Annotated in this window: 55 protein-coding genes and 4 tRNA genes (1 of these 59 cut by a window edge); 32 read left to right on the plus strand and 27 right to left on the minus strand. The window is 58.5% G+C overall.

Annotated features, from left to right (window positions below; all coding sequences use genetic code 11):
* Positions 1-31: 31 nt before the first annotated feature.
* The 4 genes from IEX44_RS05135 to IEX44_RS05150 all read right to left on the minus strand — a co-directional run bounded on the left by IEX44_RS05135 (position 32) and on the right by IEX44_RS05150 (position 1,266).
* Positions 32-108, minus strand: a tRNA-Arg gene (locus IEX44_RS05135).
* Positions 109-183: 75 nt separating this feature from the next.
* Positions 184-259 (minus strand) — tRNA-Glu (locus tag IEX44_RS05140).
* A gap of 59 nt (positions 260-318) precedes the next feature.
* Positions 319-394: transfer RNA gene (locus IEX44_RS05145), tRNA-Ala, on the minus strand.
* Between the two features lie 71 nt (positions 395-465).
* Positions 466-1,266: an outer membrane protein assembly factor BamD gene (locus IEX44_RS05150; RefSeq protein WP_188689758.1), complete on the minus strand. Its 801-nt coding sequence runs from the start codon at positions 1,264-1,266 to the stop codon at positions 466-468.
* On the opposite strand from IEX44_RS05150, the gene rluD reads away from it, so the two are divergent.
* From rluD to IEX44_RS05170, 5 genes are all read left to right on the plus strand, one after another.
* Positions 1,265-2,323 (plus strand): 23S rRNA pseudouridine(1911/1915/1917) synthase RluD, encoded by a 1,059-nt coding sequence (gene rluD / locus IEX44_RS05155; protein ID WP_188689761.1) that lies wholly within the window; start codon positions 1,265-1,267, stop codon positions 2,321-2,323. The two genes, IEX44_RS05150 and rluD, sit on opposite strands and share 2 nt — an antisense overlap.
* On the plus strand, positions 2,310-3,047 hold the full coding sequence (gene pgeF / locus IEX44_RS05160) for a peptidoglycan editing factor PgeF (protein WP_188689764.1): 738 nt from the start codon (positions 2,310-2,312) through the stop codon (positions 3,045-3,047). The genes rluD and pgeF overlap by 14 nt, the downstream gene beginning before the upstream one ends.
* Before the next feature lie 29 nt (positions 3,048-3,076).
* Positions 3,077-3,265 carry a Lar family restriction alleviation protein gene (locus IEX44_RS05165; protein ID WP_188689766.1) on the plus strand — a complete coding sequence of 63 codons (189 nt, stop codon included), beginning with the start codon at positions 3,077-3,079 and terminating at the stop codon, positions 3,263-3,265.
* A 111-nt stretch (positions 3,266-3,376) separates the two neighbouring features.
* Complete coding sequence (locus tag IEX44_RS21160) at positions 3,377-3,511, plus strand: hypothetical protein (protein WP_268238864.1); 135 nt, start codon at positions 3,377-3,379, stop codon at positions 3,509-3,511.
* Positions 3,512-3,660: 149 nt separating this feature from the next.
* Positions 3,661-4,299, plus strand: coding sequence for a peptidoglycan DD-metalloendopeptidase family protein (locus tag IEX44_RS05170; RefSeq protein WP_188689769.1), 639 nt, complete (start codon positions 3,661-3,663; stop codon positions 4,297-4,299).
* A 71-nt stretch (positions 4,300-4,370) separates the two neighbouring features.
* Here IEX44_RS05170 and IEX44_RS05175 read toward each other — a convergent pair whose 3' ends face one another.
* The 9 genes from IEX44_RS05175 to IEX44_RS05215 all read right to left on the minus strand — a co-directional run bounded on the left by IEX44_RS05175 (position 4,371) and on the right by IEX44_RS05215 (position 16,703).
* Positions 4,371-5,702 (minus strand): NCS2 family permease, encoded by a 1,332-nt coding sequence (locus IEX44_RS05175; RefSeq protein WP_188689771.1) that lies wholly within the window; start codon positions 5,700-5,702, stop codon positions 4,371-4,373.
* An 86-nt stretch (positions 5,703-5,788) separates the two neighbouring features.
* On the minus strand, positions 5,789-6,463 hold the full coding sequence (locus IEX44_RS05180) for a response regulator (RefSeq protein WP_188689774.1): 675 nt from the start codon (positions 6,461-6,463) through the stop codon (positions 5,789-5,791).
* Positions 6,456-8,417, minus strand: a complete 1,962-nt coding sequence (locus IEX44_RS05185; RefSeq protein ID WP_229678762.1) for a type IV pili methyl-accepting chemotaxis transducer N-terminal domain-containing protein — start codon at positions 8,415-8,417, stop codon at positions 6,456-6,458. Before IEX44_RS05185 ends, IEX44_RS05180 begins: the two co-directional genes overlap by 8 nt.
* A gap of 35 nt (positions 8,418-8,452) precedes the next feature.
* Positions 8,453-8,962, minus strand: a complete 510-nt coding sequence (mobB, locus tag IEX44_RS05190; protein ID WP_188689779.1) for a molybdopterin-guanine dinucleotide biosynthesis protein B — start codon at positions 8,960-8,962, stop codon at positions 8,453-8,455.
* Positions 8,962-9,936, minus strand: coding sequence for a GTP 3',8-cyclase MoaA (moaA, locus tag IEX44_RS05195; RefSeq protein ID WP_229678793.1), 975 nt, complete (start codon positions 9,934-9,936; stop codon positions 8,962-8,964). The genes mobB and moaA overlap by 1 nt, the downstream gene beginning before the upstream one ends.
* Before the next feature lie 151 nt (positions 9,937-10,087).
* Positions 10,088-10,765, minus strand: coding sequence for a respiratory nitrate reductase subunit gamma (gene narI, locus IEX44_RS05200; RefSeq protein ID WP_188689785.1), 678 nt, complete (start codon positions 10,763-10,765; stop codon positions 10,088-10,090).
* A gap of 15 nt (positions 10,766-10,780) precedes the next feature.
* Positions 10,781-11,449, minus strand: coding sequence for a nitrate reductase molybdenum cofactor assembly chaperone (narJ, locus tag IEX44_RS05205; protein WP_229678763.1), 669 nt, complete (start codon positions 11,447-11,449; stop codon positions 10,781-10,783).
* Positions 11,446-13,002, minus strand: a complete 1,557-nt coding sequence (narH, locus tag IEX44_RS05210) for a nitrate reductase subunit beta (RefSeq protein ID WP_188689788.1) — start codon at positions 13,000-13,002, stop codon at positions 11,446-11,448. The genes narJ and narH overlap by 4 nt, the downstream gene beginning before the upstream one ends.
* A complete protein-coding gene (locus tag IEX44_RS05215) occupies positions 12,999-16,703 on the minus strand; it encodes a nitrate reductase subunit alpha (RefSeq protein WP_188689790.1) in 3,705 nt (1,234 codons plus the stop codon). The genes narH and IEX44_RS05215 overlap by 4 nt, the downstream gene beginning before the upstream one ends.
* A 201-nt stretch (positions 16,704-16,904) precedes the next feature.
* On the opposite strand from IEX44_RS05215, the gene IEX44_RS05220 reads away from it, so the two are divergent.
* Positions 16,905-18,575 (plus strand): phospholipase D family protein, encoded by a 1,671-nt coding sequence (locus IEX44_RS05220; RefSeq protein ID WP_188689795.1) that lies wholly within the window; start codon positions 16,905-16,907, stop codon positions 18,573-18,575.
* Here IEX44_RS05220 and IEX44_RS05225 read toward each other — a convergent pair.
* Complete coding sequence (locus tag IEX44_RS05225; protein ID WP_188689798.1) at positions 18,570-19,436, minus strand: hypothetical protein; 867 nt, start codon at positions 19,434-19,436, stop codon at positions 18,570-18,572. The two genes, IEX44_RS05220 and IEX44_RS05225, sit on opposite strands and share 6 nt — an antisense overlap.
* Before the next feature lie 257 nt (positions 19,437-19,693).
* Between IEX44_RS05225 and IEX44_RS05230 the strand changes: the two genes are divergently transcribed.
* Positions 19,694-19,888, plus strand: coding sequence for a hypothetical protein (locus IEX44_RS05230; RefSeq protein ID WP_188689801.1), 195 nt, complete (start codon positions 19,694-19,696; stop codon positions 19,886-19,888).
* A 65-nt stretch (positions 19,889-19,953) separates the two neighbouring features.
* Here IEX44_RS05230 and IEX44_RS05235 read toward each other — a convergent pair whose 3' ends face one another.
* Positions 19,954-21,339 carry a NarK family nitrate/nitrite MFS transporter gene (locus IEX44_RS05235; protein WP_188689803.1) on the minus strand — a complete coding sequence of 462 codons (1,386 nt, stop codon included), beginning with the start codon at positions 21,337-21,339 and terminating at the stop codon, positions 19,954-19,956.
* 249 nt (positions 21,340-21,588) lie between these two features.
* Here IEX44_RS05235 and IEX44_RS05240 point away from each other — a divergent pair, with 249 nt between their 5' ends.
* Entirely contained in the window at positions 21,589-22,200 is a 612-nt protein-coding gene (locus IEX44_RS05240; RefSeq protein ID WP_188689805.1) for a putative pterin-binding protein, read from the plus strand.
* A gap of 80 nt (positions 22,201-22,280) precedes the next feature.
* Here IEX44_RS05240 and IEX44_RS05245 read toward each other — a convergent pair whose 3' ends face one another.
* A complete protein-coding gene (locus IEX44_RS05245) occupies positions 22,281-23,162 on the minus strand; it encodes an aldo/keto reductase family oxidoreductase (protein WP_188689808.1) in 882 nt (293 codons plus the stop codon).
* 84 nt (positions 23,163-23,246) lie between these two features.
* Here IEX44_RS05245 and IEX44_RS05250 point away from each other — a divergent pair, with 84 nt between their 5' ends.
* Positions 23,247-23,900: a TetR/AcrR family transcriptional regulator gene (locus IEX44_RS05250; RefSeq protein ID WP_188689810.1), complete on the plus strand. Its 654-nt coding sequence runs from the start codon at positions 23,247-23,249 to the stop codon at positions 23,898-23,900.
* On the opposite strand, the gene IEX44_RS21300 is transcribed toward IEX44_RS05250, so the two are convergent.
* Positions 23,781-24,155: an SDR family oxidoreductase gene (locus tag IEX44_RS21300; RefSeq protein ID WP_188690454.1), complete on the minus strand. Its 375-nt coding sequence runs from the start codon at positions 24,153-24,155 to the stop codon at positions 23,781-23,783. The two genes, IEX44_RS05250 and IEX44_RS21300, sit on opposite strands and share 120 nt — an antisense overlap.
* A 140-nt stretch (positions 24,156-24,295) precedes the next feature.
* Between IEX44_RS21300 and IEX44_RS05260 the strand changes: the two genes are divergently transcribed.
* The 6 genes from IEX44_RS05260 to IEX44_RS05285 all read left to right on the plus strand — a co-directional run bounded on the left by IEX44_RS05260 (position 24,296) and on the right by IEX44_RS05285 (position 28,207).
* Positions 24,296-24,679, plus strand: coding sequence for a VOC family protein (locus tag IEX44_RS05260; protein WP_188689813.1), 384 nt, complete (start codon positions 24,296-24,298; stop codon positions 24,677-24,679).
* A 12-nt stretch (positions 24,680-24,691) separates the two neighbouring features.
* The gene (locus IEX44_RS05265) at positions 24,692-25,387 is read left to right on the plus strand and encodes a helix-turn-helix transcriptional regulator (protein WP_188689816.1); all 696 of its coding nucleotides are present in this window, start codon (positions 24,692-24,694) and stop codon (positions 25,385-25,387) included.
* Positions 25,388-25,537: 150 nt separating this feature from the next.
* On the plus strand, positions 25,538-25,708 hold the full coding sequence (locus tag IEX44_RS05270) for a hypothetical protein (RefSeq protein ID WP_188689820.1): 171 nt from the start codon (positions 25,538-25,540) through the stop codon (positions 25,706-25,708).
* Positions 25,709-26,425 (plus strand): metal ABC transporter ATP-binding protein, encoded by a 717-nt coding sequence (locus IEX44_RS05275; protein ID WP_188689822.1) that lies wholly within the window; start codon positions 25,709-25,711, stop codon positions 26,423-26,425. It abuts the gene before it with no gap.
* Positions 26,422-27,291: a metal ABC transporter permease gene (locus IEX44_RS05280; RefSeq protein WP_188689825.1), complete on the plus strand. Its 870-nt coding sequence runs from the start codon at positions 26,422-26,424 to the stop codon at positions 27,289-27,291. Before IEX44_RS05275 ends, IEX44_RS05280 begins: the two co-directional genes overlap by 4 nt.
* Before the next feature lie 16 nt (positions 27,292-27,307).
* Complete coding sequence (locus IEX44_RS05285; RefSeq protein WP_188689828.1) at positions 27,308-28,207, plus strand: metal ABC transporter substrate-binding protein; 900 nt, start codon at positions 27,308-27,310, stop codon at positions 28,205-28,207.
* A 43-nt stretch (positions 28,208-28,250) separates the two neighbouring features.
* Here the strand turns inward: IEX44_RS05285 and pdxR are convergent, their stop codons facing one another.
* Positions 28,251-29,684 (minus strand): MocR-like pyridoxine biosynthesis transcription factor PdxR, encoded by a 1,434-nt coding sequence (gene pdxR / locus IEX44_RS05290; protein ID WP_188689831.1) that lies wholly within the window; start codon positions 29,682-29,684, stop codon positions 28,251-28,253.
* A gap of 88 nt (positions 29,685-29,772) precedes the next feature.
* Here pdxR and IEX44_RS05295 point away from each other — a divergent pair, with 88 nt between their 5' ends.
* A complete protein-coding gene (locus IEX44_RS05295; protein ID WP_188689834.1) occupies positions 29,773-30,501 on the plus strand; it encodes a GNAT family N-acetyltransferase in 729 nt (242 codons plus the stop codon).
* Here IEX44_RS05295 and IEX44_RS05300 read toward each other — a convergent pair.
* Together IEX44_RS05300 and IEX44_RS05305 are read right to left on the minus strand one after the other, a co-directional pair.
* Positions 30,498-30,944 carry a YiiD C-terminal domain-containing protein gene (locus IEX44_RS05300; protein WP_188689837.1) on the minus strand — a complete coding sequence of 149 codons (447 nt, stop codon included), beginning with the start codon at positions 30,942-30,944 and terminating at the stop codon, positions 30,498-30,500. The two genes, IEX44_RS05295 and IEX44_RS05300, sit on opposite strands and share 4 nt — an antisense overlap.
* A gap of 4 nt (positions 30,945-30,948) precedes the next feature.
* Entirely contained in the window at positions 30,949-32,367 is a 1,419-nt protein-coding gene (locus IEX44_RS05305; RefSeq protein WP_188689840.1) for a DEAD/DEAH box helicase, read from the minus strand.
* A gap of 523 nt (positions 32,368-32,890) precedes the next feature.
* Here IEX44_RS05305 and IEX44_RS05310 point away from each other — a divergent pair.
* The 12 genes from IEX44_RS05310 (at position 32,891) to IEX44_RS05365 (ending at position 45,059) form a co-directional block, all read left to right on the plus strand.
* Positions 32,891-33,508: a hypothetical protein gene (locus IEX44_RS05310; protein WP_188689842.1), complete on the plus strand. Its 618-nt coding sequence runs from the start codon at positions 32,891-32,893 to the stop codon at positions 33,506-33,508.
* A 150-nt stretch (positions 33,509-33,658) separates the two neighbouring features.
* Positions 33,659-34,582 (plus strand): branched-chain amino acid transaminase, encoded by a 924-nt coding sequence (locus tag IEX44_RS05315; RefSeq protein ID WP_188689844.1) that lies wholly within the window; start codon positions 33,659-33,661, stop codon positions 34,580-34,582.
* Between the two features lie 11 nt (positions 34,583-34,593).
* A complete protein-coding gene (locus IEX44_RS05320) occupies positions 34,594-34,797 on the plus strand; it encodes a zinc-finger domain-containing protein (RefSeq protein ID WP_188689847.1) in 204 nt (67 codons plus the stop codon).
* Positions 34,798-34,911: 114 nt separating this feature from the next.
* Complete coding sequence (gene waaF / locus IEX44_RS05325) at positions 34,912-35,934, plus strand: lipopolysaccharide heptosyltransferase II (protein WP_188689849.1); 1,023 nt, start codon at positions 34,912-34,914, stop codon at positions 35,932-35,934.
* A gap of 228 nt (positions 35,935-36,162) precedes the next feature.
* The gene (gene flhF, locus IEX44_RS05330; RefSeq protein ID WP_188689852.1) at positions 36,163-37,716 is read left to right on the plus strand and encodes a flagellar biosynthesis GTPase FlhF; all 1,554 of its coding nucleotides are present in this window, start codon (positions 36,163-36,165) and stop codon (positions 37,714-37,716) included.
* Positions 37,706-38,599, plus strand: coding sequence for a MinD/ParA family ATP-binding protein (locus IEX44_RS05335; protein ID WP_188689855.1), 894 nt, complete (start codon positions 37,706-37,708; stop codon positions 38,597-38,599). Before flhF ends, IEX44_RS05335 begins: the two co-directional genes overlap by 11 nt.
* Positions 38,600-38,616: 17 nt before the next feature.
* The gene (locus IEX44_RS05340; RefSeq protein ID WP_188689858.1) at positions 38,617-39,723 is read left to right on the plus strand and encodes an ABC transporter permease; all 1,107 of its coding nucleotides are present in this window, start codon (positions 38,617-38,619) and stop codon (positions 39,721-39,723) included.
* Positions 39,724-40,467: an ABC transporter ATP-binding protein gene (locus IEX44_RS05345; RefSeq protein WP_188689861.1), complete on the plus strand. Its 744-nt coding sequence runs from the start codon at positions 39,724-39,726 to the stop codon at positions 40,465-40,467.
* On the plus strand, positions 40,464-41,516 hold the full coding sequence (locus IEX44_RS05350; RefSeq protein ID WP_188689864.1) for an MlaD family protein: 1,053 nt from the start codon (positions 40,464-40,466) through the stop codon (positions 41,514-41,516). Before IEX44_RS05345 ends, IEX44_RS05350 begins: the two co-directional genes overlap by 4 nt.
* The gene (locus IEX44_RS05355) at positions 41,513-42,124 is read left to right on the plus strand and encodes an ABC-type transport auxiliary lipoprotein family protein (RefSeq protein ID WP_188689867.1); all 612 of its coding nucleotides are present in this window, start codon (positions 41,513-41,515) and stop codon (positions 42,122-42,124) included. The genes IEX44_RS05350 and IEX44_RS05355 overlap by 4 nt, the downstream gene beginning before the upstream one ends.
* 150 nt (positions 42,125-42,274) lie before the next feature.
* The gene (locus tag IEX44_RS05360) at positions 42,275-44,473 is read left to right on the plus strand and encodes a RelA/SpoT family protein (RefSeq protein ID WP_188689872.1); all 2,199 of its coding nucleotides are present in this window, start codon (positions 42,275-42,277) and stop codon (positions 44,471-44,473) included.
* Positions 44,466-45,059, plus strand: a complete 594-nt coding sequence (locus IEX44_RS05365) for a hypothetical protein (protein WP_188689875.1) — start codon at positions 44,466-44,468, stop codon at positions 45,057-45,059. The genes IEX44_RS05360 and IEX44_RS05365 overlap by 8 nt, the downstream gene beginning before the upstream one ends.
* 8 nt (positions 45,060-45,067) lie before the next feature.
* Here the strand turns inward: IEX44_RS05365 and IEX44_RS05370 are convergent, their stop codons facing one another.
* The 6 genes from IEX44_RS05370 to IEX44_RS05395 form a co-directional block, all read right to left on the minus strand.
* Entirely contained in the window at positions 45,068-46,144 is a 1,077-nt protein-coding gene (locus IEX44_RS05370) for a nickel/cobalt transporter (RefSeq protein ID WP_188689878.1), read from the minus strand.
* On the minus strand, positions 46,144-46,734 hold the full coding sequence (locus IEX44_RS05375) for a DUF1007 family protein (protein WP_188689882.1): 591 nt from the start codon (positions 46,732-46,734) through the stop codon (positions 46,144-46,146). The genes IEX44_RS05370 and IEX44_RS05375 overlap by 1 nt, the downstream gene beginning before the upstream one ends.
* Before the next feature lie 169 nt (positions 46,735-46,903).
* Positions 46,904-48,343 carry a pyruvate kinase gene (gene pyk, locus IEX44_RS05380; RefSeq protein ID WP_188689886.1) on the minus strand — a complete coding sequence of 480 codons (1,440 nt, stop codon included), beginning with the start codon at positions 48,341-48,343 and terminating at the stop codon, positions 46,904-46,906.
* A gap of 212 nt (positions 48,344-48,555) precedes the next feature.
* Positions 48,556-48,630: transfer RNA gene (locus IEX44_RS05385), tRNA-Arg, on the minus strand.
* 302 nt (positions 48,631-48,932) lie between these two features.
* The gene (locus IEX44_RS05390; RefSeq protein ID WP_188689889.1) at positions 48,933-49,388 is read right to left on the minus strand and encodes a hypothetical protein; all 456 of its coding nucleotides are present in this window, start codon (positions 49,386-49,388) and stop codon (positions 48,933-48,935) included.
* Positions 49,389-49,559: 171 nt separating this feature from the next.
* Positions 49,560-50,903, minus strand: coding sequence for an NHL repeat-containing protein (locus IEX44_RS05395; protein ID WP_188689891.1), 1,344 nt, complete (start codon positions 50,901-50,903; stop codon positions 49,560-49,562).
* A gap of 370 nt (positions 50,904-51,273) precedes the next feature.
* On the opposite strand from IEX44_RS05395, the gene IEX44_RS05400 reads away from it, so the two are divergent.
* The 3 genes from IEX44_RS05400 (at position 51,274) to IEX44_RS21225 (ending at position 54,515) form a co-directional block, all read left to right on the plus strand.
* On the plus strand, positions 51,274-53,454 hold the full coding sequence (locus IEX44_RS05400; RefSeq protein ID WP_188689893.1) for a prolyl oligopeptidase family serine peptidase: 2,181 nt from the start codon (positions 51,274-51,276) through the stop codon (positions 53,452-53,454).
* Between the two features lie 81 nt (positions 53,455-53,535).
* Positions 53,536-53,967 carry an arsenate reductase (glutaredoxin) gene (gene arsC / locus IEX44_RS05405; protein ID WP_444544656.1) on the plus strand — a complete coding sequence of 144 codons (432 nt, stop codon included), beginning with the start codon at positions 53,536-53,538 and terminating at the stop codon, positions 53,965-53,967.
* A gap of 8 nt (positions 53,968-53,975) precedes the next feature.
* On the plus strand, positions 53,976-54,515 hold the full coding sequence (locus IEX44_RS21225) for a methylated-DNA--[protein]-cysteine S-methyltransferase (RefSeq protein ID WP_308423788.1): 540 nt from the start codon (positions 53,976-53,978) through the stop codon (positions 54,513-54,515).
* Here IEX44_RS21225 and IEX44_RS05415 read toward each other — a convergent pair whose 3' ends face one another.
* On the minus strand, positions 54,516-55,376 hold the full coding sequence (locus IEX44_RS05415) for a DMT family transporter (RefSeq protein WP_188689896.1): 861 nt from the start codon (positions 55,374-55,376) through the stop codon (positions 54,516-54,518).
* Positions 55,377-55,854: 478 nt separating this feature from the next.
* Between IEX44_RS05415 and IEX44_RS05420 the strand changes: the two genes are divergently transcribed.
* Positions 55,855-57,084, plus strand: partial view of a NarK family nitrate/nitrite MFS transporter gene (locus tag IEX44_RS05420; protein WP_373287762.1) — the 5' portion only. The gene runs 171 nt beyond the window's last position; only the first 1,230 of its 1,401 coding nucleotides appear in the window; its start codon is at positions 55,855-55,857; its stop codon lies off the right edge, out of view.

Below are 57,084 nucleotides of genomic sequence, written 5' to 3' on the forward strand. Positions count from 1 at the left end.
AGGCTCGCATAAGCGATGGACTTGTGTGAGATGGTGCGCCCGGAGCGATTCGAACGCCCGACCCTCTGGTTCGTAGCCAGATACTCTATCCAACTGAGCTACGGGCGCACATAAACTTCACAACTGATACCACTATTATTTACTGCTACTACTTTACTGCTACTACAAACACCACTGGTGTAGTGGCGTCCCCACGGGGATTCGAACCCCGGTTATCGCCGTGAAAGGGCGGTGTCCTAGGCCTCTAGACGATGGGGACGTCTAAACATTTATGCGGCTGCTCAAGAGTTACTGCATTCCTGAGCAGCCGCATCTGTTTGGTGGAGCTAAGCGGGATCGAACCGCTGACCTCTTGCATGCCATGCAAGCGCTCTCCCAGCTGAGCTATAGCCCCGAAAGAGATGCGCATTGTAGGTGACGATATGCTGCTTGTAAACCCCCAATGCGCATTTTCTTAAAAATTTATTACCAGAGAGTCCACCACGAACCCGTCTTCCAGTAGCTATCCTGCAATACGACGGTGTTGGGGTAGTTCTGCAGCAGCACACGCTTGGCGTCGTCACGCAGTTCTGTCAAACCCAGCTTGTCATAGGAACGCACCATGATGCCCAGCGCAGGCTCTACCATCTTGGTATTGCCAAAGTTTTCCACCAGACCCTTGCCGCGATTGGCGGCCGCCAGATAAGCGCCACGACGGTAGTAATACTTGGCCACGAATAACTCATGGTTTGCCAGCGCACCCACCAGATATGCCATGCGGCTACGGGCATCTTCGGCATATTTGCTGTCCGGATAACGATCGACCAGTTCCTTGAACGAATCGAACGATTCACGTGCGGCTTTCGGATCACGCTCGGACATATCCTGCTTGGCCAGCGCCGACAGGAAACCTTGCGTCTCGTTGAAGTTAACGAGCCCCTTCAGATACAGCGCATAGTCCATACTGGGGTGAGCCGGATACTGCTTCATGAAGCGATCCAGCGAAGCCAGTGCGGGTTGGGCATCCTGGTTCTTGTACTGGTTGTATGCCATTTCCAGCAAGGCTTGCTGGGCGAAGCGTCCATATGGATAGCGGGCTTCCAGCGCCTCGAACAACTTAGTGGAGCGATCCCAGTTATGGCTTGTTTGCTCGTTCTTGCCCTCGTTGTAGATCTTCTCTGCAGACCAGCCTTTAGTCTCGTCTTGCTCGTCTGCTGTGGATGCACAACCGGCCAGCAACAAAGCAGCCACTGCGAATGCGGCGATTCGCGGTAAAATCTTGTTCATGATGAATCCCGAATTAGAACCCGACGATTATAGCGATTTCGCGCAGCCGCGTATCCTGGCCGTACCTCAGGACTATGCAGGTTCCCGACTGGATGCCGCGCTGGCGCAATTGTTACCTGATTATTCACGCAACCGGCTGGCCGGCTGGGTGAAGGATGGCCTTGTCACCGTTGACGGTCAGCCTGCCACACCCAAGACCAAACTATGGGGCGGCGAGACGCTGTCTGTTGATATCCAGCCCGATCCCGAAGAAGTCGCCTTCCAGCCGGAAAACATCGAACTGGACGTCATTTATGAAGACGACGCCATCCTTGTGATCGATAAACCGGCCGGGCTGGTCGTCCATCCCGGCAGCGGTAATTGGTCCGGCACCTTGCTCAACGGGTTGCTGCACCACTACCCAGAACTCAAAACCGTACCCAGAGCCGGCATCGTACACCGTCTGGACAAGGACACCAGTGGTCTGATGGTGGTGGCACGCACACTGGCGGCGCAAAACCACCTGGTCAAACAATTGCAGGCCCATACCGTCAAGCGCCATTATCTGGCGATAGCCCAGGGGCTGGTCAAGCGTGACGGTACGGTTGATGCGCCCATTGGCCGTCATCCCAAAGAGCGCACACGCATGGCAGTGGTGGGCACGGGCAAGCATGCCGTCACCCATTATCGCGTACTGGAGAAGTTCGACGGATTTACGCTGATTGAGTGCCGCCTTGAAACTGGCCGCACTCACCAGATTCGCGTACACATGTCACATCTGGGACATCCGCTGGCTGCAGACCCGGTCTATAGTGGCCGTGCCAAGCGACTGGAGCCCGAGATCATGCTGGCGCTTGAGGACTTCAGCCGCCAGGCGCTCCATGCACGCAAGCTCTCTTTGACACACCCGGCTACGGGCAAGGTGATGAGTTGGCGCTCGCCGATCCCGGTTGATTTTGAATCGCTACTCAACGTCATGCGCGCTCAGGCAGGTCTGGACGAGACCTGGGATGAAGAGGAAGACTGGGGCGACGAGGATGACGATCACGATATGGAAGTCATCTATGTCAGAGACTAACGTCGCGCCGTATTTCCTGATGCCTGACTGGCCGGCACCGGCCAATGTCATGGCGTTGATGACCACGCGCCATGGTGGCGTGAGCAGTGCCCCCTGGGATGGTTTCAACCTGGGTACACATGTCGGCGATGACCCGTTGGACGTCGCAGAAAACCGCGCGATCCTGCGCCAGCATCTACCCGCTGAACCCAAGTGGCTCAACCAGGTTCACGGTACAGTGGTCGCAACTGTTGGCGACTGCGATGCAGACGCCAGCATTAGCACTGCGCCTGATGATGTCTGCGTCATCATGACTGCTGACTGCCTGCCTGTGCTGTTTTGTGATCGCGCGGGGACCGTTGTTGCTGCGGCACATGCCGGCTGGCGCGGACTGTGCCAGGGCGTGCTCGAGGCCACACTGGAAAGCATGCAACGCCCGGCGGAAGACATCATGGCCTGGTTGGGCCCTGCCATTGGCCCTGATCAGTTCGAAGTCGGTTCAGAAGTGCGCGATGCGTTCATGGCACACGACCCGCAAGCCGCCAGCGCCTTTAAACCCGGCGCCGACGAAGGCAAGTGGCTGGCCGATATCTATGCCCTGGCCGGTCAGCGGCTTGCCGCAGCGGGAATCGGCAGCATCCATGGCGGCGGCTTGTGCACTGTGAGCGATCGCCGCAACTTCTTTTCTTATCGGCGCGACAAACAGACCGGCCGCATGGCGGCACTGATCTGGTTGACATCCTGACCCCCTTCCCCGGAACAAAGCGAATTTTCATGTCTGGCACTACCACCGAAATTCAGCCCTGCCCGCGCTGTGGCGCTCATGCCGAAATCCGCAAAGCGGGTGCAAACCGTGTCTGGCTGGAATGCAGCAAATATGGGCGCAATGGCAATTGCAGCATGATCAGTACACCGCAACCCAATCGCAAAGAAGCGATTGCGGCCTGGAACAAGCTCAAATAATTGCCCTTCCCTGCTCAAGACTGGGCTGCGCCCAAAACGCGGCCCACTCTGAACATCAATACGACCATACCCCACCCGATCACCGCATTTTGATGCCCTGACTAAAGTGTGGTGTCTTCAAAGCAACAGGCCGCCAGCCGCCGTCGCCAGATGCGGGCCTGCCTGGGTTCGTCCTCCATCCATTGGCCGGAAAGCCCCGGATTTCATCTGGCCCCCGTGGTGCGGGATACGCCAACCCCGGGCTGACCGGTATCGGAGCGTTGCCAGGCAGGAATTACCAGGAACAAGCGTTGGGATTATCGTCTGCCTGCCTTTACAATCTGCCGCAATCACAACCATTTTCCAGCCCCGTGACTTCACTACCTGCTTCTTTTCTCCGCCTGGCTATCGCCAGCATGCTTGCCATTCTCCTGGCCGCGTGTAGCAGCACACCTGACGAACCTGTCGGCAGCGGTTATTACCGCGTGCAAAAAGGTGACACGCTCTACCGGATTGCCGTCAATAACGGCCAGAGCGTGAACAACCTGGCGCGCTGGAACAACCTTAAAGACACCACTGCGATTGAGGTCGGACAGGTTTTGCGCGTGAAGCCACCCGGCAGCAACCCGGCAGCCAGCAGCAAACCAGCCCCCTCCAGACCCGTGGCAACCCCAACCCCTGCACCCGCTGCGGCCCCCAAAATTGCCCTGATCTGGCCTGCCAAAGGGCCAGAACTGAAAACCGCCGCCACCCGCAATAACGGGATCGATATTGGCGGCGATAAAGGCACAACCATCGTCGCCGCTGCCGCCGGCAAAGTGGTGTATGCCGGTGAAGGGATTCGTGGTTACGGCAAGTTGCTGGTGATCAAGCACAATCAGGACTATCTGACTGCCTATGCACACAATGACAATCTGCTGGTCGGTGAAGGTGACCAGGTGAGTCAAGGCCAGAAGATCGCCACCATGGGCGATAGCGGCGCAGACCGCGTCATGCTGCATTTTGAGTTGCGCTACAAGGGTAAAGCGGTCGACCCGACCGACTTCCTGCCCTAAGTGGGGACAACAAAAAAGGGCGGATTCTTCCGCCCTTTTTTATCGCTGCAAATGCGCCATAACCATCAAGATCAATGGCCACCGTCCATGATGAACTTGATCAGAAAAAGCACAGCTACAACCAGTACGGGCAACCGGATCTCACGCCAGCGGCCGGTGCCTGCTTTCATCACGCAATACGCAATAAAGCCACCGGCAATACCTTCTGTGATCGAGAAACAAAACGGCATCATCACTGCGGTGATGAAAGCGGGCACGCTCTCGGTCATATCGTCCCAGTTGATGCGCTTGAGTTCAGCCGTCATCAAGACGCCCACAAAAATCAACGCACCAGCGGCAGCGTAGGCCGGCACCATCGCGGCCAGGGGCGAGAAGAAGATCGCCAGCAAGAACAATACGCCCACGGCCACGGCGGTCAGCCCTGTGCGGCCACCGACGGACACGCCAGCCGAGCTTTCAATGTAGGTCGAGATCGCCGACGTACCCATAAACGCGCCAAGTACAGAAGCCGTGCTATCTACCAGCAAGGCTTGCTTCATCCGTGGGAAACGACCACGTTCATCCGCAAGACCAGCTTTACCCGCCACACCAATCAAGGTGCCGGAAGAATCAAACAAACTGACCAGCATGAACGAGAAAATCACCGCGCCCATGCCCAGGCTGAATGAGTCCTTGATTGCGAGTTGGCCAAACACGTCACCAATGGCCGGGGGCAGCGAGGCCACGCCGTGGAACTTCACGTCACCAAACAGAAGACCCAGTGTGGTAGTGACCAGGATGGAAATCAGCACCGAAGCGTGAATACCGCGTGCAGCCAGAATGGCGATGATGAAAAACCCCAGGGTACCCAGCACACACGGCAGCGAAGTCAGATTACCCACCGTGACCATGGTTGCCGGGCTGGCAACCACGATGCCTGCATTATGAAGACCCATCAGCGCAATCATCAGGCCAATACCGGCGCCAATCCCCGCGCGCAGCGCAAACGGAATGTTGGCGATCAGCCAGTAACGCACACGCAAAATGGTCAGCAGAAAGAACCCGACCGCCCCCCAGAAAATAGCGCCCATACCCACTTGCCAGGACAGATGCTGACCACCAACCACCACAAAGGCAAAAAACGCGTTCAGGCCCATGGCGGGCGCCAGCGCAATGGGCAGGTTAGCCACGAGCCCCATGCCGATGCTACCAATAGCGGCGATCAGGCAGGTCACCACGAACACGGCCTGGGTATCCATGCCGGCGGCAGACAAAATCTGCGGATTCACGAAAATGATATACACCATCGTCAGAAAGGTAGTGGCACCGGCGATGAGTTCGGTGCGCACATCCGTGCCGTGTTCGCGCAGTTTGAATACACGTTCGAACAAGCCGCCGGACGCGGCGGAGTTGGTTTGCTGCATGAGGTGTTCCGGTTTCGTTTCTGTTTTTAAAAGGCGTGCGCAATATACGCGGGCGTTCACCTGGCGTGGCCGTTTTCGTACCAATGTCAGGACAAATGGTTGCCCTCACTGGCGCCCAGGCCGTGTTCAACGGCATACACTGCGGCCTGCACCCGACTGGAAAGCCCAAGTTTCTTGAGGATGTTCTGCACATGAATCTTGACCGTGCTTTCAGCCAGATCCAGCCGGCGCGCAATGACTTTGTTGGCCTCGCCCAATGCCAGATAGCCCAGTATTTCCCGCTCACGTGGCGTGAGTTTGTCTTCTTCACGCGGCACCGGTGGTGTAGTGCTGGCCACGCGAAACTGCTGTACCAGCTTGGCCGTCATCGGCTCTGCCACCACGGCCTCACCAGCGCAGGCACGGTGGATTGCGTTGACGAGATAATCAGCATCAATATTCTTGAGCAAATAACCCCGTGCACCAGCCCTCAAGGCGGTAGCGAGGTCATCAGCATCTTCGGAGACCGTCAGCATCAAGACCGCCAGCGTGGGCGCATCTTGCAGCATCAGGCTTAACGCTTCGACGCCAGACAACCCTGGCATGTTGAGGTCCAGCAGCACGACATCCGGCTTGAGTGCATGTGCCAGTTTGACGGCTTCGGCACCATCCGCGGCCTCGCCCACCACTTCAAAATCAGGCTGACGGCCCAGCAGCAAACGGATGCCGCTGCGAAACAGCGTGTGATCGTCAACCAGCAATACGCGAACTGGCTCAGACATTGGCGCCCTCTCCCTGGGTTACTACGGCGCGCTGCATGGTCAGCACCACGCTCACACCTTTATCGTTAATGAGATCCAGCTGCGCGCCCAGGCGCTCGGCCCGCTCACGCATGATATTCAAGCCCACGTGGCGCTCGGCACGACGCGCCATTTCCACCTCGTCAAAACCACGCCCGTTGTCGCGGATCATCAACTCCAGCGGGGTGTCGTTGTGTAGCGTGACCTCGACCAGCGTCGCCTGCGAATGCTTGCGCACGTTAGAAAGCGCCTCTTGCAGGATAAACAACAGTTGCAATTGTTGATCTGCCAATAGGGGTCGGCCCTGGCCTGTCAGTTTGAGCGAGGTAGCAATACCGGTCTGTTTGCGGAATTTATCAATCACCGTCTGCATGGAACCCGGTAGATCCCCTTCCTGCAAACGGGTCCTGAAATTCAGCAGCAACTCGCGCACGTCTTCATAGCTTTCCGTCACCCCGGCCCGCAACAGGGGGACGATCTCTTGCGCCTCACTGGTGGCATTACGCTTGAGCGAGTCATCCAGCATTTGCACTTGCAAGTTCAAAAAGCTCAGGCCCTGAGCAATGCTGTCATGCAAACCTTGCGCCATCAGGTTGCGCTCTTCCGACACGGCCAGCTCTTTGTCTCGCGCAGCCAGACGCAGATTATCCAGCGCAATGCCCAGATGTTGCCCCAGGGTGGTCAGCAATTGGGTTTCTCGCTCCGACACCACGCGTTTGTCGGCGAAGTGCAATGTAATCACGCCAAGATGATTGTCCCCTGCGCTGATCGGGAAGGCGCTGACTTGCTGGAAACCGGCTTCGGCACAGATGGATGAGGCCTGCCCCGGGTGCGGGAGCATCTGCACGATCACCACTTCGCCCTTACGCGCTGGCGCGCAATGACAGCCTTCATGTCGCCGGCAGATTTCTGCTTCTTGCAGTGATTCTGGCAGACCAACACTCGTCATCAACCAGGCCGACTGCTTCAGCGGGTCAATCACGCGCACGCTACCGGCATCGGCGCCAAACCAGGCAAGCAATCGCTCAAGCACGCCCTGACACAGGTTTTGCGATGTCTGAGGGCGATTCACGAATGCCACGACGTCATATAGCAGCGAGAGCTCGCCGTTTTGAGCGTTCAATTCCGCAGTTTTTTCTTCCACGCGCAGCGCCAGCGACCCATAAGCTTCTTCTAGCCGATCCGCCATGCGGTTAAAGCTATGCTGAACCTCGCCAAACTCATCGCGCGACTCTACGGGCAAACGCACAGTGAAATCTTTTTCGGTCATGCGCGAGATGCCACCGCGCAGCCGTTCCAGTGGCCGGAATATCAGCAGGAACATCAGATAGATCTGCCCAAATGCACCCGCCACCGCCATGGCAACGAGGAACATCTGGGAAGACCGCAACCATAAGGTACGGCGGGTATTGAGTTGCTCAATGGATAGCACCAGATCATTGATACGATCGACAAACTGGTCAGCATCTGTGCGGAAAGCCTGCCAGTCTTGCAGCGGCTGGCCCGCCTCCACAGGCAAGAACCAATGGCGACTCAAGCGCGCATAGTCTTGTTCAATTTCAGCAAAGCGCTGACGTACCGCAGGGGTATCGGGCAGGTACAGCGGACGGCCGGGATCGCCTTTGCGCAAAAGTTCAAGGGTCTGGCGGAAGTCTGAATCTTCTGCCCGCAATCGGGTATTGAGCTGCGGGTCACGCGTACTGGCGTAGTGCTCCAGCGTCAGGGCCATGCGGTAGGTGCGCATGCGCAGACTACCCGCGGCGTTAATGGCAGCACCGCTTCCTTCCAGTTGCCAGGACAGGTACAGCGTGATGCCAATCGCCAGCAGGCCGACCGCCAGCGTGGCCAGCAGCAGCGCCAGCACCCGCATCGATAACTGGCGGTTCAATGGCAAGCGCAAGGCGCCTGATGCAAGGACTGGTTTCGTGTCCGGCACGGTTGCTCTCACTGTGCGTACCGGCCTTGCCGGTGTTATCCGATATCCTGGGCCGATTGCAGAATAAAGTCGGCAATGGCGTCCAGGTCGTCCAGCCCGAAGCGGGCCAGATCATGAGACTGGGGGGCGGCGTCATCACTCACGAACGCAATGATGGCTGGGTCATCCAGAAAACGTGGCGGCTTGCCATTCGCACTACGCCAGACTTCCAGCTTGGGAAATGGATGCTGCCGAAAGCCTTCGATCAACGTCAGATCAGCCGGAGCCAGCCGGCTCAGTTGCGCATGGATGTCTGGTTCTGGCGCATCTCGCAGTTCATGGAAGATCGCGTAACGATAAGGCGACACCACCATAACCTCTGCCGCACCAGCAGCACGAAAGCGCGCACTGTCTTTGTCGGGCGGTTCCAGCATGATGTCATGGTGAGAGTGCTTGATGGCGTTAATGCTGACGCCACGGGCAGTGAATATGCCAATCAGTTTTTCGAGCAAGGTTGTCTTGCCGCTGCCAGAACTACCGACAAGACCAAAAACGCGTCGGGTCATCAACCACCCGTTTGGGACATGAAGCGGACAATCTTGCCCGGCTGCTCACGGAACTCGTGGCGTTCCGGTTTTAACTCAATGGCTTCGCGGATGGCGGCTTCCAGTTCTGCGTCAGACGCGCCGTCACGCAATAGCGGGCGGAATTCAAAGCGTTCTTCCTGCCCCAGACACATATACAAAGTGCCATCCACCGCCAACCGCACACGGTTACAGGTTGCACAGAAATGCTGCGAGATCGGCGTGATAAAGCCAATCCGGCCGGCACCATCGGGTGTTGCCCAGTACCTCGCCGGGCCGCCGCCCAACTCGCGGACTTCCGGCACCAGACCAAAGCGCGTGACCAGGCGTTCACGCACGGGGCCAAGATCAAGATATTGCGCGTTGCGGCCTGTCTGCCCCATGGGCATGGTTTCAATCAGACGCAGAATGAAGCCTTGCTCCATGGCGAACTCGGCCATGCGCTCGATCTCGTGATCGTTCACGCCCTTCATGGCCACCATATTGAGCTTGATTGGCGAAAACCCTTCAGCCCGGGCAACTTGAATCCCCTGCATCACCGCTTCGAACGTATCGCGACCAGTGATATGCGCGTTACAGGCGCCATCCAGGGTATCAAGACTGATGTTGAGGCGATCAACGCCCGCCTCGCGCAAGGCTTTGGCATGCCGCGCCAATTGCGTGGCATTGGTCGAGAGCGACAAATCAAACAAGCCCGGTAGTGCTTTGAGGCGTGCCGCCAGATCAGGCAGGTTCCGCCGCAACAAGGGCTCGCCGCCGGTTAGCCGTACGCGGCCCACACCAAGACGTGCAAAGGCACCCATCAGGCGCTCGATCTCGGTAAAGGTCAGCCAGTGCTCCGGCTCTTCAAAACCCTGAAAGCCCTTGGGCATGCAATAGGAACAACGCAAATCGCAGCGATCCGTGACCGAGAGCCGCACGTAGTCCACCGTCCGGCCAAAGCGGTCGGTCAGGATTGGTGTACTGGTTTCGGTCTGGCGCAATGGCGCGTTCATGAAGTCCCCTGCTCGTAAGCATCCATTTTATGACTATTAGATACAGATTGATATGCCGGGTGCCTGGTCTGGTCATGCGCACATCATCCAGGCCCCGGTTATCCGGCCCTGTTTAGCCCCGTGGCCGCACCACCTGCCAGGCCCGGGTCACATAGGCCGCAGCGCCAAAACCGCTCCAGACATGCACCAGACGCGTGAACGGGAAGATCACAAACAGCGTCATGCCCATGAACATATGCAGCTTGAAAATCAGCGGAGCCGCTGCAATCAGGTCAGCCGCACCCCCACGAAAGGTCAGGATACGCTGCGCCCATTCCATGAACAGCGTCATCATGTGGCCGTCCAGATGGTCTTTGGATACCACAATCGTCGACAGCCCCAGCAGCAGCGTCACCAGAATCCATCCCAGGGTCAGTTTGTCGCGCCAGTTGGTCAGGGCTTTCAGCCGTTCATCACTAAAGCGGCGATGCAACAGCACCAGTAACCCCACCAACGCCATGCTGCCGAACACGCCACCAGCCACCATGGCGATCAACTGCTTCACGCTGTGCGGCACGCCCAGGGCGTCCCAGATCCAGATTGGCGTGAGCAAACCGCCCAGGTGCCCCAGGAATACCATCAGGATGCCGATGTGAAACAGATAAGAACCCAGCCTTAACTGACCACGACGGATCAGTTGAGTCGATTCGCTACGCCAACTGTATTGCTCGCGCTCAAACCGCACCAGGCTGCCAAACAGAAACACCGTGAGCCCGATGTAGGGGTAAACGCCAAAGAAAAACTGATTCATATTGCTGCCCTCCCCTTATGCGGCTGATCGCGCCTGCTGGCGCGGGTAAAACTCGATACGCTGCGTGGCGCCCGGCTTGAGTAGCGGCTCAATGCCATCTGCACCGGGGCCAAACATTTCCATGGCTTCATCCATATCCTGTACTGGCGGTTGCACCAGTGGCAGCGGCGCTACCGTAGCCAGACTTACCAGCGTGTTGAACACGCAGGCATAGGGCGAGCTTTTTTCGGCCAGCCGCTCACCAATGACGGCGATGACATGGATCGCTTCATTCAGAAAAGAAAGCGCCACATCCTGGTCAACGCCGCCCATGAACTCCAGCAAAAGCGGCAGGAAATCCGGCAGCTCGCTGGCCTCTACCTGAAAACCGTGCTGCTTGTAGGCATCCATCAAATCCACCATGGCCGGACCACGGTCGCGGCTTTCGCCGTGGATATGTTCGAACAGGTGCAAAGAGAACTTGCGGCCCCGGTCAAAGGTATCGACATAGATTTCCTGCGCGGCAATCAGCGAATGCGCGCGCAAGTGAGCAAACAGCGGTGCCAGTTTGACGCGCACACCGTCTGGTGCGAGTGCCAGCAGCCCATCAAGCTCTGGCACTGCATCCAGCAGGTCTTGCTCCGGATACTGCAGCAGCGCCGACATCACCTGAAAATGCACGGTTTGCGGAATGCGCATGTTCATGACTGCACCTCCGATTTGTTTTTGCGGGACTTGGGCATATCCACAAAGATGGTGCTGCCCTGCTTGCGCTGACCGAAGAGACCCTCGGTGGAGACGCCACCCGAGCAGCCATTGCCAAAGGTGAAACCACAGGCGGCTTTATCGTTGAAACTGTCTTCCACTTGTTCTTTATGACTGGAAGGGATGACAAAGCGATCTTCGTAATTGGCAATCGCCATTACTTTGTACATGTCATCGACCTGCGCCTGAGTCAGCCCAACCTGCTTGAGCACCTCCAGGTTTTCAAGCTGATGGACTGACTTGTCCCGCATATAGGCGCGCATGGCCAGCATGCGTTCCAGAGCATCCAGCACCGGCTTTTCATCGCCAGCGGTCAACAGGTTAGCCAGGTACTTGAGCGGAATACGCAGTTCGCTCACATCTGGCAGGATGCCGTTCTTGCCCAGGAGACCCGACTCTGCGGCGGACTGGATCGGTGAGAGTGGCGGCACGTACCAGACCATCGGCAAGGTGCGATATTCCGGGTGCAACGGGAAGGCAATCTTCCATTCCATCGCCATCTTGTAGACCGGCGATTTGACGGCGGCATCCAGCCACGATTGCGGAATACCCTGTTTGAGCGCTTCGGCCTGGACTTCAGCCGAATGCGGGTCAAGGAACACCTTGAGCTGCGCGGCGTACAGGTCTTGTTCGTTCTCGACCGATGCTGCGTTTTCGATCTGGTCAGCGTCGTACAGCATCACGCCCAGATAGCGGATACGGCCTACGCAAGACTCGGAGCACACGGTCGGCTGACCGCCTTCAATGCGCGGGAAGCAGAAGGTGCACTTCTCTGCCTTGCCAGACTGCCAGTTGTAGTAAATCTTCTTGTACGGGCAGCCGGAAACACACATGCGCCAGCCACGACATTTGTCCTGATCAACCAGCACAATGCCGTCATCCTCACGCTTGTAGACCGAACCGGACGGGCAGGATGCCACACAGGCCGGGTTCAGGCAGTGCTCGCACAGGCGCGGCAAATACATCATGAAAGTGTTCTCGAACGTGCTGTACATCTCCTTCTGCACGTTCTCAAACAGCATGTCTTTGCTGCGCTGGGCAAACTCGCCCCCCAGATCGTCTTCCCAGTTCGGGCCCCAATGGATTTTCTCCATCTTCTTGCCGGTGATCACCGAGATCGGCCGGGCTGTGGGTGGGGTCTGCGATTCTTTGGCGTTTTGCAGATGCTCGTAGTCGTAGGTAAACGGCTCGTAGTAGTCGTCAATTTCCGGCAGATTGGGGTTGGCAAACATCTGCGCCAGAATGCGCAGCTTGCCGCCCTGCCGTGGTTCGATCTTGCCGCTGGGCAAACGCTTCCAGCCACCGTTCCATTTCTTCTGGTTTTCCCATTCCTTGGGGTAACCAATACCGGGTTTGGTCTCGACATTGTTGAACCAGGCGTATTCCACGCCATCACGGCTGGTCCAGACGTTTTTACAGGTCACGGAACAGGTATGGCAGCCAATGCACTTGTCCAGGTTCAGCACCATGGCGACTTGGGCGCGGATTTTCATTTGGTTTCTCCCTTCTCACCCTTCAGTTCACCTTCCAGCCAGTCGACCTTCTTCATCTTGCGCAGGATGACAAATTCGTCGCGGTTGGCCCCCACAGTGCCGTAGTAGTTAAAACCGTAGGCTTGCTGGGCATAGCCACCGATCATGTGCGTAGGCTTGGTCACGGTGCGGGTCACACTGTTGTGAATGCCGCCGCGCTTGCCACTGGTTTCGGCACCTGGCACGTTCACGATCTTTTCCTGGGCGTGGTACATCAATGTCATGCCGTCGGGCACGCGCTGGCTGACCACCGCACGCGCAGTCAGCGTGCCGTTGCTGTTGAAGACTTCAATCCAGTCGTTGTCGACAATGCCGGCGTTTTTCGCATCTGCTTCGGAAATCCACACGTGCGGGCCGCCACGACTGAGCGTCAACATGCGCAGGTTGTCGGAGTAAGTGGAGTGGATGCCCCACTTCTGGTGCGGTGTGATGAAGTTGAGCACGATCTCTTTCTCGCCATTGGGCGACTTGCCCAGCATCGGCGCGACGGCTTTCAGATCGACAGGCGGCTTGTACACGCAGAAGCCTTCACCAAAATCCAGCATCCAGCGGTGATCCTGATAGAACTGCTGGCGGCCAGTCAGCGTGCGCCATGGGATCAGCTCATGCACGTTGGTGTAGCCGGCGTTGTAGCTGACTTCTTCGCTCTCGATACCAGACCAGGTGGGCGAACTGATGATCTTGCGCGGTTGGGCCTGGACATCACGGAAGCGGATTTTTTCATGCTCGCGCCCGGCAGCCAGGTGCGTGTGATCTCGCCCGGTGACTTCAGAGAGCGCCTGCCAGGATTTCACTGCCACATGGCCGTTGGTTTCCGGTGCCAGGGTCAGGATCATCTCGGCCGCATCGATGGCGGTTTCCAGCTTGGGCTGACCATTTGCGGCAATGCCGTTCAGCGCAGCCAGTTCGTCAATCTCGTGACCGGTTTTCCAGAAAATCCCCTTGCCGCCGTTGTTCACGTTTTTCAGCAACGGGCCGATGGTGGTGAACTTCTCGTAAATCCGGTTGTAATCCCGCTCCACCACCGTCATGTTCGGCGCGGTCTTGCCCGGGATCAGGTCGCACTCGCCGCGCTTCCAGTCTTTGGGCGCAAACGGCTGGCCCAGCTCGGCCGGGCTGTCGTGCATCAGCGGGGTCAGCACCAGGTCTTTTTGCACGCCCAGATACGGGCCGGCGATCTCGTTGAACTTCTTCGCGATGGCTTTGTAGATTTCCCAATCGGTTTTCGATTGCCACAGCGGTTGCACGGCTTCACTCAATGGATGAATGAACGGGTGCATGTCAGACGTGTTCAGATCGTCTTTTTCATACCAGGTGGCGGTTGGCAACACGATGTCGCCGTAAAGACAGGTGGTGGACATACGGAAGTCCAGCACGGTCAGCAGGTCCAGCTTGCCTTCAGCGGCCGGGCGCACCTTCACCTCAGACGGTTTGATGCCGGTCGTTTCGTCATCAAACACCGCGTTCTGGGTGCCCAACAAATACTTGAGGAAGTACTCGTGACCTTTGCCGGATGAACCCAGCAAGTTGGAACGCCACACAAACAGATTGCGCGGGAAGTTCTTGGGATTGTCCGGGTCTTCGCAGCTCATGTTGAGCGTGCCGGACTTCAACCCGTCAACCGCAAACTGCACCGGATCAACACCAGCTGCGTTGGCCTGGCGGGTGATTTCCAGCGGATTGGTTTCCAGTTGCGGGGCCGAGGGCAACCAGCCCATGCGCTCGGCTTTGGCGTTGAAGTCGATCAGCGCCATGCCTTCGTACTGGTTGGTGTTGGCCTTGGGGCCGAGGATTTCGTTTACACCCAGTTTTTCGTGGCGCCATTGACTGGTGTGGGCGTAGAAGAAGCTGGTGCCGTTCATCTGGCGTACCGGGCGATTCCAGTCCAGACCAAACGCCAGCGGGGTCCAGCCTGGTTGCGGACGCAGTTTTTCCTGGCCCACATAGTGCGCCCAACCGCCACCGCTTTGGCCGACACAGCCACACATCATCAGCAAGTTGATGATGCCGCGGTAGGTCATGTCGTTGTTGAACCAGTGGTTCAGCGCCGCGCCGACCACCACCATGCTCTTGCCGTGGGTGTCGTGGGCGTTTTGGCCAAACTCGCGGCCAACGGTGATGACATCAGCAGCCTTCACGCCGGTATGGCGCTCTTGCCATTTCGGCGTGTAGGCGATGTCGTCATCGTAAGAGGTAGCGACATTCGCGCCGCCATGGCCGTTATCGACGCCGTAGTTGGCCAGCATCAGGTCATACACAGTGGCGACGAGTGCGGTAGTGCCGTCTTTCAGCGTGACACGGCGGGCCGGTACGTTGCGGAACAAGAGGTCGTCTTTGTCACCGCCGAAGTAATCAAAGCCGACACTGACAATCTCATCCGAGCGGTCTTTCAGACTCAAGAGCGGATCAATCTGGCGACCATCAGCCAGGTTTTTCAGCTCCAGGTTCCACTTGCCTTTCTTCGCGCCTTCTTCATGCCAGCGCGAGCCGATGGTCCCGTTGGGGACGGCCAGCGCGCCGGTGGTTTCATCGATCAACACCGTTTTCCAGTCCGGGTTTTTCTCTTCACCCAGAGCACCTGGCAGCATGGAAGCACGCAAGAAGTAATCCGGCACCAGACCTTCGCCCTGCTCACGCAGCGTCACCAGCATGGGGAAATCGGTGTACTGCTTGCCGTAATCACGGAAGTAGTCAGATTTGCCGTTCTTGTGGAATTCATTGAGCACCACGTGGCCCATCGCCAGTGCCAGCGCGGCATCGGTCCCTTGTTTGGGGGCCAGCCAGATGTCGCCGAACTTGGCCATTTCGCCAAAGTCGCTAGAGACCGCCACCGTCTTGGTACCTTTGTAGCGGACCTCTGTATAAAAGTGGGCGTCTGGCGTGCGGGTCATGGGGATGTTGGAACCCCAGACCATCAGGTACGTCGAGTTATACCAATCGGCCGATTCCGGCACGTCGGTCTGCTCGCCCCATACTTGCGGGCTGGCCGGTGGCAAGTCGCAGTACCAGTCATAAAAGCTCAGTGGCACGCCACCAATCAGCCCCAGGTAACGTGCGCCGGCGGCATAACTGACCATGCTCATGGCCGGGATCGGGCTGAAACCGATCACGCGATCCGGGCCGTATTCCTTGATGGTGTAGGCGTTGGCGGCAGCAATCAGTTCGGTGACTTCGTCCCAGTTGCTGCGCACAAAACCACCCTGTCCGCGCACCTGTTTGTAACTGTCGGATTTGGCTTTGTCAGAGACGATGGAATGCCAGGCCTCGATTGGCGCCAGCGTTTTGCGGGCTTCACGCCACAGTAGCGCCAGGCGCCCGCGCAGCATGGGGTATTTCACGCGCTGGGCAGAATACACATACCAGGAATAAGACGCCCCACGCGGACAGCCACGCGGTTCGTGGTTGGGCAGATCAGGTCGGGTGCGCGGGTAGTCGGTTTGCTGCAGCTCCCAGGTAATCAGACCATTTTTGACAAACACCCGCCAGGAACAGGAACCGGTGCAGTTCACACCATGGGTAGAACGCACAATCTTGTCGTGTGTCCAGCGGTTGCGATAACCGTCTTCCCATTTGCGGTCTTCGTTCACCACGGCACCATGCCCGTTGGCAAAGGTGTCGCGGGTGCGGGAGAAAAACTTCAATCGGTCTATCAGGTGACTCATGCGGACCCCGTTCTCGTCATGGTTGCGGGCGCGGCAAACGGATCGCGCCAATTGCAACCAATGCTAGGCTTTGGGGTGTTTTGCCGATATTCGTCAGTAGTGGGGTTAATGACGGCAAGAAGAGCTAATGCGTCTAGTTCTTTTGGCTAGTTGGCAGAAAGCGCGGACACGGCACCACGCAAGGTGCTGACAGCAGGTTTCATGCAAACCGGCTATGGTTCAGAGCACGCAGCCACGAGGCTGCTCACCTTCCTCACGGGCTCGTTCATGACCCTGCTCACGCGTCACTGGCGTTTGTGCACGTTGCTGCTGTTGTTTGTCCTGAGTGGCTGCGCCACCCGCGCACCGCTTGCAGACTTTGAACGCCCGGCCAGCCACGCGCTGGCGGCCGATACCGGCGGCCCACTGGGCCAGAGCGTCAACGCCGCGAGCGTCACTCACGCCGATCAGTCCGGTTTTTATCTACTGGTACATGGCCAGGAGGCGTTCGAGGCACGTCTGGCATTGATCCAGCAAGCACGTACCTCGCTGGATCTGCAGTACTACACGGCATTGCAAGACCATACCGGCACGGTGCTCCTTCGCGCCCTGACGGCCGCTGCCCGCCGCGGTGTACGCGTACGTTTGCTGCTGGATGACCTCAACCTGGGCAATCCGGATGGCATGCTCGCCATCATGGCGGTGCAACCCAATTTTGAAGTGCGCGTATTCAACCCGCTCACCACCGGCGGGCGGTCCATGTTTGCCCGCGCCGGTGCGCTGTTTGCAGATTACGATCATCTGGAGCGGCGTATGCACAACAAATCCCTGATTGCCGATGGCGTACTGGCGATTGTGGGTGGGCGCAACCTGGCCGATCAGTATTTTGATGCGCGGCCCGACATGAATTTCCGTGACCTGGATGTGCTGGCCGCTGGCCAACTGCCTGGCAAACTGGAAACCAGCTTTGACCACTACTGGAACAGCAAGGAAAGCTACCCGTTGCAGGCGCTGGAATCACGTCCGCCAACGCCGCAAGCCATCGCCAGCTGGCAAGCAGGCACCAGCGCCCCACCGCCGCCAGAAGACAATAAAGAACCGGCGCCAATGCGGATCCCGGATGCCGCCAGCGCCGATGACTTGCTGGCCAAAGCCACCCACAGCCTGGTCTGGGCCCAATCCTGGCTGGCTGCAGATAACCCTGACAAAGTGGAGGCCGACACCGCCAGTGCCCCTGCTGACAGCAAACCAGGCAAGGGTTTGTTCCTCGCCGCGCAACGTGCGCAGCACGAGTTCATCATCATGTCGGCGTATTTCGTGCCCAGAGACGGGGGCACGCAGTTTCTGGGGCAGATGGAACAACGCGGGGTCGCCGTGAAAGTGCTGACCAATTCGCTGGCCTCGACTGACGTCGCCGCAGTGCATTCAGCCTGGCGCAAATACCGCAAGGCACTGATTGCCAGCGGCGTAGAAGTCCACGAATTCCGGCCCGTCGCCGGGGTGCACGGTGCAGCGCTGTCCACCGGTTCTTCCCGCGCCAGTTTGCACACCAAGGCGTATGTGGTGGATCGCCAGATTCTCATGATCGGCTCGTTCAACCTGGACCCGCGCTCGGTCAATCTCAACACCGAACAGGCCGTACTGATCAAGAGCCCGGAACTGGCCGGGCAAGTGGCCCATCTGTACGACGCCGCAGCCACACCCAAATATAGCTACAAGCTGGAACTGGCCCCGCCGCGGCGCCCGGACGATACCCCGCAAAGCCGACAGCTACGCTGGATCGGACAAGAGGACGGCAAGGATGAAACCTGGACCAGCGAGCCGGATGCCGGCATGTGGCGGCGCATGCTCAGTGGCGTGGTCGGGCTGTTTCCGGCTGATGACGAACTATGAGGCCGCAGCGTGCGTATCAAGTGGCTTTTGCTGTCGGCGATACTCGTTGCGTTTCATGGTTATGTATTCGTCCGCTTCCATTTCATGCAACTGCCGCGGGTAGCGCTCTGTGGCGGTAAACCAGTTGCGCATGCGCCCTTCTGGCTGCGGCGCTGACAACCAGGATTCAATCGCAAAGTAATAACGGATGGTGTTGCGCTCGACCAGCCCGCGGATGCCGCCAACAGGCACGCCATCGACCGTGGTAAAACCGACCTTGTCGCTACCCAGCGTATTCAGATACGTCTGCAGCGCCAGCTTGGCCGTCAGCCCATAGCCATAGGCATAAGACAAGTGCACAAAGGTGTGGCCTGCATCCAGCGGCGCAGATTCGAGATTAATGCGATAGTCATGCGTACCCAGCGGCCCGTTGGCCGCCACAAGAGAGACATGCGAATACCCGTCGTCTCCTGCCAGCGTATGCCAGGCGAAATCCAGTTCATGCGCATCTGACAGCGGTTGATCAAACTTGCGGCCGATAAAAACGACCAGTTGATCCGCTTTGGTGCCCTGGTGGCAGTATTTGATATTCAAATGCAGGATCAGAATGTCACACCAGTTACCCGGATCGCTCACCCCCGCTTTGAATTCGGAGAACGGGTGGTCGACCACAGCGTAGATCTCGCCCTTGAGTTCTTTGTCAGTCTGGGTAGAGGCCAGTACCAGTGGTTGACCAAACTGATTGTGTTCCAGTTGCGATGTCAGGCTTTGGTAATGCCCCAACAGCGCTTCAGCGGGTGTCTGCGCCGCGGCTACAGCGGCCAGCAACAGCAAGATCGCCAGCAACCAGGCCTTGCTGGCACGTTGATAATGCTTGCGCATTTTGACCCCTCCTTTTCTGCAACCATCTGCAGGCCTTTGAATCTACGCCATTTTGTGTGATTTGATCATGCCATGACAGATCACAAGGCAGAATACGGCCTACCCCAAATGACCGTCGGCGTTTGTCCGACAAGCAAATGAGAATGGCCTTGGCATTGCTGCCACGCCTGATGCGGTTAAATGGCATCGCCTGAGCCGGTTTCGGGGATGACGTGAAGACACCCCGACTGGCCATTCAAACTGCAAGGGAGAACACCATGACGACGCTGGCCGATCTGACCAATACGGACTTCGAAATCTTGCGCGAGGCCGCTGCCGGCAAATCCATCAATCTGGATTTCCAGCAGGTGCGCAACTTGCTGGATGTGGAACCACCACTGATCGAGGCCAAGCCGATTTACGGCTTCCAGATCACCAAAGCTGGCGAGGAAGTGGCGCTACAGCATCAGTAATGCCTGTCCTGGACAACAAAAAAGCGCCCTTTCGGCGCTTTTTTGTTGTCCGGCAGAGCCAGAGATCAGCACGGCATGGCAGCAGACTTGCGGGCATAGCGCCACAGCGTCAGCAACAAACAACTGACATAGAACACCAACAGCACATACAGGGCCGTTTCTGCCGCACCCGTGGTTTTCATGGAGAACCCGAACAGCTGCGGAATCAGGAAGCCACCGTATGCACCAATTGCACTGATAAACCCGCCAGCCGCGGCAGATTCACGCGTGCCATTGTGTTCAGCCTGGGCGACAGGCAGACCTTTTTGCTTTGCTTCGCGCTGCGCAGTGGTCAGGAAAATCGTCGGGATCATGCGGTAGGTCGAACCGTTACCGATGCCGGCCAGCACAAACAGGAACTGGAAGGAGATAAAGAAACCCCAGAAGTTGCCACCCTGGCCTTGTGTCGGCAGGAAAGACAACACGGCGATCACCGCCACGATCATGCCGGCGAAGATACCGGCGGTCACGCGTGCACCACCAATCTTGTCGGACACCCAGCCGCCCATGGGACGCACCAGTGCACCAATCAATGGGCCAATAAACACGAAGCTCGTCACATCAATGCTCGGGAACTGGGTCTTGGCCAGCAGTGCAAAGCCGGAAGAGAAACCAATAAAGCTACCGAAGGTACCCAGGTACAGCCAGCACATCAGCCAGTTATCTGTACGACGAAAAATCACGGCCTGCTCCGAGAACGAAGCCTTGGCGCTAGAGAGGTCGTTCATGCCGAACCAGGCGGCAACGCTGGAAGCAATAATGAACGGCACCCAGATAAACGCGGCATTTTGCAGCCACAACTGATGCTCGATGCCATCCTTGGTATAGGTCTGCGCATCGCCACCAAACGCGGCAAACATGCCACCCGTGATCACCAGTGGCATTACGAATTGCGCCACCGACACGCCCAGATTGCCCAGCCCGGCATTCATCCCGTTGGCGTAGCCTTTTTGGCTCTTGGGGAAGAAGTACGCAATATTGGCCATGGAACTGGCGAAGTTACCGCTACCCAGCCCGGTGAGCAGCGCAATGACGAGCATCACCGAAAACGGCGTGGTCGGGTCTTGCACTGCCATGCCCAGCCAGATCGCCGGGATCAGCAAAGACGCCGTTGAGATGGTCGTCCACTTGCGACCGCCCAGGATTGACGGCATGAAACTGTAGAAAATGCGTAGCGTGGCGCCGGACAACATGGGCAGCGCAGTCAGCAAGAACAGCTGATCTTTGGTGTACTGAAAGCCAATTAGCGGCATTTTCAGCACCACGATGCTCCACATGATGGAGACCGAGAATGCAAGCAGCAGACAGGGGATGGAAATCCACAAATTGCGCTTGGCAATCTGTTCGCCCGATTGTTGCCAGAAAGCCTGATTTTCAGGCTCCCAGCGGGATATGACAGCAGACGTTGACATGATGACTGGCCCGTGACGATGGAATATTGGATAGACACCGCCAAGGGTACGACTCGCAAGCCTGAGGGATAACTGGCCACAAGCACGCTATGAACACTGCATAAGAACCATGGGTACTAGACCAAATGGACTAGTTCGCCCGCGGCAAAAAGTCCGGATCATGCGCCAGAACATGGTTTAATAACGGGTTTGGCGCACCGGCCCGGCCGGCTGCGGCCTTGCAACACATACAAGGGGTACAGGGGCAATATGGACAAAAGAGCGTTTCTGGCTGCTGGCGCAGCGCTGGTGGCGGGTGTAACCACCCCGGCTCTGGCCCGTAAAAAGGAAAAACCTGCTCCTGCACCCGAACCTGCTGCCCCTGGCCCGGCATTGCTGACTGTCTCTGGTGCAATCACCCGCAGCAATCGCGGTCCGCTTGATCCAATGTTTGATCAGTTGCTGAAAAAACAGAACGTCCATTTCAATTCGGCCTGGACCCTGACCTTTGCCGATCTGTTGAAAATGCCTGCAGTAGAAGTCAGCGCCACGCTGGAATACGACGGTAAACCGCATGTGCTCAAGGGCCCCTACCTGGCCCAACTGTTGGCCACGGCCGGCGCACCCACGCGCGATGGCACCAAAGTACTGTTGCGTGCAATTGATGGCTACGCAACCGGCGTTTCGTTAGGGGATATCCGTAAATACCGCTATATCGTTGCAACGCACATTGACGGTAAACCCATCCCTTTGGGCGGCCTGGGCCCACTTTGGGCGGTGTATGCGCCCGACAGCTTCCCGGAAATGACTGCCAAAGCCCTGCCTGACCGCTATGCGTCTTGCCCGTGGGGGCTGTATCACATTGAGGTTCTGACGGGTTGAGCCTGTCAGTTCGCCCAAGAGCAAAACAAAACCCGGCAGCACGCCGGGTTTTGTTTTGATCAATCACCCATTCAATGCGTTCAGGCAGGCATGCTGCCCGCGCCAATCCCATCCAGCGAAGCCAGGATCTCAGCCGGCAACTGGAGCGCCGCGCTTTCAATATTCTGTTGCAGATGCCCGACCGACGACGTTCCGGGAATCAGCAAGATATTGGGTGAACGTTGCAGCAGCCAGGCCTGCGCCACCTGCATGGGCGTGGCATTGCATTGCGCAGCCGCTTCACTCAGTGCATCGGCTTGCAATGGCGAAAAGCCCCCTAGCGGGAAGAACGGCACATAGGCGATGCCATCTGCAGCGAGGCCGTCGATCATGGCATCGTCATTGCGATGCGCCAGGTTGTACATGTTCTGCACGCAAACGATCTCGGCAATCGAGCGCCCTTGTGCCACCTGCGTCGGAGTAACGCTGGAAAGACCAATGTGCCGGATCAGCCCCTTGGCCTGCAATTGAGCCAGCGCCGTCAGTTGCGGCTCCAGATCACCTTCGGCGGGACCATGAACACTGAACATCATGCGCAGATTGACGACATCCAGTACCTCCAGGCCCAGATTGCGCAAGTTATCGTGTACGGCAGACTCCAGTTCTGCAGGCGAATTGGCGACGTTCCATGAACCATCGCTGCCTCGTCTGGCACCCACTTTGGTGACGATAGTCAAATCGTCGGCGTAGGGGTGCAGGGCCTCGCGGATGATCTGGTTGGTGACATGCGGGCCGTAAAAATCGCTGGTATCAATATGGTTGATACCGCTTTCGATCGCCGTTCGCAGCACAGCCAGGGCAGCGGCACGATCCTTGGGCGGACCGAACACCTGCGGGCCTGCCAGCTGCATGGCACCATAACCCATGCGGGTCACAGAACGACTGCCTAACTGGAAGGTACCGGCACGTTTTGCATTGGTCATGAATGTCTCCTTGGCGTTGATTGTTTTCAGGTACGTCGATATGTGTCTAGAATACGAATAATCCTTCAGAATTTGTATTCGCATATGCGCACCGAACCCATATACGCCCTGGATGCCCGCAAACAGCCACGACAGGCACGGTCGCAAGCCACGGTCGATGCCATTTTTGAAGCAACTATTCAGGTTCTGCTGGCCGAAGGACTGCCACGGCTCACCACAATTCGCGTTGCCGAGCGCGCGGGTGTCTCGGTAGGCACGCTCTATCAGTATTTTCCGCAAAAGCAGGCGCTGCTGTTTGCCGTGCTGCAACGGCATCTGGAACGGGTCGCCCAAACGGTCGAAGATGCTGCGCACGCCATGCACGGTGCAACGCTGGCACAGATGGTCAAGACCATCGTGACCGCGTTTGTGCAGATCAAAACGGAGAACCTGGAAGAATCCCGCGCACTGTACGCCGTAGCGGCCGAGCTGGATTCCCGCGACTACGTGCTTGGCATCAAGCAACGCAACCGGGCCGCCCTGGAGGCCATGCTCAAGACCGCATCTGACGCGCAGTTTGATGACATTGCCACCGTCACGTTCATGTTTGCCGGGGTGTTGATCGGGCCGATACAGGTGTTATTGGAGGGCCCCCCCTCTGCAGACATGCTGCGTATGTTGCCGGCACAACTGGAATCGGTTTGCCTTGGCTACCTGGAGCGCGAAGCCAATCCGGCAAACCGCGCCAAGGCGTCTTAGCCGTCTCCGTTGGCCGTTGTCGGCAAATTCGGGATAAAGCAAAACACCGCCATTCACGACGAGCGACGTCCCCACAACGTCATCACAGTCATCAGAAGCCAGCCAGAACGCCGCTTTCCCAATATCTTCTACTTCACCAATCCGGCCACACGGAATCAGCGCAAGCAGACGCGCCAGCGCCTCCGGGGTCGACCAGGCATCCTTGTTGATCGGCGTTCTGATGGCGCCAGGCGAAATCCCGTTAAAAAGCCTGATTTCTCTGAAAAAACAATGTCACTGATCTGACTTTTTTCCATCCTTCATTCACTACTGACAGAATGGTGTCAGTAGCCCCTGAGTAAATTGCATCTCAACGCCATTCCGGCGTCATACCAAAGCACTCAGGAGACTCGATCATGAACACCATTCAAAATCCGTTTTGCTGGACTGAAATTGCAGTGGCTGACATGGAGCGTGCCGTGCGTTTTTACGAAACCGTTTTTAACACCCAACTACGGCGCGAGGCGTTTGGCGATTCTGATCAAGCCATCTTCCCGCACGCTGAAGATCAGCCTGGTGGTGCACTGTTCAAAGCGGCCCACATGCAACCGGGTGGCAGCGGTACTCGGGCTTATCTGAATGTGGGCACGGAAAAACTCGATAGCGTGCTAGGCCGGGTAGAACAAGCCGGCGGCAAGATGGATTTCCCGGTGGTTTTTCTGGGCGATTGCATTGGCTACATCGCCGGCATGATCGACTCTGAAGGAAATCGGGTCGGTTTGTTTTCTCACGCAGGCTAAACAGGACAACTCATGCGCCGCGCAGACAGACTCTTCCAGATTGTGCAGTTTCTGCGCGGCCGGCGGCTGACCACTGCCCGCTGGCTGGCCGAAAAGCTGGAGGTCTCTGACCGTACCATCTACCGCGACATCCAGGACTTGATGGCTTCTGGCGTGCCCATTGATGGCGAGGCCGGCATGGGTTACGTGCTACACAAAACGTACGACATGCCGCCGTTGATGTTTGATCAGGAAGAAATCGAAGCCGTGACCATTGGCTTGCGCATGGTGCGCTCCTGGGGTGGCAACCGGTTGGAACGCGCCGCCATCCGCGCCCAGGCCAAAATCAACGGCGCATTGCCGCTGGATTTGCGTCGGCGCTTTGGTCGGGTGTCTTTGTATTCACCAGGGTGGACCAAGCCTTTCTCCGGGGAGTTTTTTGATCTGATCCATGCGGCCATCGGCAGCACCCAGGTACTGCAAATGGACTATTGCCGCATCGACAGCACCGAGAGCGAGCAACGCCACATCTGGCCGCTCGGGCTGTTTTTCTGGGGTGCCAAGTGGACACTGGTGGCCTGGTGTGAAAAGCGGGTGGACTTTCGCACGTTCCGGCTGGACCGGATCACCGCCTTGCAATCAGCCGGGCGCGATTTTACGCCGCAACGAGACCGGGACCTGGATGCGTATTTCAAGTCGGTGGGCGTGCCAGCGGATATGGACGACTGAGATGCCAGGTGTGCCGGAGGCCAGTCTGCCGGTCGCGATCACTTGCCAGTATTTTGTCGATCATCACGCCGCCCGCGCGGCTCCCCTTGCCCGCCAGCGCCCCCATCCCGCATAATTGCAACATTATTGCAATTACATCACTCCGGTTCGATGTCCCACCAACACGCTCACGATCATGCCCACACGCATGCGCACCACTCCGCCGCGCCCAAAAAGCCTGGTTTGCCGGCCCGCCTGTTTGCCTCCAGCGCCGGACAACGCTTGCTGATTGCGCTGGTGCCGCTGGCATTGGTGTGGCTGATGACCTGGTGGGCCATGTAAATGATCCGGCTAGATGACATCACCGTTTGCTACCGCAAACACCCGGCTGTGCATCACGTCAGTGGCACGTTCACAGCCGGTGGGCTCACCGCCGTGGTGGGCCCCAACGGTGCAGGCAAGACCACGCTGTTAAAGGCCATTACTGGCCTGCAACCGCTGACTACCGGCAAGATCGTTGCCGATGGTGCAATGGCCTATCTGCCACAACTGGCCGAACTGGACCGGCAATTCCCGCTGACCGTAAACGAGCTGGTTCTGTCTGGCGCGTGGAAGCGCAAGGGCGGGTTCTCCAGTCTGGCCGGTGATGAAGCCACGCGCACTCAGGCGGCACTGGATCGGGTTGGCCTGGGCGGTTTTGGCGAGCGCCCGATCAGCACGCTTTCTGGCGGCCAGTTGCAACGCGCGCGCTTTGCACGTTTGCTGGTGCAGGACACACCCATCATCTTGCTGGATGAGCCGTTCAACAATATCGATACCCGCACGCGCGAGACCCTGCTGCATATCCTGGAACACTGGCGTGATGAAGCCCGCACCGTGGCCGTGGTAGTGCACGACATGAGCATCGCCCATTCGCATTTCCCCGAAACCCTGTTGCTGGCGCATGAGGTCATTGCCTGGGGCCCGACTGCGGCGACGCTGGACCCGGCCAACCTGGATCGCGCGCAGCAAATGACTGAATACTGGCAAAACGATGCCCCCTGGTGTGCCCGTCCATGACCCTCAATGAACTTCTGATTGCGCCCGTCACGGACTTTGCCTTCATGCGCCGCGCGCTGGCCGGTTGTGTGGCGCTGGCGACTGGCTGCGCGCCGATGGGCGTCATGCTGGTCTTGCGCCGCATGAGCCTGATGGGCGATGCGCTCTCTCACGCCGTGCTGCCGGGTGCTGCGGTTGGCTTTATCTTTGGTGGCTTTGCCCTGCCCTGGTTGGCGGGTGGTGGTATTGCCGCTGGCTTGCTGGTCGCGCTGCTGGCAGGTCTGGCCAGCCGCTTTACCAGCTTGAATGAAGACGCCAGTTTTGCCGGTTTCTATCTGGTCTCGCTCGCGGTCGGCGTGGTGCTGGTCTCGCGCTGGGGCAGCAATGTCGATCTGATTCACTTGCTGTTCGGTTCTGTGCTGGCCATTGATGACCCGGCGCTGCTGCTGCTGGCATCCATCACTACGCTTACTTTGCTGTGGCTGGCGATCAATTATCGGGGCGTGATTCTGGAGTGTGTGGATCCAGGCTATCTGGCCGTGAATGGCGGTCGAGGTAGCCGTTATCACCTGGGTCTGATGGTGCTGACCGTGTTCAACCTGGTGGCTGGCTTCCAGGCGATGGGCACACTGATGGCCGTGGGCATGATGATGCTGCCCGCCACCATCGCCCGTCTGTGGGCCGATACCCTGGCCGGTTTGCTGCTGGCGGCATGGCTATCGGGTGTGGCGGCCAGCGTGGTCGGGCTGCTGCTGTCGTACCACCTCAACCTGCCTTCCGGCCCGGCGATTGTGCTGGTGGCGGGCGTGCTCTACCTGCTGTCGCTGTGGCTGGCTCCGCATGGCTGGCTGGGACGCCGCGCCAGCAAGACCCATCTGCAACACTAAGCTTCAAGGAAAACCCATGACGCGCTTTGCCCGCCTGATCCGTTCGCTGGCACTGATCAGCCTGATCACCTTGTCAGGCTTGGCCAGTGCAGCAGACCGCATGCCAGTGGCGGTGAGTTTCTCAGTCCTGGGCGATCTGGTACGCCAGATTGGTGGCGAGCGGATCAACACAGTGCAGCTCGTCGGCCCGGATGAAGACGCGCACGTCTTTCAGCCTACACCTGCAGCCATCGCCGATGTCTCACGCACCAAGCTGTTTTTTGTGAATGGCCTTGGGCTGGAGGGCTGGCTGACGCGATTACAGCAAGCTGCCGGTTACAAGGGCCAAGTCATCACCGTCAATCAAGGGGGTGATGCGCTGACCATGACGGAAGATGGCAAACGCGTCACTGACCCGCATACCTGGCAAGACCCGGCGCGCGTCAAAGGCATGATCGAGGTCATTACCAGGGCGCTGGTCAGCGCTGATCCAGCCGGTAGCACCTACTACCGTCAGCGCGCAGACGCCTACCAGAAACAACTGGATGACCTCTCCGTCTGGGCCACCACCCAGTTCAACAGCATCCCTGCGACCAAGCGCGTGATCCTGACCTCACATGATGCTTTTGGCTATCTGGGTCACCGTTTTGGCCTGAAGATTCTGGCCCCGCAAGGGGTGTCGACTGACGCAGAGCCCAGCGCCAAAGAAGTGGGTGATCTGGTCCGGCAGATTCGTGCCAGCGGCATCCGTGCTGTGTTCATGGAAAACATCAGCAACCCGAGAATGGTGCAGCAAATTGCCGCAGAAACCGGCAACACGGCCACGGCAAGGCTGTACTCAGATGCATTGTCCAAAGACGGCAGTGCAGATACTTATCTGAAGATGTACCGCCACAATGTGACCGCACTGGTAGCGGGAATGAAGCTCAACAAGTAACGCCGCGCCGCAGGGTGGATTGTGGCTGCGTGCTGAATCCACCTTACGCTTTGACGAGTGTTTTTCGAACCGTCCCAATCAGCCTGATCGCCTCACGCTTGATCTCGTCATGATTGAGCCCGGCAAAACCCAGCATCCAGCCCTCAACCTGCTGAGGGCCCAGATGGGCACTGCGCAAATCCCGTAACTGTGTACCCGCAGCCCGCGCCGCTGGTGTCAGTAGCGCCTCATGTCCGGCCGGCAACAGTCCTGCACACTGCAAGCCACTTTCAAATCCGACCAGTTGCAACTGATCGGCCAGGGGCGAGAACGCCTCCAGCAAGCAATCCCGCCGGCTACGATACAGCAGCCGCATGCGCCGCAAATGAGCGCCAAAATGCCCCTGGCTAATGAAGTCTGCTGTCACCGCTTGCTGCAGGTAACTACTGTGCCCGTCGCACGCCCGGCGGGCACTGCTCAACGCAGGTATCAAAGACTCAGGCGCCACTACGTAGGCCAACCGCAAGCCCGGAAACAGCACCTTGCTGAAGGTGCCGACATACAGGACGCAACCGGCGTCATCCAGCCCCTGCAAGGCAGGCAGTGGCTTGTGATCGTACTGGTATTCGCCGTCGTAATCGTCTTCGATAATCCAGGCTTTGTGCTGACGGGCCAGTTCCAGCAAAGCCATCCGCCGCGCCAGCGACATGCGCATGCCCAATGGATACTGATGCGACGGTGTCACGTAGATCATGCGTGGTGAGGGCAACTTTACATTGCCTTGCCAGGCCAGCCCTTCTTCATCCAGTGGCACCGCTTGCAATACCGCTCCGGCCGCTTGTAACGCAGCGCGTGCGCCGTGGTACCCCGGATCTTCTACCCACGCAGTATCTCCGGCATCCAGCAACGTGAGTGCGAGCAATTGCAATGCCTGTTGCGAGCTGGCCAGAATCATCACCTGCCCGGCATGGCAACGCACACCGCGTGATTGCGCCAGATACGCGGCAATGGCCTGACGCAACGGCAAATGGCCCTGCGGATCGCCGTATTCCATCAGCGCGTTGTGACCCGCTTGCCGCAAGATGCGTGCCTGCAAAGCATTCCAGATTTCGTGTGGAAACGCGCGCATGTCCGGAATACACGCACGCAGACCTGCGTTGCCTTCGGCTTTGAGCGTGGTGCGCTGCATGGATAAACCCCGTTGCGACGGCCCGGCAATCGCAGTACCGCCGGTGGGCCGGGCCGGAAAGCGCGCCAGCACGTCAATGGCCACAAAGGTTCCGGCGCCCACTTTGCGGTTGACATAGCCTTCAGCTTCCAGCCTTGCGTAGGCCGCTTCGACCGTCACCCGCGCCACACCCAGCTCCATCGCCAACGCGCGCGATGCGGGCAAACGCTGACCGACACCCAGATTGCCCTGCAGGATCTGCGCGCGCACCTGGCGGCAAACCTGCTCTTGTAACGACACGCCAGCGGCGTCTTGTGCAAGCAGTGGCATTGGCCTTATCCATTTAGAGTTAATGGCATCATATGAAAGACCATTTTCACCCTAAACTGCGGCCATGACCAACCCGCGGACCAAAACAATGCAAACATGGCAAAACGATCTGGGTCAGCCTCTGGGCGAACCCTTACCTGACTGGACCATGCCCCCATTTCCCCCGCAGCACATCCTAAGCGGGTTTGGTTGCCGGCTTGAACCGCTGAATGCGGCAAAGCACGGGGGTGATCTGTGGCAAGCCTTCAGTGCCGATACCGCAGGAAAAATGTGGACATACCTGACTGCCGGCCCGTTTGCCAGTCAGGCCGAACTGGAAGTCTGGCTGCGGCAGATGACCAGCAAGCCCGATCCGCAGCCGTACGCGGTTGTCGATGCTGAAACCGGAAAAACCCACGGACTGATCTGCTATCTGCGCATCGCGCCGGAATCGGCCAGCATTGAGGTGGGTTGGGTCACGTTCTCGCCGATATTGCAACAAACCACTCTGGCCACCGCCGCGCAGTTCTTGCTGATGCGCAACGCATTTGCGCTCGGCTATCGCCGCTATGAATGGAAATGCAATGCGCTGAATATCCCGTCGCACAGGGCAGCAGAACGACTGGGGTTTACGTTTGAAGGGATCTTTCGCCAGGCCACAATCAACAAGGGCCGCAGCCGCGATACCACCTGGCTATCCATCCTCGATAAAGAGTGGGTCAAGCTGGAACCGGCGTATCTACAGTGGCTGGATGCCAGCAACTTCGACGCAGACGGCCGTCAGCGGGTCAGTTTGTCTACGCTGACACGGGCCGCACTGGCTGGCCGCGAAGACTAAACCGGGAGACGCACGGCGACGTATACGCCGTGGAACGTGGCGGCCAGTTGATTGCTGGCCGTTTTTACTTCTACCGACACCGCCAGCCGGCCCTTGCCACGGCGGGTATACATGCGAGCAAACGCGGCAAGTTCATCGGCCGATGGCGGCAAGACGTGTGCAGTAAAGTCGGTGGCAATCGGCAGTACAAAGTCAGTCGAACCGGACTGGATGACCACATCCGCACCCTCACCCGCAGCGACATTCACGGCCATCCAGCCCGCAATGGTCGCCAGTGTGGAAATACTGCCCCCAAAAGCGGTGGCGTGATCGTTGCGGTTGGGTTCAAACGGCGCTGACAAATGCCAGGCGTGCTCATCACCCAGTACTGCCACTTGCATGGCAGCCAGCAGTGGAAACCCTTCGTGTAACCGCTGCTGCCAGGATGAGGCAAACAGGCTCACGCGCTCAGGAGCCCGAATTCACCGGGGTGCGCGGCGGCAGGAACAGCGCCGCAATCTGCTTGGGACGGGTGCGGCCCGTCAACGGTGCATCCGGCATTTCGGAGGCCGAAGTACGAGCGCTACCACCGAGGGCTGGCGTCTGATTGCGTACAGGCGCCATACCAGGCTTGCCGCTGCGACGGTCATTGTTGCGATCGCTACGTTGTTCGCTACGGTCATTGCGATCACTGCGCTCATGGCGCTCGCTGCGTTCGGCGCGGGCTGGCGGCTCTACGTGCGTGCCAGGTGAGAAACCCGGCACCGGCGTGAGCTGGAAATTCTTCTTGATCAGCTTCTGGATGCCGACAAAGGCTTTTTCTTCACCCGGATCAACCAGCGAGATCGCTACACCCTTGGCGCCGGCCCGGCCAGTTCGGCCAATGCGGTGCACGTAATCTTCCGGGTTGCCCGGCAACTCAAAGTTCACCACGTATGGCAGTTCCGTGATGTCCAGACCACGGGCGGCCACGTCAGTGGCGACCATGACCTTGATCCGGCCTTCCTTGAACGACGCCAACGCTTCCATACGCGCTTTCTGGTCGCGATCACCGTGCACGGCCTCGCAGGCAAAACCTTCACGCTTCAGATCACGTGCCAGCTGATCGGCACCTTGCTTGGTGCGCGTGAACACAATCACCTGCTGCATGTCTTGCGTGCGGATCAAATGCGCCAGCAACGCGCGTTTGCGGTGGGTTTCACACGGATGAAGAATCTGTTCGACGTTATCGTTGGTGGCGTTCTGACGGGCCACTTCAACGGTCACTGGCTCGTGCAGGAAGTCAGCGACCAGTTTTTTGATTTCCGGCGAGAACGTGGCAGAGAACAGCAGCGTTTGCTTGCGGTTCACCAGCATGTCCATGATCCGGCGAATATCCGGAATGAAGCCCATATCCAGCATGCGATCGGCTTCATCGAGCACCAGAATTTCAACTTGCGAGAGGTTCACGGTTTTTTGCTGCACGTGATCCAGCAAGCGACCCGGAGTGGCGACCAGCACTTCAATGCCGCCACGCAGTGCGGGGATCTGGCCATTGATGTCCACGCCGCCATACACCACGTGGCTACGCAAGGCCTGATACTTGCTGTAGGCCTTGACCGATTCGGCCACCTGATCGGCCAGTTCACGCGTCGGCGTCAGAATCAGCGCGCGCAGCGGATGTCGGGCCGGGGAAACACTCGTATTGGCGTGGGGTGCCAGGCGGGTCAGAATGGGCAGCGTAAACGCGGCCGTTTTGCCAGTACCGGTCTGGGCTGCACCCAGTACATCTTTACCTTCCAGCACGACAGGGATGGCTTGCGCCTGGATCGGGGTCGGGCTCTCATAGCCTTGTTCTTCAACTGCTTTGAGTACTGCGGGCGCCAGCCCCAGCGTTGCAAAAGTCATCCTGCGCTTACTCCACCAAACAAAAAATCCGGATTACAACCGGTAATCAGACACCAGAGCGTTCTCTAAACCTCTGGATAATCAAAGAGTTTATCACGGTTCAGCTGTCACGGGCTGCATTTGCCAGCGTGTCTGTCAGCACTTTGCTTACGTTCATGCCGGATGCCACCGTCACATCAACCATATCAATGATAAATGATTGACAAAATGTAAAGAGTTGCGGTGTTTAAGGCCAACTATGACACATACATAGAAGTCTCTACCCGCCATAATGGCGTTGTCCCTGAAGCGACCCGTTGCACAAAGGCAGAGTGCAACATGACCTGGTCGCTTCTGAACCCAGACAATTCTCCGTTTGGCGGGTTGCAGTCCACTGGTCAGGCCCATGCCCCCGCATGGCCAGACTGGTGGGTGATATGCACTGAAGCCGTGGCCCCGAGCATGATGCCGGGGCCATTTTTTTTGTTTGCGGACAAACTCAATCTTGATAACATTGAGTCAGTCCATCATACAAAAACCAGCCATGACTACCCCGCCGCTCAATCTGCCTGACAACGACACTCTCAAACGCTGGACGCATGGCCAGATCCTGGTTGTACCGGCGCTGAGCCGTAGCTTTGTCCTGACCAATGATTGGGAAAATGCCCGCAGCGGCGATCATCCAGAAGCCTATCGTGATGGCGAGGCGTGGTTGTCGCGCGATACGCAGTACCTGCCGCGCCTCAATTTCCGCGTCACCGAAGCCATTGCCGCACCTGCCAAAACAAGTGCACCCGGCGGGTTTATCAGTGGTGTGTACTGGCATAGTGCCCAGGAAGGCGTCCAGGTAAGACGCGACGGCTTCCGGGCGTTTCCTCCAGCACGCCGCAAGCATCAGCCGGGCGAAATCACAGAGCACGGCAAGCTTGTCATCCAGACGCGCCACCCGCGCACGCTGGAAGCCATCAGTCGACTGGCGGAGCGACTAGGCACGCGTGAGCAAAGCTTGTTGCTGGATGCGCTCTACAGCGGTCTGACCCACATTGCCAGCACGCGACTGGACCCCGCGCGTGCTGAAGCGTTCCTCAAAGCTTTCAGCGTGACCCAAGCCACCGACCGGGCCACCCAGGAGCCCGATCAAGACCCTTTTTCCATACTGTAAACGGCCGCCAAACCTTGCAGACAGCAACATTTGCCGGTCACGCCTTGTTGCACCGCACGTCGAAGCTCTTACAGATTGGCTAGAGGTAGTGCGGCCTGTTCGGTTACAATCGAAGACTTTCCATCACCGATCCAGGCAGGAGAAACACCCATGTCGATGGCTGACCGCGACGGCGTCATCTGGTACGACGGCAAACTGGTTGAGTGGCGCTCGGCGACCACCCACGTACTGACCCACACGCTGCATTACGGCCTTGGTGTATTCGAAGGCGTCCGCGCTTATGAAACCCCGAATGGCCCGGCCATCTTCCGCCTGCAGGATCACACTGACCGCCTGTTCCGCTCTGCCCACATTCTGGGCATGAAGCTGCCGTTCTCCAAAGAAGAACTGAACGCAGCCCAACTGGCAGTCGTCAAAGAAAATGGCCTGAAATCTTGCTACCTGCGTCCGATGGCGTTCTACGGCGCCGGCAAGCTGGGCGTTGCCCCGCCGGTTGACGATGTGCATATCATCGTGGCCGCCTGGCCTTGGGGCGCTTACCTGGGGACTGATGGCCTCGAAAAGGGCATCCGCGTGAAGACCTCCAGCTTCACCCGCCACCACGTGAACATCACCATGTGTAAAGCCAAGGCCAACGGCAACTACATGAACTCGATCCTGGCCAATACCGAAGCCACCCGCGACGGTTACGACGAAGCCCTGTTGCTGGACAACGAAGGCTACGTGGCAGAAGGCTCCGGCGAAAACGTGTTCATCGTGCGCAAGGGCAAGATCTACACGCCGGACCTGACCAGCGCGCTGGAAGGCATTACCCGCGACACCATCGTGCAACTGGCTGAAGAACACAATATTCCGGTGATCGAAAAGCGCATCACCCGTGACGAAGTCTATAGTGCCGATGAAGCCTTCTTTACCGGTACAGCAGCCGAAGTGACGCCGATCCGCGAACTGGATGGCCGCACCATTGGCGAAGGCCGTCGTGGCCCGGTAACCGAACTGCTGCAAAGCCGCTATTTTGCTTGCGTGAAGGGCCAGGAAGGCTCCCGCGCCGAGTGGCTGACCCTCGTCAAGTGAGCGACAAGAACATGAGTGATCTCAAAGAAAACACCCAACGCGTGATCGAAGTCGGTGCGGCCGACCTGCCGCTGCACTGCCCGATGCCTGACATGATGAAATGGAACGCTCACCCGCGCGTGTTCCTGCCCATCGACCGCACTGGTGAAGCGCTGTGCCCGTATTGCGGTACGCAGTACCGCTTGAAGGCTGGCGAAGTCGTCAAGGGCCACTGAGCGTTGCTCAGGCTGTAGACAAAACGGCGCGCTGCGCCGTTTTGTCATTTACGCGTACGTTTTGTATCAGCCGTATCCAACCGCACACTTTGCAGACCAACACTGAACCACTGCATGAATAAAATCCTGATTGTGGCCCCGGCCTGGGTGGGCGATGCCATCATGGCCCAACCGCTGTACCGTCGCCTTGCCGAACGCTGGCCTGGCGTGAAGATCGACGTGCTGGCACCGCCGTGGACACGCCCGGTGCATGCCCGCATGCCCGAAATCAGCGAGACCATCGATAATCCGTTTGGTCATGGTTCATTGCGCCTGATGGAACGCATCAAGCTCGGCCGGCAACTGCGCAAGCGTGGTTACGATCAAGTTATTGTGCTGCCCAATTCACTCAAATCAGCGCTGATTCCGTGGTTTGCCAATATCCCCAAGCGCACCGGCTGGGTGGGCGAAGCGCGTTTCATCCTGATGAACGACACCCGCACGCTTGACCCCATCGCCCTGCCGCAAATGGTCGAGCGCTTTGCCGCATTGGCCGATGCTCCGGGCGTGCCGCTGGCGCGTCCAGTACCCCATCCACGCTTGAAGATTGACCCGGCTGCGCGGGATGCTGCACTGGCCAAATTGGGTTTGACGGCAGACCGCCCGATCGTCGCGTGCTGTCCGGGTGCGGAGTACGGCCCGGCCAAACGCTGGCCTGCCAACCATTTTGCTGATCTGGCCAATCACCGCATGTCGCTGGGTGAGCAAGTCTGGTTGTTTGGTTCCAGCAAGGATCAGGAAATCGCCAGCGAGATCGCCGCACTGGCACCGGGCACCGTTAATCTGTGCGGCCAGACCAGCCTTGCCGAAGCCATTGACCTCATGTCACTGGCACAGGTGGTCGTCGCCAATGACTCTGGCTTGATGCACGTTGCGGCCGGTCTGGATCGACCACTGGTGGCCATTTACGGCTCCAGTTCGCCCGAGTTCACCCCGCCGCTGTCCAACCGCGCAGAAATCGTCACGCTTGATCTGGAATGCAGCCCGTGTTTTGAACGGGTGTGTCCACTGGGCCACATGAACTGCCTGAACCAGCTGGAAGCGGATCGCGCCAATCGCGCCATCAACAAACTGCTGTTGCTCGGCGCACACACCTGATCAACGCCAGGAAAATCACGCCTGGCGGGAGTCGTGCGCCGTGTAACGGAGAAAACCCGGCCTGGCACCCACCATCGTTGCGAACAAGTCGTGTCACGCCAAGCCGTAATGACAAACAAGTACACACCCGCTTGCCGGGGTTATCCATTGCATCGACTTGGCTGAATACCCAGGTGCCCGCATAATGGACATTATTAACAAGTCACTTTAAGAAGAAACGCCACTGCGATGGTTGTCAAAAAATTCTACGGCGCCACCACCCGGGACGCGCTCCGGCAGGTGCGGGACGAACTGGGCCCGGATGCCCTGATTTTGTCCAACCGCCAGGTTGCGGGCGGCGGCGTGGAAATCATGGCAGTGGCCGACTCTGATGTGGCTTCGCTGACGGGTGTACCAAGCCCCAGCAGTTCGCGCACGCCTTCGCGCGCCAATGGTGCGCGCCTGATGCGCTCTATTCATACAGACAACAACTCTCCGGCCACGCGCGCACTGGAACGCTCCTATGCGATCCCGGATGAAGAACACGAGGATGACGACAGCGAACCGTCGCTGGCCGACATCAATCCATCTACACCTGCCTACGAGCCACCGGTCCCTGCACCGGGCTACACCAGCTTGCTGGATGAGCCCATGCCCCGCCAGTCTGCGGTGGCACAGTCTTCCCCTCAACCCGCACCGGCTCCCGCTTCGCCCTCGCTGGGGTTCAAACCGTCTGCACCGGCAACGCGCCGTGAAGAGCCACTGCACACAGCGACGCATTTTCGGTATGAAGATGAACTTGGCCAACCGCAAAAACAGGTGCCGGCCAACAAAGAGGTGATGGAAGACATCGCACGGGAAATCCGCCTGCTGCGTGGACTGATGGAAAGCCAGATTGCCGGCATGGCCTGGGGTGAATTGTCACGTCACAAGCCAGAAAAGCTGGAAGTCTTGCGCCAGTTGCTGGCGGGTGGGTTCTCGCCCGCACTGAGCCGCCAGCTGGTCGAAAAAATGCCGGACCTGGCACTCGATGCCGGCATGCGCTGGATCAAGGCGGCGCTGGTCCACAACCTGCCTGCCAGCGCGGGCGATCTGATTGAACGCGGCGGCACGTATGCCTTGATTGGCCCGACTGGCGTGGGCAAGACCACCACCGTTGCCAAGCTGGCCGCACGTTGCGCCCTGCTGCACGGGCCAGATTCCGTCGCCCTGCTGACCACCGACAGTTACCGGATCGGCGCGCAGGACCAACTGCGTATTTACGGACGCATCATTGGTATTCCGGTGCATGACGTCAAAGATCAGACCGATCTGGAACTGACTCTGGCCGACCTGTCTGACCGCCACCTGGTGCTGATCGATACCGTCGGCATGGGCCAGCGTGACCAGCGCATTACGGAACAACTCGCCCTGTTTGGCCGTGACCGTGTAGAAACAATCTTGCTGCTGGCTGCCAACGCGGCCCCCGCCACGCTCGATGACGTCGCACGGCGCTACAAGAACCCGACGCTGGCCGGTTGCATTCTGACCAAGCTGGATGAAGCCATGAGCCAGGGCGGTTGCCTGGATGTCGCCATTCGCCATCGTCTGGCACTGCAATTTGTCACCAACGGCCAGCGCGTGCCAGAAGACTTGCACCGCGCCAATGTGGACTATCTGATCGACCGTGCCTTTCGCACTGCCGCCGGTGACAACCCGGTGTACCAGCTGCGCAAGGACGAATACCCCCTCTATATGGGCTCGCAAAACACCGCCAGTGATATTCCGCTTGATCTGTCGGTGAGAGATCGTCGTGGCCAGTAAAGGCCGGCCAGACCAGGCCGCCGGGTTACGCGCCCTGCTCAGCCCCACGCCATGCCGGAGCATCAGCCTGAACGGAGGGCGTGGCGGTACAGGTGCCACCACACTGGCGATCAATCTGGCCGCGGCGCTGGCAGAGCGTCAGCGTGAAGTATTGCTGCTGGATGAATTTGAAGGCTTGTCCAACTCTTTGCACCGGCTGCGCCGCAAAGAGGCCTGGCATTTTGAATCTGTGCTGCGCCGTGAAGTGACGTTGCCTGATGCACTGGTTCACACCGATGCCGGGTTCTCCATTCTGCCCGTGTCAGCCCGGCCGACCATTCTGGCCAATCTCAATGAGCGTGAACTGACCTGGCTGGCGCAGGAGTTTGAAAACCTGGTCGCCAGTACGGACTTCCTGTTGCTGGATACCCGCCCGACTACGCTGGCTGGCGTACCCAGCCTCTCTCTGGCGGCTGATGACGTACTCATCATTGTTTCGCACAATGCCGAATCGATCACCGATGCCTACGCCACGATCAAGGTACTGCACAACGAATATGCCCGCCGCGAGTTCCGGATCCTGGTCAACCGCGCGACCAGCCTGGAAGACGCCACGCAACTGTTCGACCGCATCCGCAGTGTGGCCATGCAGTATTTAGGTACGCAGATTCAGTTACGACTGGTGGGTTACGTGCCAGAAGACGAGAAACTCAAGCGTGCGACACGACTTGGCCGGACGGTGATCGAGGCTTTCCCGGATGCCGAGGCAAGTCATGCATTCCGGCAACTGGCTGATGCCATGCTACGCTGGAAGCGATCCAGCCAATCGCACGAAACGCCTGGCCACTTTGTTTACCGGCTGGTTGAATCCAGCCGCATTCTTACCGACCGACTGCAGAACTGAGCCGACCGCACCTACCCATGGCCCACACCGAGCCGCCCATCACTGCCATTGCAGACCTTCGCCAGGATACTCAGGGCGAACACCTCTATCTGGCAGGACGGCTGGATGCGAGCGGCACGGCCGCCATCTGGGACAAAGCACGTCAACTGGCCCGGCACGATTTGCGCGTGGAAGCCGCAGCGGTGGACTACTGCGATGGCGCTGGCCTCGCGCTGATCTATGCCCTGATCCAGCAAGGCGCACAGGTGGAAAACCTGCCGCAGCGCTACGGTGCATTGCTCAATGAACTCAATCCAGCACAACCGCTGCAAACCGCCCCGCCAGAGAAACGCCCCGCGTTTCTGATTCGCCTGGGTGCGCGCGCCGCTGCCATCTGGTCATCCTTCTACGACTTGATGTCATTTACTGGCGAGCTGACGGCTGCCTGGGGTGTCTGGCTGCGCAAACCTGGCATCATGCGCTGGGGCGACATGCTGGAGCAGTGCATCAAGGCAGGCGTCAACGCCACGCCAATCGTGTTGCTGGTGGCCTTTTTGTTTGGGGTGATTCTGGCGTTCCAGTCAGCCGTACCCATGCGGCAGTTTGGCGCTGAACTGTTTGTGGCCAACCTCGTCGGCTTGTCGCTGGTACGTGAACTGGCGCCATTAATGACCGCGGTGCTATTGGCCGGCCGCACGGGCGCAGCCTTTGCTGCTGAAATCGGCACCATGAAGGTGAACGAAGAAATCAATGCGCTGATCACACTGGGTCTGGAACCAGTGCGTTTCCTTGTATTGCCGCGTATTTTGGCCGTCACCTTGATGGCGCCGATGTTGACCGTTCTGGCCGAAGTTATTGGCATTCTGGGCGCTGGCCTTGTGTTACTGACCTTCAATATTCCGCTGCAGACCACCGTCGCCCAGGTCATGGATTCAGTCGGGTTCGCAGACTATATCGGTGGGCTGGCCAAGGCCACTGTCTATGGCTTTGGCATTGCCGTAATTGGCTGCCGGCGCGGGCTGAATACCGGTGCAGGCGCCAGCGCGGTAGGTGCCAGCACCACGCAGGCCGTGGTCAGCAGCATTGTCATGCTGGTTGTGGCAGATGGCCTGTTTGCCGTCGCCTTTTACTATCTGGGGTGGTAAATGGATGTCATCCAGGTAGACAACGTCACCTGTGCCTACGGCCGCAATGTCGTGCTCAAAGACATTAACCTCTCGGTGCATGAGGGTGAAATCCTGACCATTCTTGGTGGCTCTGGCTGCGGCAAATCCACTTTGCTCAAGCACATGATCGGACTGGAAAAACCACGCACCGGCCACGTGCTGATCAAAGGCGAGAACCTGACCCGCGCGGCGGGCGACGAGCGCCGGCGAATACTGTCGCAGTTTGGCGTGGCGTATCAGTCAGGTGCGCTGTTTGGCTCGATGACGGTGCTGGAAAACGTCATGCTGCCATTGCAGTCCTACACGCATCTGACCCCCGATGCGCAAGACTTGATCGCGCGGCTCAAATTGCGCCAGGTAGGGCTGGAGCAATTTGCCGATTATCTGCCGTCGGCGTTGTCTGGCGGCATGCAAAAGCGCGCGGCCATTGCCCGTGCACTGGCGCTGGACCCGGCCATTCTGTTTCTGGATGAACCGTCTGCCGGGCTTGATCCGGTCACCTCCGCCGAACTGGACGCGCTGATTATCCGGCTGGCGCGTGTACTGGGGCTGACGTTTGTGGTGGTGACACATGAACTGGCCAGCATCTTTGCCATTGCCGACCGGGCCATCATGCTGGATAAACAGAACAAGGGCATCATTGCCGAGGGCAAGCCCGCCGATTTGCGCGACCATCATCCGGACGAGCGCGTAACCCGGTTTTTCAGACGTGGAGCCGTATGACGACTCACAATCGACACTATTTCCGCCTTGGCCTGTTTGTGGTGCTGGCCGTCGTGACCGCTGCCATCCTGTTTGTGGCGTTTGGCGCCAATCGCTGGCTGGGCAAGCGTGTGACCATGGAAACGTATTTTGACGAATCCGTACAAGGCCTGGATGTCGGCTCCAAAGTGCGTTATCGCGGCGTCACGGTGGGCGAAGTCAGCAAGATTTCATTTACCTACACCAAATACCAGCAAGAGTCGCCGCCCTCAGAGCGCCTGCAATATGTGCTGGTGGAAATGCGCTTTCGGCCCGAGATCTTCGGAGGTCGCGCTATCCAGATTCCCAGCCAGGAAAACCTGCAGCGCGAAATTGACCGCGGCCTGCGCGTTCGGCTAACCCCGCAAGGTCTGACTGGCACCAGCTATCTGGAAATCGACTATTTCAACCCCTACGCCAACAAGCCGCTGGTCATCAACTGGAAGCCACAGGATCTGTACATTCCGTCGGCCCACAGCGCGGTATCGCAACTGATGAACGCCACGCAAGACGTCATCACACGCATGCAAAAGCTGGACATCGAAACCACCGTGGATCGCCTCAACCATTTGCTGGCCACCACCGACAATGCGCTCAGCGCGATTCCGGTCGAGCACATTGCGCGGTCTATCGACAGCCTTGCGGTCAAGCTGGACAAAATCCAGGTGGGCCGTCTGGCTGATGACACCAGCGCAATGGTGAACGAAGTCCGTGCCACCTCGGCCAGTCTGCACGCTTTGCTGAACGCGCCAGGCATGGCCAGCGCGCCAGCCAATCTGGCCGCCAGCACCGAGAAACTGCGCGCCTTGCTCGATAGCCCGCAACTGGCTGATTCGCTCAAGCACCTGGATCAAACCATGACCCGGCTGGATCGCATTACCGCCGGCAACGAAGGTCAGCTCTCAGAGACGCTGACAAATCTGCACTCTGCCAGCGAAGACCTGCGCCGCCTGACCGATCGCGCCAATAACAACCCCGGTAGCCTGCTGTTTGGCAGCATGCCTACCCCCTACCCGCTGCCCACGCCATGATCAGAGCCCCACATCTGTTGATTGCCCCGCTATTCGCGCTACTGGCAGCATGTTCCAGCGCGCCGCCGGCTGAGTCGCGTTATGAACTCGACGCCGTCCGCCCTGAGAGCATCGCCGCTACGCCACGTTTTGCGGACACGCTCAAGGTCATGCTGCCCAATGCGGTTGCCGGGCTGGATGGCACGCGGTTCATCTACCGGGAAACGGCCCAGCGTTATGCGCGCGACCCCTATCGGGGCTACACCTCGCCGATCCCCTTGTTCGTGTCAGACCGCATGACCGACTGGCTCAGCCGTAGCAATCTGTTCTCGCACGTCATTCCAGGTCGCTCGCCATGGGGCACGCGTTATGTACTCGAGAGTGACATCCGCGCGTTCTACATTGACCTGCGGCCGGATCAACCCCATACCGCGCAAGTGCGATTGGGCGCCCGTGTGCGTGACACCGAAACCAACGGCTTTGTCTATGACGGCGAAGTAACCGGATCGGCCCGGGTGGCCGACCCCGCCAGTGGCGACAGTTTTGCCGCCGCGCAGTCGCAGGCGCTGGGTGAAGCACTTTCGCAACTTGAAACCGCGCTGCGCAAGGTTCAAGTCCCGGCGCAGTAACCCGCCTGGATACCCTTTACCGGGCTGTCCATGCAGCATTGCCACACACGCCGCACTTTCTTTTCTTAAAATAAGCCTGATTTTGAATTTATCCGCCAGCAAGCATTTGCTGGTTGAGGCAAAATCAGCACTGCGTATTTCGAGAAAGATATGGTCGCCGTTACCCGCCCGCTTGCCCAGTCCATTGCCGAAGCCGCCGATCCGGCGCGCTGGCTTTCTGCGCTCTCCAGCCGCTATCCGGCTGAGCATATCCGCCGCCTGGAACAGGCGCTGGAGTGGTCTGCCTCGCTCTATCAAGGCAAGACCCATCCCGATACCAATGAACCACTGTTTCCACATGCCGTCGCAGCGGCGTCCATCGTCGCCGATCTGAACCTGGATGCCGACGCGGTCATTGCGACGTTGCTGTTTGCGATTCCAGATAGCCTGGCGGATGCCGAAATTGCCATCGAAACGCACTTTGGCAAAGCCGTTGCGACGCTGGTGGAAGGCGTGTGGCGCGTACGCAAAATCCGTACGCTGGCCCAAGGCCGTACCCGTGGCGCCGACCATGCCGAGCAGATCGAAGCCCTGCGCAAGATGCTGCTGGCCATGGTTGAAGATATGCGGGTGGTGCTGATCAACCTGGCATGGCGCACGCAAACCATGCACACGCTGGGCGGCGTGGCTGATGAAGATCGTCGCCGCATTGCGCGGGAGACACTGGATATTTACGCCCCGCTGGCCAACCGGCTGGGCGTCTGGCAGATCAAGTGGGAGCTTGAAGATCTGGGTTTCCGCTACATGGAGCCTGAGACCTACAAGAAGATCGCCAAGCTGCTGGACGAACGCCGCGTTGATCGCGAGAGCTTTATCAATAACGTGCTGTCCACCCTGCGCACAGAGTTAACGGCTGCAGGGATCAAACACGTCGATCTGATGGGTCGGCCCAAGCACATTTTCAGCATCTGGAAAAAGATGCAGAAAAAGAAGCTGGATTTCTCCGAGCTGTATGACATTCGCGCCGTGCGCGTGCTGGTCGACGACGTCAAGGATTGCTACACGGTGCTGGGCATCATCCACAATCTGTGGCAACCCATCCCCGGCGAATTTGACGACTACATTGCCAACCCCAAGGGTAACTTCTATCGCAGTCTGCATACGGCCGTGATCGGCCCCAGTGACAAAGCGGTTGAGGTGCAAATCCGAACCTTCGACATGCACGAACATGCCGAATTCGGTGTCGCCGCGCACTGGCGCTACAAAGAAGGTGGCAAGGGCGACAGCAAATACGAAGAGAAAATCGCCTGGTTGCGCCAATTGCTGGACTGGCGTGAAGACATGGCGCAGGAAGCGCATCTGGCCGATGCCTTCAAGGCTGAACTGTTTGACGACACCATCTATGTGCTGACCCCGGCCGGCCGCGTGATCGCGCTGCCCAAGGGTTCGACGCCGGTCGATTTTGCATACCACTTGCATAGCGATCTGGGCCACCGCTGCCGGGGGGCCAAGGTCAACGGGCAGATTGTGCCGTTGAACACCCAACTGGAGAACGGCCAACGGGTTGAGATTCTGGCCGCCAAGGAAGGTGGCCCCAGCCTCGACTGGCTGCATCAGGGCTACGTCAAAAGCCACCGCGCGGCACAGAAGATCCGTTACTGGATACGCCAGCAAAACCTGGATGTCGTCGTTGCGGAAGGTAAATCGCTTTACGACAAGGAAGCCGCCCGTGCCGGTGCCACGCAAGCCAACCAGGATGATGTGGCTCAGCGACTGGGTTACAAGACCGTCAACGAGTTGTACGTGGCGCTGGGCCATGATGATGTCTCGCTCAGGCAACTGGCCGATGCATTTGTCACGCATCCGCAACCGGTAGAAGAAGCTGTTTCGCCAGAAGACGTGGTCAAGCGTGCACGCGCTGACCAGCATGGTGAAGGCATTCTGATTGAAGGCGTGGATCAGCTAATGACCATGCTGGCCAAGTGCTGCAAACCCGTTCCGCCGGATGCGGTGGTCGGGTTTGTGACCAAGGGCCGTGGTATCTCGATTCACCGTTCGGACTGCATTACGCTCAAGCGTCTGGCGGCGGCATCGCCAGAGCGCTTGATCAAGGCGGACTGGGGTAAACAGACGGGTAACGTATTTGCCACTGATATCCTGGTAGAAGCGCATGACCGACCCAGCTTGTTGCGTGACCTGTCCGACGTGATGTCGCGTGAGAAAATCAACGTGACGGGCGTCAACACGCTCTCGAAAAACACCTTAGCGCGGATGCGCTTTACCGTTGAAATCAGGGGCGTCGCTGACTTGCCACGGATTTTTGTGCGGCTGTCAGATGTACCTGGCGTATTGAAGGTGGAACGTGTCTAAGTCACTCGTCGTCCTGAGTTTGTGCATCGCCACACTACTGCCCCTCACCGCGAGTGCGGCCGATGACGCATCGGCCCCTGCCAGCGCAGCACAGCAACTTGCGGCATCCGGACCACTGACACCGGTTAAATTCAGGAACAACTGGAACGGTTTGGTCAGTCAGATCGCCGCAATGGGCACAGCAGACCAGGCGCAAAAGCTCAGTGAAACGCTGTTGCTGGGCGAGATGACGCCCGAAGCCGGAGGCAAAGACAGTACCTGGCTGGCACGCTGTGGCGACGGTGACCGCGTGACGCTGACTGCGGCTACACCTGATTCGCCACTCACCCACGTCACGATTGAAACCCCCATCAATGCGGCTCAATTGGGCCCGGGCCGGGTCGCCCCTGCCGTAATGTGGACCCTCAGTTTCTTTCACCCGGAACGCAATAGCGAAGACATCAAGAAACTGGCCGTCCGGTTAATGCAAGGCATGGCCACGCAGCAAACCAGTACGGTTGAGGATGGCACTGACGAGTACCGTCTGAGTGCCCTGCCCGATGGCGCCCTGCGTTTTGATGCACATCGCACAGTTGCCGCGAAATAAAAACCGGACTAACCCAACGTCGGGCTGATCACGCCGGTTAACAGCAACACCGTTTGCAATATGCCAAACAACGCAATCGCCCCGGCCCCGGCCCAGGACAAACCCCGTTGCCAACCACGCCGATGGCCATGCGCGGGCGCCAGTCGATTCACGCCCATGGCACCAAGGCTGATCAGTGAGACGGTGATCGCTACGCCCGCCGCCATTGCAAACGTAGACACAACACCAGTCAGAAAAATGCCGTTGGCCAGGCAGAATATGAGCACCAGGATCGCGCCCGTACAGGGCCGCAAGCCCACGGCGGCACCCGCCAGAGCCATCTGCCGCCAGTTACGCGCGGCACGCTCTGGCGCGGTAGCCCGGTAAACCATCTTGCTGTTGGCACCGCCGCCCGATTTGCGCCGCAGCGGAGTATGCATGGCGCCCGCTTTGAGCACCTGCGGTTTTTCCGGCTCACAACCGCAGGTATCCAGCCCGTGTGCCAGGCGCCACACCATCAATAAACCCATGCCACCCAGAATGGCATAACTGACTGTTTCCAGCGTGGCCGCGTGGTTAAGAATGCTGAGCGATGTATTTCCCAGCAATGCGGCCAGGCCCCCCACCAGCGCAATCGCACACAGTGCCTGCACCGTCGCGGCCCATGCGCTCAAGGCCACGCCATGCAGAATGCGCGCCCGCTGCGTCAGAAAATAACTGCCAATCACCACTTTGCCATGGCCTGGCCCCGCAGCGTGCAGGACGCCATAAACAAAAGACACCAGCACGATCAGCCACAAAGCAGTGGAACTACCGGTCTGCCGGCTTTGCTGTAACGCACTCCGCAAGATGGCGTTGAGCTTGCTTTGCCAAATCACTAACTGGCCGATCACAGCGCGCGCCGGCGCAGGTAATGACGAGATCGTTTGTTCCGGATTGGCCACCACCGGCGCGGCAACGGCCATGCTGGCGGCGGGCGTGGATGCGGCCTGCGCCGGCACAACCGGCCGTCCAAAGTAATCCACCGCCATGGCGGGTTGAACCCAGGCTAGAACAACCAGCGCCAACAAGGCCAGCAGGCGGCGCCATGGTTTGAGTGCAAACATCAGCAGATCACCTTCCACACGAGCGGGTTCACTGAGCCATAGAAGATCGGGTGGGCGTGGTCTTCGAACGACTCGAGTTTGCAGCTCCCCACGCCATCGCCGGTGAGCGCAACGGAGGTTGGTTTGGTCGGTTCGTAGTCCACAAAGTACGATTCATCGTAAAAACCCAGTGTCACCCGGCCCTGATGCGGATCGACCGGGCGCTCCAGCGGCAGCGTGAACTCATACACCATCTTGTTGCCTTCCAGCTTTGCGACAAAGTCCGTGGGCGATTTGACGTTGACGGGGGTTTTCTCAATAAAAACGTGCTGGAAGTAGCCATAGTTCTGCAGATTATCAAAGCCACCCTTCTTCACCCTGGCCGCTTCAGCCTTCGTGAGCGGCTTACCCGGCTTGTGGTCTTTGGCAACATCGCCCAGCACCGCTGTGGTGAAGTCTTCATCAAAGACCCAGCGCTCTTTGAGCGATTCGATCTTGCCCTGTTTGAACTGCACGGCCACGTCATACGTGACCCAGACATGCGGGTGCGCCTGCGCCAGCACAGGAAAGAACAACGTGGCCAGCGGCCAGCAACGGGACAAGCGAGGCATAAAGGGTGCGATCAACCAGAGAACGTCAACAAAACCGCAAGCAGAGGTCATTTAACGGCCAGAATCGCCAGCCGATGACACTACCGGCGCGCCAGTCTAGCGCCATCTTGCAAGGCCAAATAAAAAAAGCGGCCGGAAGGCCGCTTTTTTAAGGGGAATGCCGTTCGCCTTAGCGCGTACGACGCTCGCCCACTTTCACGATCTTCAGGCTGTTAGTGCTGCCGCCCAGGCCAACCACATCGCCATAGGTGAACACCACCAGGTCGCCCTGCTGGACCACGCCACGCTGAATCAGTTCCAGCTCTGCGCGGATCAACAGCGCTTCCTGGTTCGCGTTTTCGTACGACATGATGAACGGGTAAACATCGCGGAACAGCGCCAGACGCGCGTAGGTATCGGCTTCCGGGGTCAGCGCGTAAACCGGTACGCCGCTGATAAAGCGCGACAGCCACAGGGCCGAAGCGCCCGATTGGGTCAGCGCGGCGATCGCTTTGACCTTGAGGTGACCGGCAGCGAACAGTGCAGCCATGGCGACGGACTGGTCGATACGGGTGAAGTCACCTTGCTTGAGCACTTCATCACTGATGCGGGTGTCTTGCGATTTTTCAGCTTCAAGACAGATACGGGCCATGGCTTCCACGGTCTCGACCGGGAACTTGCCGCTGGCGGATTCGGCCGACAACATCACGGCATCGGTGCCATCGAGCACAGCGTTGGCCACGTCAGACACTTCCGCACGGGTCGGCACCGGGCTGCTGATCATGGATTCCATCATCTGCGTAGCGGTGATGGTCAGCTTGTTCTTGCGGCGTGCGGCCTTGATCATCTTCTTTTGCAGGGCCGGCACTGCAGCATCGCCGACTTCAACAGCCAGGTCACCACGCGCCACCATGATGCCGTCAGAAGCATCCAGGATTTCTTCCAGGTTGGTAATGGCTTCAGTGCGTTCGATCTTGGCGATCAACAGCGCCTTGCTACCGGCAGCGCGCAACAGGGTGCGGGCCATGTACATGTCAGCACCACTCTTGGGGAAAGACACCGCCACGTAATCAGCCTTGATCACGGCAGCAGTCTTGATGTCTTCCATGTCCTTGGCAGTCAGCGCCGGGGCGGTCAGGCCACCACCTTGCTGGTTGATACCCTTGTTGTTGGACAGAATGCCGCCCACTTTCACACGGGTGTGTACTTCGCTGCCCAGCACTTCGGTGACTTCCAGCACAATGCGGCCGTCATCCAGCAACAGGATTGCACCCGGCGAGACATCGTTCGGCAGCTCTTTGTAGTCCAGACCGACGCGGTCAATGTTACCGAGGCCGTCAAACGCAGCATCCAGGATGAACGCAGCACCGTTCTGCAGATCCACCTTGCCGTCTTCAAACTTGCGCACGCGGATTTTGGGACCTTGCAGGTCAACCAGGATCGCCAGCGGCGAATTGGCCTTGCCGGCTTCCTGGCGCACCAGTTCTGCACGGTCCATATGATCTTGCGCGGTGCCGTGAGAGAAATTCAGACGCACCATGTTCACGCCGGCGCTCACGAGGCGGCCCAGCGTAGCTGCGTCGTTGGAAGCCGGGCCCAGCGTGGCTACGATTTTTGTGCTGCGTTGCATGCAATTCACTCCTGTCTCTGATCGAGAGATCACTGTTGTTCTGCTGCTGTTGCAAATCGGGATAGATCAGGCTAGCCGCTGGGACAGGACTGGCACCCCTGTCCGGCATGGCTAGTCAATACGAAGCTGAAGGGGTATGCAATACCCATATTGATTTATGTCGCTTGTGGCGTGTGGGCACGCACCGCATGTCGGCGCGATCAATGGTCAGGTGGTGTCCCCAGCAGGAATCGAACCTGCAACTAGCCCTTAGGAGGGGCTCGTTATATCCATTTAACTATGGAGACATGCCAGACAACCAAAACCCGCTATCTCCATGAACTACTTGCAAAAAAGCTGGTTCAACGGGGTTATTCGAGCGGGCAGCCTTATGGCTTTTATCCCGCGCCTTCTGGTCGTTTCCACGTGCCGAACGTCATGTTCCAGGCAGTGGCAAATCAGGACCACCACCGGCATGTACTCCCGGCAATGGCCCGCATTATACCGATTGGCGCGGGATGGCGGGCAAGTGTTGGTGGCCGATCAGCCTCTGTGTTGACTTTCGCCAGGTGACTGGTTGACCTTAGACATACAAGCTGTACTTTCTATTTTAGGAAATGTCTTGGTCCAGGCGACGCTGTCGGCATCGCGCCAAATACAAGTAGTACACAAGGCCCGCAAAACCTACGATCAGCGCCAGGGGCAACGCCCCCATGAACCTCTCTGAGGTCGACATAAGTGGCCCTGCATCCTCAGTCGCAGTATCAGGCACGCGCATCAGCACCGGTATCAGTGCCAGCATCGTCAAAATCGCACCAGAAACCCAGTACAGCCAGGATTGCAGTTGCAAACGCACGGCCACCACCACACCCAAAACAAACGGGATGCAAGTCAGGAAAAGGGTGGTGATCCAGGCAATGGCACTCATCAGCATAGTCATGAGGGCAAGATGCATCGCTTTGACCGCCACGGTGTTATTGGTCGCGCTTTCAAAGTTGCCGCTGATCACGTCCGGAAGCTGGAGGGCGATGACAGAACCAAATGCGGCTGTCGTCACGGCCAGCAAATATCCGACAAAATACTCTCCCAACCTGGATTCCTCTGGTGGGAGTTCGTCTGGATCCAGCAGGCGGGTAGTCCTTTCAGATCATCAGAAACATCTTGCTGATTGAGTGGCTGACGCGGTAAAGCCCTGGCAAACCAGGGCTTTACCCGCTCTGGGGTACCAAGCTCAGCCTTACTGGGTGGGTGAAATCCTGCGAATGGCACCACTCTGGATTTCCACCACGTACAAATTCCCCTGCGCATCCAGCGTCAGTTGCTCTGGCCCTTGAAAGGCCGCCGCGCTGCCGATGCCGTCAATCACAGCAGATTGCCCGCTACCCGCAAGCGTAGTGACAACCCCATTCCGTGAAATCCGCCTGATTGCATTATTGGAGAAATCCGACACATAAATCGTTCCGTTCTGATCAACGACAACACCCGTGACGCCATTAAACGCGGCATCCGGACCGGTACCGTCTGCAAACCCCGGCAGATCACGCCCCGCAATTGTGGTCACCGCGCCTGCCGGGGTCACTTTTCGCAAACGCCCCACATTCAGCTCACCGACGTACAAATTGCCATCCGGACCCATCGCCAGCGTACGTGGATAAGTGAACGATGCCGCAGCGCCTGTACCATCCTGGCTCACAGCAGTGCCCGATCCCGCCAGCGTGCTCACGGTGCCATCGGGCGTGATTTTGCGGATACGCAAATTGCGGGTGTCCGCCACATAAACGTTCCCGGCATCATCCACAGCCACACCTTGGGGCTGGTCAAATGAGGCATGAGCACCCTGCCCGTCCTGAAAAGAATACGAGCCATCTCCGGCAAGGGTCGACACGGCACCAGACGCCGAGATTTTACGGATCATCGAATTACCGCGATCCGCGACATACATATTCCCCTGCTTATCCAGAGCCAAGCCGACCGGAGCGAAAAACTGGCTATTGAGGCGAGGGCCGTCTAGCCACCCTTCCGTGACCAGGGCTGGGTACCCGGAACTACCCGGAACCCACGTCTGAAATCCACCAGCCCATGGTTGTACTTGCCCAATGGAATTCACCGAATAAATGATGTCGCTCGTGAAGTCGCTGACATAAAAGCTACCGTCAGCGGCCAGTACAAGACCCTGAGCATTCTGGAAAGCCCCAGGTCCTGCCACTGTGGTCACCTGCGCCTTTGCGGCCACGCAGTTGAGTTGAATACTACTGACATCTGCATTGGCTGTGCCGTTTTGCTGGCTTACGCTGCAAGAAGCCCAGAGCGGTTGCCTGGTGATCATGACTGCATAAGCAGCCCCTTTACCCACGGTTGCCGGAAAACTGAAGCTCCCGTTGGCTGAAACGGTCGTGGTATCCCCATTGCTGTTTTGCAGGACCACCGGCTCGCCATCCGGCAAACCACTGGCTACACCGCCCACCTTGTAACCCGAGGCCGGGGCGTCGGTTTCTGTACCGCCTCCCCCACCACAGGCAGACAACAAGCTCATCAGGCTGACAACGCACAGGGCCTGTGCGCCACTTTTTATTGTTTTCATTTCTTTACGTCCATTCTTTTTGGTGATGTATTTTTTTGTCACAGCCACATGTCCAGCCTCGGGCCATGCCATATGCATCAAGGGCTCCCCACCCTTGTGCTACAAGGCGGCAACGCTAGCAGCAAACGCGCGTTTGAATCCAGCCACGGCCGATGTTGTGTCGATTTATGTACGAAACGTTGCCAGAAAAGCACAACAGCCGACAGACACCCGTCAAAACACGCTATTCGTCATGCTGGTCGCATACGAAAACAAACCGTACGCTGCATCTTGTCGTCATCCCCACCGTCCCCTGCCCGTTAATTGGCATACCACAAGCATCGCTTTATCTGGCGATACGGATGAACGTCCCGTCACACAGGAGCACAACATGGCAAGTGAAGGCTGGCAGCGCAGAGATGTTTTAAAAATCCTGGGTGCAATGCCCTTGCTCACCAGCTTGCCGACGTGGGCGGCGATCGCACGGCCACCCGCCGCCCGGATCAAACCTGTGACCGAGACGCTGTGGGGTGTGCAGATCACAGACCCGTACCGCTGGATGGAAAACACGGATTCGCCGGAATGGCAGCATTGGCTCAAAGGCCAGGGGCAGTATGCGCGGCAAGTGCTTGATGGCATCCCGGGCCGGGCGGCGCTAGCCCGGCGCATGTCTGAATTGTCGGGCGGCGCGGAGTCACCCAGTACCGTCATTCCGGTGCCGGGGCGGGTGTTTTATTCCAAACGCCCGAAAAACGGCGACAACTTCAAGCTGTACGTACGCAATGAGGGCGAGACCACCGAGCGCTTGCTGATCGACCCGACGACCGTTCAGATTGAAGGCTCGCATATGGCGCTGGACTGGTGGCAACCCTCGCCCAATGGCAAGTACGTGGCCTACGGGATGTCCAAAGCGGGGTCAGAGCATTCGGTCCTGCGGGTACTGGATGTTGAAACCGGCACAAATCTGTCTGAAGAGATCGATCGCACCCTGCAAGCCGGCCCCGCCTGGCTGCCGGATAGCAGTGGTTTTTTCTACAACCGCCTTGCCGCCGGCCGCAAGCGGACCGATCTCAACGCCATGCAAGACAGCGTGAACTGGTTACACATGCTGGGTACACCGGCCAGTGAGGACAAGCGCATGCTGGCCGCTAACCAATGGCCGGGTGTTGCAGTCGATGCGCTGGAATTCCCCTACATACTGACCGATCCGGCCTCTGATTACGTACTGGCGGTATCGATGGGCGGCGTGCGCCTGGCCAACCCCTGGTACAGCGCCAGATTGAGTGATTTGCTGGCGGGCAAGCCTGACTGGCGCAAAATTTGCGATATCGCCGACGATGTGGAGACCGTACTCCAGCAAGGCGATCAACTGTATTTGCAGAGCACGCATGGCGCCGCGCAAAACGGCCAGATCTTGCGGGTGAATGCAGCGACACCGGACATCAAGGGCGCACAGGTTGTGGTGCCTGCCAGTGATCGCATCATCAGCGGCGTCACCCTGGCCAAAGAGGGTTTGTATCTGCAAATGATGGATGGCGGTTACAACACCCTCAGCCGGGTCGACAGCAACGGCAAGGTCATCAACATCCCGCTGCCGTATGAAGGTTCGCTTGATGGCCTCAGTGCAACATCAACGGTGGATGGCATCTGGATGATCGGTGCCAGTTGGCTGATCCCGGTTACCGTATTCCGCTATGACCCGGCCACCGGCCAGATCAGCGATACCGGGCTGGTCTCGCAACCGGATGTAGATCTCTCTCCCTATGAAGCGCATCGCACGTTTGCGATTGCCCGTGATGGCACGCGAGTGCCGCTCTCGATCGTCGCCCCAAAAGGCCTCAAGCGTGACGGCAAGAACCCGACGGTGGTTCAAGCATACGGATCTTACCAGGTGGTCAGTTCACCTTATTTCTCTACGCGTTTCATCTCTTTTCTGGAACAGGGGGGCGTCATGGTCACGGCGCATGTTCGCGGGGGTGGCGAATACGGCAAGCGCTGGTGGCAAGCTGGCAAAGGCCCCAACAAACCCAACACCTGGCGCGATTTGATCGATTGCTGCAAGCAGCTGATCAAAGATGGCTGGACCGATAGCCATCACCTGGCCATTGAAGGTGGCTCTGCCGGCGGCATCACGGTCGGCCGCGCCATGACTGAAGCACCTGAACTGTTTGCGGTGGTGGTGTCAGATGTGGGTGCCTCAAACCCCGTGCGCATGGAGTTCTCGCCCAACGGGCCAGACAACATTGACGAGTTTGGCACGATCAAGAACAAAGCGGGTTTCAAGGATTTGCTGGCCATGGACTCCACCCAGCATGTGAAGAACGGCGTGAAGTATCCGGCAGTGCTGCTGACCACCGGCGTGAACGATCCGCGCGTGGCGCCCTGGGAAGTCGGCAAAATGACTGCACGCCTGCAAAAGGCCAGTACCTCGGGCAAACCCGTTCTTTTGAGTGTGGATTACGATGCCGGCCATGGTCTTGGGTCTTCACGCACGCAGATGGATAACGATCTGGCCGACGAATATGCATTCATTTTCTGGCAGACCGGCATAAAGGCATTCCAGCCGCACTGAGCGCGCCGCTTGAGGTAGCATGACAACGCCCGCCTGGTTCGACTGTGCGGGCGTTTCTCCCTTGGCATCCAGACCCAAATCATGACCGTCACCATTTATCACAACCCATCCTGCGGAACATCCCGCAATACGTTGGCGATGATCCGCAACGCCGGGATCGAACCGCAGATCATTCTCTACTTGCAGACGCCACCAGATCGCGCGCAATTAACGACATTGCTCGCCGCCATGGCAATCACCCCACGGGCATTGCTGCGCAAAAAAGGCGAAGTATATGAGTCTTTGCAGCTGGCTAATGCGGAACTCAGCAACGATCAATTGATAGATGCCATGCTGGCTCATCCCATCCTGATCGAGCGCCCGATTGTGGTCACGCCGCTGGGTACGCGGCTGTGCAGACCCTCTGAACGGGTGCTCGATATTCTGCCTGCGCCACAACAAGGCCCGTTTGCCAAAGAAGATGGCGAAGTGGTCATTGATGCTAATGGTCAGCGCGTCGCCCCCAAGGCCTGAGCACGCGCGTGAACCATTTTGCGCCGATTGCGCGCCATACATTTGAGACGCGGCTTGGGCAGATGATTGCCTGCGCCACGGAGCGCGGACTGTGCCTGGTGGAATTTGCCGAGCGCCCGATCCTGGTCAAAGAGTACGCAGATCTGAGCCGCTTGCTATCGAGGCCCCTGATCGACGCCCCGCATGAGTACACGCAAGAAGCTGAGCGCCAGATGAATGCCTGGTTCGCTGGCGAGCGTCTGGATTTTGATCTGCCACTGGATCTGCCCGGCACCGCGTTTCAGCAACAAGTATGGCAAGCACTACTGGCCTTGCCTTACGGCACTACATCCAGCTACCAGCAGCAGGCAGAGCGAATCGGCCGGCCCGATGCCGCACGTGCAGTCGGGGCCGCCAATGGTCAGAACCGGCTGGCGGTGATCGTGCCCTGTCACCGGGTCTTTGCCAAAAATGGCGATCTGACTGGCTACGGCGGTGGCATCGAACGCAAGCGCTGGTTGCTGGCGCACGAAGCGGCTTGCCTCGCGCGCCAGCAAAACCCCACCTGATCAACCCGCCGGTTTCTTCACGCGGAACACCACCAGCAAGCCGGCAATGATGACGCCCATGCCCAGCATGGCCCAACCGGTCAGCGCATTACCCAGTACCAGATAGTCCAGCAACGCGGTGACCACCGGCACCAGATAAAACAAGCTGGTGACGTTGACCAGGTTACCACTGGCCATCATCCGGTACAGCAGCATCTGGGCACCGACGGACACCACCAGACCCAACCACAGTACAGAGATCAGTACCGTACCGTTCCAGTCCACATGCATGGGCTCAAATGCCCCCAGGATCAAACACACGCCAAGGCTCATGGCACACTGCAGCGGCAATACCACGCTGGGCGATTGCTTCACGCGGCTTTGCACCAGTGCCCCCGTCGTCATGCATGCCAGCGCACCCAACGAGAACAACACCCCAATCCCGGAGAGGCGAGCCACGATCAGGCTTTGCCATACCACCAGCGCCAGCCCGCATAGTGCCAATAACAAGCCGGCCAGCCGCGCCGGCGCAAACGTGCGCTCGGTCGCCAACAGCGTCAACACCGGCTGTGTGCCAAGCACCGTGGCCAGTACACCTGGCGTCATGCCATGGGCCATGGCCTGGAAGTAACACACCGAATAACAACTCATCATCATCAAACCGCCGCCGGCCACCCGCCAGCGCGTACCTGGCGCGGGTAGCCAGGCACGATCACACCAGCCCAGCGCTATCAGTGTGATCAGGGCGGCGGCAAAACGCAGCGCCAGCAAAGCCATCACCGAGGCATGGTTCAAGCCCCAACGGGTAAACAACGGCGCACTGCTCCAGAGCAGCACAAAGAACGTCATGGGCGCAGCCCAGGACAAAGCACGGATATTCATGGGGAAACTCGTCTGCAAAAGTCGAACAGACCCTGACCGTGCAATCAGCACACGGGCACAAAACCAGGAAGTCAGGGGCTAGAAATGGCGCGGATCAACGCACTGCAACGACACGCGGAGGTGCCAGTGCAAGTACTGCGGCCACGATGACAACAGCAGACGGCGGAGGCATGTTTGCGCACGCACGCACCCGCGCCGGCAAGGGAGCCGGTGTCGATGTGGTGTGATGGTCAAAAGCAAACATGGTGATAGAAACTGGAATGAATGGCAGTTAAAACAACCCACTTATGCTAGCAGAATACAGCCACCGCCTGTCAACACGCAGCGCGAATCGCGCCGAAGTGATGCGCGCTGTGCTCTGCGTTGGCGCGCACTTCTGGTCACCAACGCAGCCCCGCCATCAACCTTGCAATAAGAGTAATGAAGGCTATTGTTAGAAACGTTTTGAGCGACATTGGCACTTCTGACAGGGGGCATTGTGGCAAACAGGATTACGCGCTGGGAACCAAACAACCAGGCATTCTGGGAAAGCGAAGGTGAACGCATCGCCAAGCGCAATCTGTGGATTTCCATCCCCTGTCTGTTATTGGCGTTTTCGACCTGGGTGGTATGGAGCGTGGTTGTCCTGAAGATGCCCCAGGTGGGCTTTCATTACACCAAAAACCAGTTGTTCATGCTCACCGCGTTACCCAGCCTGTCTGGTGCCACCCTGCGGATTTTCTACAGTTTCATGCCCTCGCTGATTGGCGGGCGCAAGTGGACCACCATCTCAACGGCCAGTTTACTGATCCCCTCGATCTGGCTCGGGTTCGCGCTGCAAGACCCGAATACACCGTTCTCTGTCATGTTGGTCATTGCGCTCTTGTGCGGCTTTGGCGGCGGCAATTTCTCCAGCTCCATGGCCAATATTGCATGGTTCTTTCCCAAGACGCGCAAGGGCTGGGCCAATGGCATGAATGCCGGACTGGGCAACCTGGGCGTGTCCGTCATGCAGTTTCTGGTGCCGATTGTCATCACCATGAGCATCTTTGGCGCGCTGGGTGGGCAACCGCAAACCTATACGCAAAACGGCGCAGAACATCAGATGTGGCTACAGAACGCCGGCTTTGTCTGGGTGCCACTGGTCATCGCAGCGACGCTGGCAGCCTGGTTTGGCATGAATGATCTGGCGGTTGCCGAGGCCACCGTGGCAGAACAAGCCGTCATCTTCAAACGGGCTGATAACTGGATGATGTGCTGGCTGTATCTGGGCACCTTTGGCAGTTTCATTGGTTTTTCCGCCGGTTTTGCCCTGCTGACCAAAACCCAGTTTCCTGAGATCAACGTAACCGACTACGCGTTTATCGGCCCTTTGATCGGGGCGATCATCCGGCCGGTTGGCGGCACCGTTTCAGACAAACTGGGGGGCGGCGCGCGCGTGACCATGTGGGTATTCGTACTCATGGCGGCAGCCATCTTCGGGGTGCTGTATTTCTTGCCGCACACCGGGGCGGACGGTAATCCGGCCGGTGGCAGTTTCTGGGGCTTTTTCCTGATGTTCCAGGCGTTGTTCTTGCTCTCGGGTATAGGCAACGGCTCCACCTACAAAATGATTCCGGTGATCTTCCCGCGTCTGGCTAAAAAAGAAGCCGAAGGCAAAGGCGAAGCCGCCGAGAAAAAAGCCTTGCTGGATGGCGCCGTGGAAGCGGCCGCAGCGGGTGGATTTATC

It is taken from the genome of Silvimonas amylolytica (genome assembly GCF_014645555.1).
GTDB lineage: Bacteria > Pseudomonadota > Gammaproteobacteria > Burkholderiales > Chitinibacteraceae > Silvimonas > Silvimonas amylolytica.

Excerpts from the sequence above, each read along its gene's own strand:
- rluD (WP_188689761.1), top strand. The coding sequence starts at position 1,265 with ATGATGAATCCCGAATTAGAACCCGACGATTATAGCGATTTCGCGCAG.
- IEX44_RS05150 (WP_188689758.1), bottom strand. The coding sequence starts at position 1,266 with ATGAACAAGATTTTACCGCGAATCGCCGCATTCGCAGTGGCTGCTTTG.
- pgeF (WP_188689764.1), top strand. The coding sequence starts at position 2,310 with ATGTCAGAGACTAACGTCGCGCCGTATTTCCTGATGCCTGACTGGCCG.
- IEX44_RS05165 (WP_188689766.1), top strand. The coding sequence starts at position 3,077 with ATGTCTGGCACTACCACCGAAATTCAGCCCTGCCCGCGCTGTGGCGCT.
- IEX44_RS05170 (WP_188689769.1), top strand. The coding sequence starts at position 3,661 with ATGCTTGCCATTCTCCTGGCCGCGTGTAGCAGCACACCTGACGAACCT.
- IEX44_RS05175 (WP_188689771.1), bottom strand. The coding sequence starts at position 5,702 with ATGCAGCAAACCAACTCCGCCGCGTCCGGCGGCTTGTTCGAACGTGTA.
- IEX44_RS05180 (WP_188689774.1), bottom strand. The coding sequence starts at position 6,463 with ATGTCTGAGCCAGTTCGCGTATTGCTGGTTGACGATCACACGCTGTTT.
- mobB (WP_188689779.1), bottom strand. The coding sequence starts at position 8,962 with ATGACCCGACGCGTTTTTGGTCTTGTCGGTAGTTCTGGCAGCGGCAAG.
- narI (WP_188689785.1), bottom strand. The coding sequence starts at position 10,765 with ATGAATCAGTTTTTCTTTGGCGTTTACCCCTACATCGGGCTCACGGTG.
- narJ (WP_229678763.1), bottom strand. The coding sequence starts at position 11,449 with ATGAACATGCGCATTCCGCAAACCGTGCATTTTCAGGTGATGTCGGCG.
- narH (WP_188689788.1), bottom strand. The coding sequence starts at position 13,002 with ATGAAAATCCGCGCCCAAGTCGCCATGGTGCTGAACCTGGACAAGTGC.
- IEX44_RS05215 (WP_188689790.1), bottom strand. The coding sequence starts at position 16,703 with ATGAGTCACCTGATAGACCGATTGAAGTTTTTCTCCCGCACCCGCGAC.
- IEX44_RS05220 (WP_188689795.1), top strand. The coding sequence starts at position 16,905 with ATGCAAACCGGCTATGGTTCAGAGCACGCAGCCACGAGGCTGCTCACC.
- IEX44_RS05225 (WP_188689798.1), bottom strand. The coding sequence starts at position 19,436 with ATGCGCAAGCATTATCAACGTGCCAGCAAGGCCTGGTTGCTGGCGATC.
- IEX44_RS05230 (WP_188689801.1), top strand. The coding sequence starts at position 19,694 with ATGACGACGCTGGCCGATCTGACCAATACGGACTTCGAAATCTTGCGC.
- IEX44_RS05235 (WP_188689803.1), bottom strand. The coding sequence starts at position 21,339 with ATGTCAACGTCTGCTGTCATATCCCGCTGGGAGCCTGAAAATCAGGCT.
- IEX44_RS05240 (WP_188689805.1), top strand. The coding sequence starts at position 21,589 with ATGGACAAAAGAGCGTTTCTGGCTGCTGGCGCAGCGCTGGTGGCGGGT.
- IEX44_RS05245 (WP_188689808.1), bottom strand. The coding sequence starts at position 23,162 with ATGACCAATGCAAAACGTGCCGGTACCTTCCAGTTAGGCAGTCGTTCT.
- IEX44_RS05250 (WP_188689810.1), top strand. The coding sequence starts at position 23,247 with ATGCGCACCGAACCCATATACGCCCTGGATGCCCGCAAACAGCCACGA.
- IEX44_RS05260 (WP_188689813.1), top strand. The coding sequence starts at position 24,296 with ATGAACACCATTCAAAATCCGTTTTGCTGGACTGAAATTGCAGTGGCT.
- IEX44_RS05265 (WP_188689816.1), top strand. The coding sequence starts at position 24,692 with ATGCGCCGCGCAGACAGACTCTTCCAGATTGTGCAGTTTCTGCGCGGC.
- IEX44_RS05270 (WP_188689820.1), top strand. The coding sequence starts at position 25,538 with ATGTCCCACCAACACGCTCACGATCATGCCCACACGCATGCGCACCAC.
- IEX44_RS05275 (WP_188689822.1), top strand. The coding sequence starts at position 25,709 with ATGATCCGGCTAGATGACATCACCGTTTGCTACCGCAAACACCCGGCT.
- IEX44_RS05280 (WP_188689825.1), top strand. The coding sequence starts at position 26,422 with ATGACCCTCAATGAACTTCTGATTGCGCCCGTCACGGACTTTGCCTTC.
- IEX44_RS05285 (WP_188689828.1), top strand. The coding sequence starts at position 27,308 with ATGACGCGCTTTGCCCGCCTGATCCGTTCGCTGGCACTGATCAGCCTG.
- pdxR (WP_188689831.1), bottom strand. The coding sequence starts at position 29,684 with ATGCCACTGCTTGCACAAGACGCCGCTGGCGTGTCGTTACAAGAGCAG.
- IEX44_RS05295 (WP_188689834.1), top strand. The coding sequence starts at position 29,773 with ATGCAAACATGGCAAAACGATCTGGGTCAGCCTCTGGGCGAACCCTTA.
- IEX44_RS05305 (WP_188689840.1), bottom strand. The coding sequence starts at position 32,367 with ATGACTTTTGCAACGCTGGGGCTGGCGCCCGCAGTACTCAAAGCAGTT.
- IEX44_RS05310 (WP_188689842.1), top strand. The coding sequence starts at position 32,891 with ATGACTACCCCGCCGCTCAATCTGCCTGACAACGACACTCTCAAACGC.
- IEX44_RS05315 (WP_188689844.1), top strand. The coding sequence starts at position 33,659 with ATGTCGATGGCTGACCGCGACGGCGTCATCTGGTACGACGGCAAACTG.
- IEX44_RS05320 (WP_188689847.1), top strand. The coding sequence starts at position 34,594 with ATGAGTGATCTCAAAGAAAACACCCAACGCGTGATCGAAGTCGGTGCG.
- waaF (WP_188689849.1), top strand. The coding sequence starts at position 34,912 with ATGAATAAAATCCTGATTGTGGCCCCGGCCTGGGTGGGCGATGCCATC.
- flhF (WP_188689852.1), top strand. The coding sequence starts at position 36,163 with ATGGTTGTCAAAAAATTCTACGGCGCCACCACCCGGGACGCGCTCCGG.
- IEX44_RS05340 (WP_188689858.1), top strand. The coding sequence starts at position 38,617 with ATGGCCCACACCGAGCCGCCCATCACTGCCATTGCAGACCTTCGCCAG.
- IEX44_RS05345 (WP_188689861.1), top strand. The coding sequence starts at position 39,724 with ATGGATGTCATCCAGGTAGACAACGTCACCTGTGCCTACGGCCGCAAT.
- IEX44_RS05350 (WP_188689864.1), top strand. The coding sequence starts at position 40,464 with ATGACGACTCACAATCGACACTATTTCCGCCTTGGCCTGTTTGTGGTG.
- IEX44_RS05355 (WP_188689867.1), top strand. The coding sequence starts at position 41,513 with ATGATCAGAGCCCCACATCTGTTGATTGCCCCGCTATTCGCGCTACTG.
- IEX44_RS05360 (WP_188689872.1), top strand. The coding sequence starts at position 42,275 with ATGGTCGCCGTTACCCGCCCGCTTGCCCAGTCCATTGCCGAAGCCGCC.
- IEX44_RS05370 (WP_188689878.1), bottom strand. The coding sequence starts at position 46,144 with ATGTTTGCACTCAAACCATGGCGCCGCCTGCTGGCCTTGTTGGCGCTG.
- IEX44_RS05375 (WP_188689882.1), bottom strand. The coding sequence starts at position 46,734 with ATGCCTCGCTTGTCCCGTTGCTGGCCGCTGGCCACGTTGTTCTTTCCT.
- pyk (WP_188689886.1), bottom strand. The coding sequence starts at position 48,343 with ATGCAACGCAGCACAAAAATCGTAGCCACGCTGGGCCCGGCTTCCAAC.
- IEX44_RS05395 (WP_188689891.1), bottom strand. The coding sequence starts at position 50,903 with ATGAAAACAATAAAAAGTGGCGCACAGGCCCTGTGCGTTGTCAGCCTG.
- IEX44_RS05400 (WP_188689893.1), top strand. The coding sequence starts at position 51,274 with ATGGCAAGTGAAGGCTGGCAGCGCAGAGATGTTTTAAAAATCCTGGGT.
- arsC (WP_444544656.1), top strand. The coding sequence starts at position 53,536 with ATGACCGTCACCATTTATCACAACCCATCCTGCGGAACATCCCGCAAT.
- IEX44_RS05415 (WP_188689896.1), bottom strand. The coding sequence starts at position 55,376 with ATGAATATCCGTGCTTTGTCCTGGGCTGCGCCCATGACGTTCTTTGTG.